At 58.5% G+C, this 46,777-nt stretch carries 30 protein-coding genes and 16 pseudogenes; 22 read left to right on the forward strand and 24 right to left on the reverse strand.

What is annotated here, in order from left to right:
• Positions 1 to 185, reverse strand: a 185-nt coding sequence (locus IVB36_RS00025) for a hypothetical protein (protein ID WP_247390113.1), incomplete at its 3' end; no start/stop codon positions are given.
• 151 nt (positions 186 to 336) lie between these two features.
• Entirely contained in the window at positions 337 to 1,749 is a 1,413-nt protein-coding gene (locus IVB36_RS00030; RefSeq protein WP_018459547.1) for an MATE family efflux transporter, read from the reverse strand.
• A 941-nt stretch (positions 1,750 to 2,690) separates the two neighbouring features.
• Here IVB36_RS00030 and IVB36_RS00035 point away from each other — a divergent pair.
• Positions 2,691 to 3,083 carry a hypothetical protein gene (locus IVB36_RS00035; protein ID WP_247390116.1) on the forward strand — a complete coding sequence of 131 codons (393 nt, stop codon included), beginning with the start codon at positions 2,691 to 2,693 and terminating at the stop codon, positions 3,081 to 3,083.
• Between the two features lie 98 nt (positions 3,084 to 3,181).
• Positions 3,182 to 3,372: pseudogene (locus tag IVB36_RS00040) on the forward strand (cold shock domain-containing protein).
• Positions 3,373 to 3,850: 478 nt separating this feature from the next.
• Here IVB36_RS00040 and IVB36_RS00045 read toward each other — a convergent pair.
• Complete coding sequence (locus tag IVB36_RS00045; RefSeq protein ID WP_018459545.1) at positions 3,851 to 4,516, reverse strand: ABC transporter substrate-binding protein; 666 nt, start codon at positions 4,514 to 4,516, stop codon at positions 3,851 to 3,853.
• Positions 4,517 to 5,049: 533 nt separating this feature from the next.
• Between IVB36_RS00045 and IVB36_RS00050 the strand changes: the two genes are divergently transcribed.
• A complete protein-coding gene (locus IVB36_RS00050; protein WP_247390117.1) occupies positions 5,050 to 6,249 on the forward strand; it encodes a pyridoxal phosphate-dependent aminotransferase in 1,200 nt (399 codons plus the stop codon).
• 762 nt (positions 6,250 to 7,011) lie between these two features.
• On the opposite strand, the gene IVB36_RS00055 is transcribed toward IVB36_RS00050, so the two are convergent.
• Entirely contained in the window at positions 7,012 to 7,701 is a 690-nt protein-coding gene (locus IVB36_RS00055; RefSeq protein ID WP_247390118.1) for a hypothetical protein, read from the reverse strand.
• Between the two features lie 575 nt (positions 7,702 to 8,276).
• On the reverse strand, positions 8,277 to 9,251 hold the full coding sequence (locus IVB36_RS00060) for a nitronate monooxygenase (protein ID WP_026233827.1): 975 nt from the start codon (positions 9,249 to 9,251) through the stop codon (positions 8,277 to 8,279).
• Between the two features lie 1,083 nt (positions 9,252 to 10,334).
• Between IVB36_RS00060 and IVB36_RS00065 the strand changes: the two are divergent.
• The 4 genes and pseudogenes from IVB36_RS00065 to IVB36_RS00080 all read left to right on the forward strand — a co-directional run.
• Positions 10,335 to 10,574: pseudogene (locus IVB36_RS00065) on the forward strand (transposase); the annotation flags it as partial.
• A gap of 631 nt (positions 10,575 to 11,205) precedes the next feature.
• Positions 11,206 to 11,607, forward strand: coding sequence for a transposase (locus IVB36_RS00070; RefSeq protein WP_247390119.1), 402 nt, complete (start codon positions 11,206 to 11,208; stop codon positions 11,605 to 11,607).
• Complete coding sequence (gene tnpB, locus IVB36_RS00075) at positions 11,604 to 11,951, forward strand: IS66 family insertion sequence element accessory protein TnpB (protein ID WP_018459513.1); 348 nt, start codon at positions 11,604 to 11,606, stop codon at positions 11,949 to 11,951. Before IVB36_RS00070 ends, tnpB (IVB36_RS00075) begins: the two co-directional genes overlap by 4 nt.
• A 45-nt stretch (positions 11,952 to 11,996) precedes the next feature.
• A pseudogene (locus tag IVB36_RS00080) lies at positions 11,997 to 13,646 on the forward strand (IS66 family transposase).
• Positions 13,647 to 13,932: 286 nt separating this feature from the next.
• On the opposite strand, the pseudogene IVB36_RS00085 reads toward IVB36_RS00080, so the two are convergent.
• Both IVB36_RS00085 and IVB36_RS40310 read right to left on the reverse strand, forming a co-directional pair.
• Positions 13,933 to 15,032, reverse strand: a pseudogene (locus IVB36_RS00085) (IS630 family transposase); the annotation flags it as partial.
• Between the two features lie 227 nt (positions 15,033 to 15,259).
• Positions 15,260 to 15,625, reverse strand: a complete 366-nt coding sequence (locus IVB36_RS40310) for a UPF0149 family protein (protein WP_346731030.1) — start codon at positions 15,623 to 15,625, stop codon at positions 15,260 to 15,262.
• Between IVB36_RS40310 and IVB36_RS00095 the strand changes: the two genes are divergently transcribed.
• Complete coding sequence (locus tag IVB36_RS00095; RefSeq protein ID WP_247390120.1) at positions 15,617 to 15,757, forward strand: hypothetical protein; 141 nt, start codon at positions 15,617 to 15,619, stop codon at positions 15,755 to 15,757. The two genes, IVB36_RS40310 and IVB36_RS00095, sit on opposite strands and share 9 nt — an antisense overlap.
• A gap of 299 nt (positions 15,758 to 16,056) precedes the next feature.
• Here the strand turns inward: IVB36_RS00095 and IVB36_RS40315 are convergent.
• From IVB36_RS40315 to IVB36_RS00110, 3 genes and pseudogenes are all read right to left on the reverse strand, one after another.
• A pseudogene (locus tag IVB36_RS40315) lies at positions 16,057 to 16,240 on the reverse strand (transposase); the annotation flags it as partial.
• Between the two features lie 343 nt (positions 16,241 to 16,583).
• Positions 16,584 to 17,972, reverse strand: coding sequence for a PLP-dependent aminotransferase family protein (locus IVB36_RS00105; protein ID WP_018459519.1), 1,389 nt, complete (start codon positions 17,970 to 17,972; stop codon positions 16,584 to 16,586).
• Positions 17,973 to 18,340: 368 nt separating this feature from the next.
• Positions 18,341 to 19,240 carry a dihydrodipicolinate synthase family protein gene (locus IVB36_RS00110; protein WP_018459520.1) on the reverse strand — a complete coding sequence of 300 codons (900 nt, stop codon included), beginning with the start codon at positions 19,238 to 19,240 and terminating at the stop codon, positions 18,341 to 18,343.
• Positions 19,241 to 19,998: 758 nt separating this feature from the next.
• Here IVB36_RS00110 and IVB36_RS00115 point away from each other — a divergent pair.
• From IVB36_RS00115 to IVB36_RS00125, 3 genes and pseudogenes are all read left to right on the forward strand, one after another.
• Positions 19,999 to 20,961, forward strand: coding sequence for a hypothetical protein (locus IVB36_RS00115; RefSeq protein ID WP_018459521.1), 963 nt, complete (start codon positions 19,999 to 20,001; stop codon positions 20,959 to 20,961).
• Between the two features lie 336 nt (positions 20,962 to 21,297).
• On the forward strand, positions 21,298 to 22,263 hold the full coding sequence (locus IVB36_RS00120) for an ornithine cyclodeaminase family protein (RefSeq protein WP_026233830.1): 966 nt from the start codon (positions 21,298 to 21,300) through the stop codon (positions 22,261 to 22,263).
• 57 nt (positions 22,264 to 22,320) lie between these two features.
• A pseudogene (locus IVB36_RS00125) lies at positions 22,321 to 22,733 on the forward strand (IS481 family transposase); the annotation flags it as partial.
• A 441-nt stretch (positions 22,734 to 23,174) separates the two neighbouring features.
• Here the strand turns inward: IVB36_RS00125 and IVB36_RS00130 are convergent.
• From IVB36_RS00130 to IVB36_RS00140, 3 genes and pseudogenes are all read right to left on the reverse strand, one after another.
• Complete coding sequence (locus IVB36_RS00130; RefSeq protein WP_247390122.1) at positions 23,175 to 23,951, reverse strand: GntR family transcriptional regulator; 777 nt, start codon at positions 23,949 to 23,951, stop codon at positions 23,175 to 23,177.
• A gap of 242 nt (positions 23,952 to 24,193) precedes the next feature.
• Positions 24,194 to 25,293, reverse strand: a pseudogene (locus IVB36_RS00135) (IS3 family transposase).
• A gap of 82 nt (positions 25,294 to 25,375) precedes the next feature.
• Positions 25,376 to 25,612: pseudogene (locus IVB36_RS00140) on the reverse strand (integrase core domain-containing protein); the annotation flags it as partial.
• A 75-nt stretch (positions 25,613 to 25,687) separates the two neighbouring features.
• Between IVB36_RS00140 and IVB36_RS00145 the strand changes: the two are divergent.
• A complete protein-coding gene (locus IVB36_RS00145; RefSeq protein ID WP_247390124.1) occupies positions 25,688 to 26,710 on the forward strand; it encodes an IS110 family transposase in 1,023 nt (340 codons plus the stop codon).
• Positions 26,711 to 26,896: 186 nt separating this feature from the next.
• Here IVB36_RS00145 and IVB36_RS00150 read toward each other — a convergent pair.
• A pseudogene (locus IVB36_RS00150) lies at positions 26,897 to 27,613 on the reverse strand (DDE-type integrase/transposase/recombinase); the annotation flags it as partial.
• 149 nt (positions 27,614 to 27,762) lie between these two features.
• On the opposite strand from IVB36_RS00150, the gene IVB36_RS00155 reads away from it, so the two are divergent.
• The gene (locus IVB36_RS00155; protein ID WP_245288553.1) at positions 27,763 to 28,083 is read left to right on the forward strand and encodes a plasmid pRiA4b ORF-3 family protein; all 321 of its coding nucleotides are present in this window, start codon (positions 27,763 to 27,765) and stop codon (positions 28,081 to 28,083) included.
• Between the two features lie 308 nt (positions 28,084 to 28,391).
• A pseudogene (locus IVB36_RS00160) lies at positions 28,392 to 28,717 on the forward strand (IS5/IS1182 family transposase); the annotation flags it as partial.
• A gap of 205 nt (positions 28,718 to 28,922) precedes the next feature.
• On the opposite strand, the gene IVB36_RS00165 reads toward IVB36_RS00160, so the two are convergent.
• The 3 genes from IVB36_RS00165 to tnpB (IVB36_RS00175) all read right to left on the reverse strand — a co-directional run bounded on the left by IVB36_RS00165 (position 28,923) and on the right by tnpB (IVB36_RS00175) (position 32,808).
• The gene (locus IVB36_RS00165; RefSeq protein WP_018459888.1) at positions 28,923 to 30,413 is read right to left on the reverse strand and encodes a CoA-binding protein; all 1,491 of its coding nucleotides are present in this window, start codon (positions 30,411 to 30,413) and stop codon (positions 28,923 to 28,925) included.
• Positions 30,414 to 30,869: 456 nt separating this feature from the next.
• Positions 30,870 to 32,126 (reverse strand): aminotransferase class I/II-fold pyridoxal phosphate-dependent enzyme, encoded by a 1,257-nt coding sequence (locus IVB36_RS00170; RefSeq protein ID WP_247390126.1) that lies wholly within the window; start codon positions 32,124 to 32,126, stop codon positions 30,870 to 30,872.
• Positions 32,127 to 32,562: 436 nt separating this feature from the next.
• The gene (gene tnpB, locus IVB36_RS00175) at positions 32,563 to 32,808 is read right to left on the reverse strand and encodes an IS66 family insertion sequence element accessory protein TnpB (protein ID WP_018459885.1); all 246 of its coding nucleotides are present in this window, start codon (positions 32,806 to 32,808) and stop codon (positions 32,563 to 32,565) included.
• Between the two features lie 63 nt (positions 32,809 to 32,871).
• Between tnpB (IVB36_RS00175) and IVB36_RS00180 the strand changes: the two genes are divergently transcribed.
• The 3 genes from IVB36_RS00180 to IVB36_RS00190 all read left to right on the forward strand — a co-directional run bounded on the left by IVB36_RS00180 (position 32,872) and on the right by IVB36_RS00190 (position 34,678).
• Entirely contained in the window at positions 32,872 to 33,288 is a 417-nt protein-coding gene (locus IVB36_RS00180) for a hypothetical protein (RefSeq protein WP_198293410.1), read from the forward strand.
• A gap of 31 nt (positions 33,289 to 33,319) precedes the next feature.
• Complete coding sequence (locus IVB36_RS00185) at positions 33,320 to 33,535, forward strand: hypothetical protein (protein WP_247390128.1); 216 nt, start codon at positions 33,320 to 33,322, stop codon at positions 33,533 to 33,535.
• A 978-nt stretch (positions 33,536 to 34,513) separates the two neighbouring features.
• On the forward strand, positions 34,514 to 34,678 hold the full coding sequence (locus tag IVB36_RS00190) for a hypothetical protein (RefSeq protein WP_157643126.1): 165 nt from the start codon (positions 34,514 to 34,516) through the stop codon (positions 34,676 to 34,678).
• 381 nt (positions 34,679 to 35,059) lie between these two features.
• Here IVB36_RS00190 and IVB36_RS00195 read toward each other — a convergent pair whose 3' ends face one another.
• Both IVB36_RS00195 and IVB36_RS00200 read right to left on the reverse strand, forming a co-directional pair.
• Positions 35,060 to 35,845 (reverse strand): SDR family oxidoreductase, encoded by a 786-nt coding sequence (locus tag IVB36_RS00195; protein ID WP_018459883.1) that lies wholly within the window; start codon positions 35,843 to 35,845, stop codon positions 35,060 to 35,062.
• A 144-nt stretch (positions 35,846 to 35,989) separates the two neighbouring features.
• Positions 35,990 to 36,904, reverse strand: a complete 915-nt coding sequence (locus IVB36_RS00200) for a 3-keto-5-aminohexanoate cleavage protein (protein WP_247390130.1) — start codon at positions 36,902 to 36,904, stop codon at positions 35,990 to 35,992.
• A 688-nt stretch (positions 36,905 to 37,592) separates the two neighbouring features.
• Here IVB36_RS00200 and IVB36_RS00205 point away from each other — a divergent pair.
• The 3 genes and pseudogenes from IVB36_RS00205 to IVB36_RS00215 all read left to right on the forward strand — a co-directional run.
• Positions 37,593 to 37,707, forward strand: a pseudogene (locus IVB36_RS00205) (integrase); the annotation flags it as partial.
• Positions 37,708 to 37,961: 254 nt separating this feature from the next.
• The gene (locus tag IVB36_RS00210; protein WP_247390132.1) at positions 37,962 to 38,306 is read left to right on the forward strand and encodes a hypothetical protein; all 345 of its coding nucleotides are present in this window, start codon (positions 37,962 to 37,964) and stop codon (positions 38,304 to 38,306) included.
• A 32-nt stretch (positions 38,307 to 38,338) separates the two neighbouring features.
• Positions 38,339 to 38,533, forward strand: coding sequence for a hypothetical protein (locus IVB36_RS00215; protein ID WP_247390133.1), 195 nt, complete (start codon positions 38,339 to 38,341; stop codon positions 38,531 to 38,533).
• A gap of 126 nt (positions 38,534 to 38,659) precedes the next feature.
• On the opposite strand, the gene IVB36_RS00220 is transcribed toward IVB36_RS00215, so the two are convergent.
• Positions 38,660 to 39,754, reverse strand: a complete 1,095-nt coding sequence (locus tag IVB36_RS00220) for a lysine 2,3-aminomutase (protein WP_051113068.1) — start codon at positions 39,752 to 39,754, stop codon at positions 38,660 to 38,662.
• A gap of 397 nt (positions 39,755 to 40,151) precedes the next feature.
• Positions 40,152 to 41,251: pseudogene (locus tag IVB36_RS00225) on the reverse strand (IS3 family transposase).
• Between the two features lie 204 nt (positions 41,252 to 41,455).
• On the opposite strand from IVB36_RS00225, the pseudogene IVB36_RS00230 reads away from it, so the two are divergent.
• A pseudogene (locus IVB36_RS00230) lies at positions 41,456 to 42,692 on the forward strand (IS701 family transposase).
• Positions 42,693 to 42,851: 159 nt separating this feature from the next.
• Here IVB36_RS00230 and IVB36_RS00235 read toward each other — a convergent pair.
• Together IVB36_RS00235 and IVB36_RS00240 are read right to left on the reverse strand one after the other, a co-directional pair.
• A pseudogene (locus IVB36_RS00235) lies at positions 42,852 to 43,417 on the reverse strand (IS66 family transposase); the annotation flags it as partial.
• A gap of 891 nt (positions 43,418 to 44,308) precedes the next feature.
• The gene (locus tag IVB36_RS00240) at positions 44,309 to 45,364 is read right to left on the reverse strand and encodes a D-alanine--D-alanine ligase (protein WP_247390135.1); all 1,056 of its coding nucleotides are present in this window, start codon (positions 45,362 to 45,364) and stop codon (positions 44,309 to 44,311) included.
• Between the two features lie 347 nt (positions 45,365 to 45,711).
• On the opposite strand from IVB36_RS00240, the pseudogene IVB36_RS00245 reads away from it, so the two are divergent.
• Positions 45,712 to 45,843 (forward strand): annotated as a pseudogene (locus IVB36_RS00245) (transposase); the annotation flags it as partial.
• Between the two features lie 354 nt (positions 45,844 to 46,197).
• Here IVB36_RS00245 and IVB36_RS00250 read toward each other — a convergent pair.
• A pseudogene (locus tag IVB36_RS00250) lies at positions 46,198 to 46,677 on the reverse strand (IS110 family transposase); the annotation flags it as partial.
• Positions 46,678 to 46,777 lie beyond the last annotated feature (100 nt).

Consider the following 46,777-nt stretch of genomic DNA (forward strand, 5'->3'; position numbering starts at 1 on the left):
GCCAGCATGCCGCCGTGCTCGGGCCGGTCAAGGCCAAGCCTTGCGGTGGCCGCAAACGCGGCCAGCCTTGACCGCCCCTGCGCGCGGCGGCTGCGAGATGGGTGGCCGGGACGGAAGAATGGCCCGCAGCGCAGCCGAACAAAAGAATGGACGTACGCGATTTCTGCAATCGTCATCTCGGTCATGAAAAAAATCGCTTGTCCATCTTATGTTATCCCTGCAGTCGCGCCGTGACGCGAAACCTTCAATTTTCAGTCCGGGCGTTCGCCCCGGTCACAACCGCACGGGCAAGCACCCGGGCATATCGTCGCCGCTGGCATCAGTGATGCGCGCGCATCAGAGAGGACGACTTGCTAAGTGGCGGAACCGCAGCACGAGGATCGCCGCATAGATTGTGAATCCAGTCGACAAGCCAATCCATATACCGACGGCCCCCAAACCGATCTTCAGACTGAGCCAATAGCTGAGGGAAAAGCCGATCGGCCACCAAGCAATAGTCGCAAACAGCAGCGGCACCCGCGTGTCCTTCAGCCCGCGCAGGCCGCCTGCCGTAATGCACTGGGCGGCGTCAGTGATAAAGAGGGTTGCGCCGACGATGAGGAGCTTTGCAGCGAGGCTGATCGTTGCCTCCGAATCGCGAGCCGTTCTGCCCAGAAACAGCTCCACGATCTCAAAACGCACGGTGATCAACGTAAGCGTTAGCGTTGTAGCTATGACCATACCGAGCAACATCGCCGCCAGATTCGCCCGCTTGACGCCTGCACGGTCGTCGCGGCCGGCGGCATGGCCAACGCGCATGGCAGCGGCCGTCCCAATGCCGAGATAAATCATAAACAGGGTCGAGGAAACCTGAACAACAATCTGGTGAGCGGCCAGTGCGCTGTTGCTGATCAAGCCTGCAACGAGCGACGTGGCTCCAAATAGTCCCGACTCGATCAATGAAGCGATGGAGATCGGGGTCCCAAATGCGATGAGCTGCCGCATTGCGAGCCAATCGAAACGCCAGAGATCCGCAAGCACATGGTACTCACGGAACGGCCGGCGCAGTGCAGCGAACCACAAGCCCACCAAAAACATGCCGCAGTTGACCAGCGTGGTCGCAAGACCTGCCCCGAACAGCTCCAACCGGGGCAGCCCAACCTTCCCATAGGCCAGAATATAGACCAACAACGCATTGAGGGGGATGGCAGATAGCGTAATCCAGAAGACTGGCTGTGGCCGATTGACCCCACCCATGAAATTGCGGATAGCCAAAAACGCCAGTGCCGGAGCCGTGCCGAGGGCTAATCCGAAGAGGTATTGCTGGGCGAGCTGCGCCACATCTGGGGTCTGGCCCAAGGCAAGCAGTATTTGCTCTGCTCGCAGCGCCACAGCAATGATCGGGAATGACAGGATCAGGGCCAGCCATAGGCCCATGCGCAGCGAGCGCTGTACCGCACCTAGATTATTTTCCCCAAACGCCCGCGCCGCCAAAGGCGCAATGGCACTTAGTAGTCCCACGCCGAATGTGACGCTAATGAGATAGAGCCGGCCTGCCAGCGCTGCCGCGGCGAGCGCCTCAGCGCTCATACGCCCGATGAAGGCAAGATCAGTCGTCATCATCGCAACCTGCGCAACCTGCGTCAGCACCATTGGCAACGCGAGCTTCGCGGTTTCGCCGAGCTCGATAGAGAAGCGACGGATAGCCGCCCGTCTCGTCCCTTCTGGTCGCGAGATTAATGCCGGCTTTGTCTTGGCTATCTTGTCCATATCATCAGGCCGCCGTTTGCGTCAGCGAACGAAATACCGTTTCTTTCACGGGAGTATTACGTTCTCACGTGAATTCGCGGTCAGCCTGCGATGCTGCTCGCGGGCAGCCTCGTGCGACCGCACGTTTAGACGCAAAAACGGACCACGGCTTGGCCGCTGGGCTTCGAAAAGCGCGGCGCCGATTTTCGCATGCGATAAGCGCCAAGGAGAGGTTGCAAATGCCGCGCCAGAACTCACCGCAAGTGCAATGGAAACGGCGCGCATCGGGATGGAGCCAGGTCGATCATAGAGGCGATTCATGCGCAGGCCACTGCGTTGATGCCAAAGATTGGAGGCCCGAAGTCGGACCCGATCCATGCCACGAACTGAAGACTTATCATCCCGCAAGCCATCCCTGCACTCCTGAGCAATCGATGGCATCTCGCTCTCCAAAGCCCATCTCACTCTTCAAAGCCCCTGCCAACTGCGACGGATTGAATAGATGCTCGCTCTTCTCCAAGCGGACTTGTCGGGAGATCGACAGCACGTCGCAAACAAGACAACCGGCATCGCCTGCTCACCGGGGAGAGGGCGGCGATGCGACCACATGACGAGCTTGATTTCATCCGTTAGGAGGACCTAGCGGGATTGACTCGTTTGCTCGACTGGATCACAGACATCGATATGCAATCACATTGATGAGCTGCGTGGCCTCGATCCCAGGCTTGGCACCTTGGAAAATGAAGTGCTCTCGACATTGGTGGCACAAGTTAGGAAGCCATAGACGTCGATCGTGACTTCCCCTTCCTGGGCCTTGCACGGGATTGTCCAGGAAAGGCTGCATATGAATGCGGTACTGTGCTGCCTCGTTAGCCTTATCCGGCAAGGTTTTCGTTTGAAAGCGCTGACGTGCGCTACCCGGCCGTGGCTAGTGCCGGTATCGTCGGGAGTTCCTTGAATCTTTGCGTGCGCATGTGAGCTTTCAGCTATCCATACTGAAGATACTTGCCGGCCAGCCGGGCGGCCGAGCCGCTCTTGAAGTCGTCAAACAGCACTTGGCCATCTTTTACACCAGCGGACCCGAGTGGGCAGCGCGCATGAAGCGCATCGCGAGCCGCGAGCCGAACCTCGATATCTTCGGACAAAAGCTCATCGATCGCGAGGTGGGATACTGGACCATCACTGAGGAGGGATGGAAGGTCCTTGAGGCCCTTGAGAAGCTCGATCGATGTGTGGCGCAAGGCCAGCCCGAGGCACAGGCCGATGAGCCAGGCGGCGATGAGCGACGGCCATTGCCGGCTGCGCCGCCAGGACCGATCGCCCGCAGAAACCGTCCTGGGGGTAAACGGTTGTAGACGCGTGATGGGCGCTCAACGTGAGGAGCCGCGCGGACGTCCCTATGGTCAGGCTGCTCTTCGACAAGATCGCGGAACTTCAGTTTGGAAATAATGCAATGGCATTGGGGACTGTGAAGTGGTTCAACGCGCCCAAGAGATACGGCTTCACCAGCCAGAAGTCGCGGGAGCTGGCGTCTTCGTTCACATCAGCGCGGTCGAGAAGGCCGGCTGCACCAATCTCGCGGAAGGCGTTCGGGTCAGCTACGAGCTGATGAAGACGAGCGCCGAAAATCTGAGCGTCGGCTGATCGGCTTCCCTGAGGAATCTGCCAAGCTTTGGGGTTTCTGAATTAGCTTCTGGCTTGCGAGAAGCATCGAATCAGCAAATCTCCCGGCCTGAGGCCGTTTCCTGTCCGACGCACGATCAGCGGCGCGCATCGCAGCGCCGTGCGAGGCGCTTATCGGGATCGCACTCTCAAGCAGACATTGCAGTGAGGGTGCGACAAATCTCTCGGCTGCTTCGACGCGCGAACACTGGATCCGCTGGTTCACTCCGTTGGACGCGCGAAGATCGATTTTACCATATAGGCTGATCGGTCGCTCCCGGTTGTTGTTGAAGCGCCGGTTCGGGCCGCCCCTACGATTCACCTAGCGCCAAGTCTGGTCTACGACAGTCGCGTCGGCGGGCGGCGTCTCTTCCTCGACAAAGCGTGCGTTTCGAAACATGATTCAACGTCTTCGTAGCCGAACCCGGCAACAGTCTTGCCGGCAGTAACCAGGATCGCGTCAGGTGTCAGCTAGAACGTCTCTTTCCCGAGTCCGCTCGCTGGCGAGCAGGCCGTTCACGCGCGCGGAACGCTCGGGAATGATGCGTGATTCGATGCCATCGAACGGCGGCCGACCGCCCCAATACGAATCGTGGGCAGCCAGCGAGACACGAATATCGAGCTTGTGGTCGAGGAGCTTGTAAGGACCGCTTCCCACAGGGGCTGTGGTCCACCGCTCCCACGAGCCCGCCGCCACGAAGGCGCGCTGACTGACGATCTCCGATCCCCAAACAGCCAGACGCTGCTCGAGGAGCGCGTCGCCGCCCTTGGCATGCACAATGACGGTAAAAGGATCAACGATTTCGACTTTCTCGAGCCGATCAAGCGACTGAAGCGCCTGGGACATACCGCTGCGTCCAGGACCCAGCAGGTGGTCAGGACCAAGACTAAAGGCGACATCTTCGGCCCTCAAAGACGTTCCGTCATGGAAAGCCACTCCCCTGCGCAAGAATAGCCGCAGTGACTGCGCATTGATCCGCTCCCAACGCTCGGCCAAGCCGGGCCGTAGCGCTATATCATGGGCATGGTCGAAGGTGATCAGCGTTTCGAAAAGCTGCGGCATGGTCCGGCGAATGGCAGTATCGGTCGCGATGACCGGGTCTAACGATCGCGGAAATCCGGACATGCCGACCGGCGACGCGTCAATGTCTTAGGCTCACCCTCCACAGCACCGGCGCCTGTGCTGGCCAACACGCTTGCGGCAACCACGCCTGCGATGGCTTGCCGTCACGTCAGTTCGATATGGGTCATCACCCCCTCCGGTTCCACTTCCATTCCTAGGGATGCCACGCCCGCGAATTCTTAGATCGGCACTGACATTGGCGGACCACCGAGTTTGGGCGCTTGTGTCATCAGGCATATTCGCGATTGTGTACGACCTTAAACACCTGAACTGCTGCGGCAGGATGACACTATCGAATAATTCGATGTCAGCTTGCGAAGATGCGATAGTTGGCACTCCTAACGCAGGCTGATGAAGAGGGAGAGCGAAGACGCAACGTACTGCGAACGGCCCAACAGCGCCGCACGAAGAAGCGATACGATTATTGTAATCTTCGATGATTTTATCCGATGCCGCGATCCCCCCGGTTAGTTTGGTCGTTCGCGTTCGGATAGACGCCACGAAACCGCTCATTCGAACTCGAAGGATATCGTGTCTTGTCTCTCGTTTCAGAACGGCTCAAACTCGTCCGTCCCTCTCAAACTAAGGTCATGACGGCTCGCGCCGCCGAGCTGCGCGATCAGGGCGCCGACGTGATTACGCTCAGCCAGGGTGAGCCGGATTTCGACACGCCGTCCGCTATCTGTAAGGCTGGCATCCGAGCCATCCGCGACGGGAATACGAGATACACGGCGGTCGCCGGAATCAAGCCACTGCGGGCAGCGATCGGCGAGAGCCTCCGTCGCGATCATGGCCTCGATTACGGTATTGACCAGATCACGGTGGGCTGCGGCGCCAAGCAGGTCGTGTTCAACGCACTATTCGCTAGCCTCGATCCGGGCGACGAGGTTGTGATCCCAACGCCATGCTGGGTCTCCTATCCCGACATGGTGGCGCTGGCCGGCGGCAAGCCGGTGGTCGTCGCCTGCAGCGAACTCGATGGCTTTAAGCTCCGCCCTCGGGCGCTGGAGAAGGCGATCACGCCGCGCACCAAATGGTTGATGTTGAATTCGCCATGCAATCCGACCGGCGCAGTCTACAGCCGAGGTGATTTGCTCGCGCTCGCTGCGGTGTTGCACGAGCGTACCCATGTGCATGTGCTATCCGACGACATCTATGAAAAGCTCACCTACGGCGCCGACTTCGCAACAATGGCCGCAGTCGCGCCGGATCTCTACGAGCGCACCTTAACAGTCAACGGCGTGTCCAAAGCTGACGCGATGACCGGTTGGCGCGTCGGGTATGGTGCCGGACCTCTGGCGCTAATCAAGGCCATGAACCTCATCCAGGGCCAAACTTCTTCGCACACCAGCTCGATTTCTCAACATGCCGCGCTCGAGGCGCTGTCAGGGAGGCGGGACCATATCAAAGAGTTCGTGCGCGCGTTTTTGGAGCGCCGCGACCTTGTCGTGGCCAAGCTGAACCAGGCCAAGGGGCTTGCTTGCCGTGTGCCGGACGGTGCCTTTTATGTTTTCCCGTCCTGCAAGGGGGTTATCGGCAAGCGCACGCCGGACGCCAAGCTGATCGAAACAGACAGTGACTTTGCGATGTATTTGCTCGACGCTTTCGCCGTGGCTGTCGTGCCCGGCAGCGGCTTCATGGCCTCGCCCTATATCCGGATTTCCTATGCTTCCTCGTTCGAGGACCTCAACCGGGCCTGCGACCGAATCATCGCCGCCTGCGCGACCCTGTCCTGAAAGCCAATCTGATGTCCCTGCCAAAAGCCTGCGCGCCCGCATGGCCGAGACTGGCCTGGTCCACATCATGGCCGCCCACAGCCCATTTTCGGCGATTCTCGCGGGAAGAAGCCGGATTTAGCGGACTGTGGGCGTTCGGCTTTGAGCTGTCTAAGCCTTATGAGCTGCTGCAGGACATGAACCTCATCTCAATGACACAGCATCTGGACATGCTGCAGGCGATCGCCGGACGCACGAGCTGCCGATCGTCGCGGACATTGATACGGGCTATGGCAAGGCGATTAACGTCATTCAACGGAATATGAGCGGCCCGGCGCCAGCGCCGTCGTGATCGAGGACAAGACTTTTCCAAAAGTAACGAGCCTTGTTGCCGACGGCCGTCAGCACCTATTGCGCGTTGAAGAGTTCCAGGGGAGATCGAGGCCGCCATCACGCCCAGATCGGACCAGTATCTCCTCGTCATCGCCCGCACGAAGCCTTTATTGCCAGCCTCGGCGAAGCGGAGCCCCTGCATCGGCGCAAGCTCTTCGGCGTAGTCAGCTGCCTGCAGGCGAGCGCCACGACAGATCGTCGAACTCGATCATCCCACGCTCCGACGGGCGTCTTTTGGGTGGCGCGGGCGGTCCTTAGGCCGTCGGTCCATCGGAAGGAATTCGGTTCCATCGACACACATTCGGTGAAGGACGACAGCCACCTTTCTGGCCAGCGCGACCTACGCACGCTTCCTTCCTTGCCGGTGCGCAACACGCACCGCCCAAGCCTTCATCGGAGACCATCGGGTTCATGGCGTTGCAGCTTCGAACAGGGCCGTGCGCCTTTCTCCATCTCCGACTTTGTGATCCTGTGATCCGTCCACCCGATCAATCTCGCCAGATTGGTATCGCCGGGCGTCAACCCGAGATAGGCGCCCCCGGATTGGGAATGCAGGAATCGCCTAGGGTCGTCCACAATGGAGCGGAAGGTCAACGCAGAAACCGGGCCGATCCCGGCATCGATCAAGAGCCGACATGCCAGATCGTGCGCACGGCCTTCAGAACCAGACGACGCAATCGGGGCGCACTCCCGCATCAGCGCTTCGCGTCCGGCGAGCAGCGGATTCATGAAGGCCTCCAGCATGGCGTCACCGCCGACCAACTCGCGAACTCGCGTCGCGAACAGATTCCGCGAGACGATACCGGCCTTGAGACCGAGCGGACGCAGAAGTCCTCGGATGACTTGCTCCGCGGCCGCGATGGAGCGGACGATATGCTTGCGAGCGGGCGCCAATGTCCGCGCCCTTTGGCTGCCGATGCTCTTGACGTGGACAGGTTTGAACGATTCCGTTCTCACCACCGCGATTCCACGGGCGTCGTTCCGATCGGTCTTCACCCATGGCCGAAAGTGCCGCCTTAACGGCGGGCTTCCAAACTGACGGCCGGCACTGCCAGTTCGATTAGATTTGCGGTCAGCCATTCTGAGGTCGATCCTGGCTCCAGGCCCACGCGCTCAACTCGACCAGCCCATGGTTCGAGGTACTGCACGACGGCGCGTCCGCCAACCTCGTTCCCTCCCGGATGACCTTTCCAGTCTCGTCCACCGCACATATCGCAACGGATCCAGAGAAACATCGAGGCCGAGGTAGATCATGACTTTTCCTCCTGGATGGAATCGGTCATTGATCGTCAGTCAACACATGCTGCGCGGCAAATAGGTCAGACGATCGGGACCGAACATCCCATCCCTTCCGAAAGCGGCTGCGCTGCATCCTCTGGTCCTCGTCGTGGGCCAGAACGAACTTCAAACGCGCGGGGCAGGTCATGACGTCTCATCGAGAAAGTCAGGAGGCCAGCGGCGGAAGGCATAGCTCGTTCCAAACACGGGAAATATCGTAACGGTGAAGCGCAGCTGTCGGCTCTGAACGGGAGGTAACGCTCTGGTCGATGAGTTTGACACAGTCTGAGCCTTCCTAAGTTGCATCTTGTTTGACTCCGGTACTCAGGGAACATCGCCTGCAAGATATAGACGCGCTCGAGCGCGCGTGGGGACACTTATCTGATCCGGTCAGCCACCGCCACTTCGTACTGCGCGGCGATCTCCTGTACCAATTCCGCCGCGCCCGCGATCGAGCGCACACCTGAAACGGAGTGGCCGGCACTCCAGATGTCGATCCAGCGCCGCGGTCCTTTGCCAAGATTGTTGCTGCCATACATTTGTGTCGCGCGCGAAACGGAGATCGACTCATCAAGGTCCGAGGGGTCCAGACCAGCGGCTACGATCGAAGGCCGGAGCATACTGACATTGAGTCCCGTAAAAGCCCTAGTTAGCACGACGTCATCAAGAGTGCTGTCCACTAACATTTGCGAATAGGCAGCGCTCGCCATGCTCTCACGCGTGGCAATGAAGCGAGTACCGACATAGGCGAGATCACACCCGAGCAAACGTGCTGCCGCGAGCGAAGTGCCATCGGTGACACCGCCCGCAAGTGTGATAGGACCATCGAAGGCGGCACGAACTGCCCGAACAAACGCAAACGGATTGGCCCAGCCAGTATGGCCTCCAGCTCCCGCCGTTAGCAGAACCAAACCGTCGGCGCCAGCCTCGATTGCGTTTTCGGCGTGCCTAAGCGACGCAACGGCGGCGAACACGAAACAACCGATTTGGTGCAGCGGTTCGATCGCGGGGGTCGGCGATCCCATGCTGGTTATCACAATTTCTACCTTATGACGCGCGAGACAGGCAAGATCATCCCTCATCCGTGGCTGCTGGATGATGAGGTTCGGACAGTGCGGCGCCACCGGCCGATCTAGCTTAGCGAAATCTTGCTCAATGCAACTTAGCCAGTAATCGAGCTCCTCAACTGATCGGGCGTTGCCTGTGGGAAAAGCACCGATCGCTCCAGCCCGGCATACAGTAGTCACAAGATCTATCCCCGAAACGGAGAACATGGGAGCGACCACTAACGGTACGCCCAACCGGGATGCGATAGGCGCCGGCAGCCGACTTCTCTGGGAAAGTGCATTCATTAGCTAGCTGTTCCTCCAAACTGGGCTTGGCGTATCAGTAAACGCGGTCATGTCTACCCGCCTGTCTTCTGAGATCAGGCTCATTGGCGATCGGCATTGAAGCGTCGGTAAGCACGCGTTTTTCGACAGCAACCAGATGACGGCGCCGCCTGAGCGTCCTCAAGTCTTCCTATGGCGGTGTGGTGGGCGATCCCTGGAGGCCGAAACTGCGCCTCAAATCGTCGTAAGCAGAGCTGAGAGCACTACATTGCTGCAGGGCTATCGAATCGATGGGGCCATTAGCGACAAGTCGCGTTCGATGTTGTCTAAGGATCGTTCAATGTTTCTCCCGAATGCGGTGACGTGTAATCAATTCTACGCTTCCACAGATAATCAATGGCATTATCCTGTGTTCTAGATCAACTACTAACATTTGGGAGCTGATCCGAGCGGAGCGAACAAGGCGCAACTCCTGCTCGCGAGTTCTCACGGCCCTGTCCGGTTTTGGCGATCATCGGCACGCTGCTAGATATGCAGGCCGAGTACCATCATCCGCAGCTTGGCTCACATGCTCTTCAGCGAATCACATTCGTTGCGAGCTAACAACGCCAAAACCGATTCGAGTAGTTCCGTACTGTTACTGTCTGTTTCTACCAGACTAAGTAGGGGAATTGCATACAGCTCTAAGGTAAGTGAAAGACTTGTTCTGCGACGTTTCTGGCTGAATATAAACAACCACCGCAATCCAAGAGAACCGTGCTCGCTGGCCGCGCAATCGCTTGATAGGAGGAGGTCACCATGAGTAGGCCGACCAGGAAGCGACGTAAATTGCAGGTTCTTGAACGAGCGCAGGTCGATGACGCTAGCGGTGGATGGTCGAAGAGTCATTGATTTCTCTCCGGTAGTGGAACGTATAATTGCGGTCACAACAATCATCATATGAGAGCTGCCATGATTCATTGTCTAGCAGCCGGCGCCTAGACCACCGGATTGATATCGCTACTCCGCAACGTCCAACTTTATGTAGACCTTCAGCTCTGTTGAACTTGCCCCTCGGGCTTAATCCAGTTTGAAGTTCGCTCCGGCCCAACACAAGACCAGAGCATGAAGCGCAAGCGGTTTACGGAAGAACAGATCATCGGGATCTTGAATGAGCACGAGGCCGGGATTCCGGTCGCCGATCTCTGCCGCAAGCATGGTGTAAGCGACGCCAGCATCTACAAATGGAAGGCCAGGTTCGGCGGGATGGACGTCTCCGAGGCCAAGCGGCTGAGAACGCTGGAAGACGAGAACACGAAGCTGAAGCGGCTTCTGGCAGACGCCATGTTGGACAATGCGGCGATGATCGCTGCGGGCCAGCTCTCGGCCCAAAGCGCAGATTGCCGAGCTGCGAGCCTACGTGCGTCCAGCGCGAGCGTTTGCTGGAGTACGCGGCCTCACACATCCAGCCAGCTCGGATCGAGAACCCCGTCCGAGTTCGCCATGACCTGGCCGCGGGAACGGGTGGACGCTTTGGTGGACTTGTTAGATGACGAGGGGACGTTTGCTCCTGTGAACAGTCCGGACACGCCAGCATAGCGCCGGCGTCGAGAAGGCTGGGCTGCGCTATTCGTCAGATTCCTGAACGGGATCGCCGGATGGCGCCACCGCTCTCCAGTGCGCGAGAACCCATGGACCAGGGTTTAACGGGGTCACGGGCCACCAAAAAGTCTCGGCCGCTCCCTCCGGTCGGCAAGCTAGCGCCGATCCGTTTCTATCCCACAGGGGGAGCGCAGCGCCGCGCCTAGTTTTTTGAAAGCGCGCTCGCCAAGCCGGGATTGCTAAAGCAAAGCGATGATCGACCGTGAGGACGAGCTGTCGATCACCAGGCAGGCGGAGGCTTGAACAGTATTCCTCCGTTGAGGGCCGTTGAGGGCCGCCTTGTTTGACGGACGCGAATGCGGCAGGTCCTAGGGGTAATCCTAGGGGAAGCGCTATGACGAATTCGAAGGCGGAGGTGATCACATCGGCCGAGCGGAGGCGCCGGTGGTCGCAGGATGAGAAGGAACAGCATGTTGCAGCATCGCTCGAGCCCGGAGCCAGTGTTTCCGAGGTGGCTCGCCTGGCTGGCCTTCATGTAAGCCAGCTGTTCAGGTGGCGCAAAGAGCTTTGCAAGCACGGTGAAGCGAGTATAGCGCCGTTCGTGCCGGTCGAGATTGGGCCGTCTGTGCCGCCGCGGGAGGTGGCCGAAGCGCCACTGACGACGACGGCGGCGCGTCGACGGAAGAGCCTGGGCATTATCAAGATAGATCTTGGTAGCGGGCACCGCATCCGGGTCGATGGCGACGTTGATGGAGACGCACTACGTCGCGTTCTCGATGCTTTGGTACGCCGATGATCCCGGTTCCGACGGGCGCACGAGTGTGGCTTGCGACAGGCTACACGGACATGCGCCGAGGCTTTCCGTCGCTGGCACTCCAGGTCCAGGAGGTGCTGTGCAAGGACCCGCTCAGCGGTCATCTGTTTGTCTTCCACGGTCGCCGAAGCGATCTTGTGAAGGTGATCTGGCACGATGGCCAGGGAGCATGCCTGTTCACCAAAAGACCGGAGAGAGGGCGGTTCATCTGGCCTTCGGTTGCGGGCGATGCAGTGACGATCTCGCCGGCGCAGATGAGCTACCTGTTATCCGGAATCGATTGGCGCAACCCGCAAGAAACCCAGCGTCCGACGCGGATCGGATAGCCGTTTTGGGTTTGAATCTGCTGCTTCATCTGATTCAATGGATTCATGATATCGAAGCCGGACGACCTTCCATCGGATCTTGTCAGTGCCGTGGCAGCGCTGCAGGCCGAGCGTGAGGCCCGGCTGCGAGCCGAGGCGATGGCTGCCAGCGCGCAAGCGGAGCTGTCGGACAACGCGGCGCTGATCGCGCATCTCGAGTTGCGGATCGAGAAGCTCAAACGCGAACTGTACGGGCAGCGCTCCGAGCGCACGGCGCGGCTGATCGAGCAGTTGGAATTGGAGCTCGAAGAACTCGTCACCACGGCGAGGGAGGATGAGCTTGCCGCGCAGGCCGCAGCGGCGAAGACGCAGAACGTCCGCCCCTTCATGCGCAAGCGGCCGGTGCGCAAGCCATGGCCGGACGACATCGAACACGAGCGCGTCGTTATCGAGGCTCCGACGACCTGTGCCTGCTGCGGTGGATCGCGGCTGGCGAAGATCGGCGCGGATGTGACCAAGACGCTGGAGGAGATCCCGCGTCGCTTCAAGGTCGTCGAGACGGTGCGGGAAAAGTTCACCTGCCGCGATTGCGAGAAGATCAGCCAGCCGCCCGCGCCGTTCCATGCCACACCGCGCGGCTTCATCGGCCCACAATTGCTGGCGACGATCCTGTTCGACAAGTTTGGCATGCACATCCCGCTCAATCGCCAGAGTGCGCGCTTTAAGGCCGAGGGGATCGACCTGCCGTTGTCAACACTGGCCGACCAGGTCGGCCACGGGACCTTCGCCGTCATGCCGCTCTTCCACTTGATCGAACGCCATGTGCTTGCTGCCGAGCACCTGCATGGCGACGACACCACCATCCGCATCCTGGCGAAGGGCAAGTGCAAGACCGGTCGGATCTGGACATATGTGCGGAATGACCGGCCCGTCGCCGGACCTGCGCCGCCGGCGGCGGTCTATTACGCCTCGATCGACCGTCGAGGCGAGCATCCACAGAAGCATCTGGCCGCCTTCGCCGGTATCCTGCAAGCCGATCGCTACAACGGCTTCGAGCCGCTGTTCGATCCGCAGAAGAAGGTGCTGCCGATTACGCCGGCGTTTTGCTTCGCCCATGCGCGGCGGGGCTTCTTCGAGCTGGCCGACATCGAGAAGAACGCCAGGGAAGGCAGGGGCAAACCGGTCTCTCCGATCGCGTTGGAGGCGCTCAGACGCCTCGATGCGTTGTTCGAGATCGAGCGCGCCATCAACGGCCGCGGCGCCGACGAGCGGCGCGCCGTACGCCAGGAGAGAAGCAAGCCGCTGCTCGACGACATGCACACCTGGCTGCTGCGCGAGCGAGAAACCCTCTCACGCTCCTCCGAGGTCCTGAAGCCCATGAATTACATGCTCAGGCGCTGGGGCGACTTTGCCCGCTTCCTCGACGATGGCAGGATCTGCCTCAGCAACAACGCCGCCGAAAGAGCGTTGCGCGGCATCGCCTTGGGAAGGCGCAATTGGACCTTCGCCGGCAGCCTGCGCGGCGCCGAACGCGCCGCCATCATGCTGACGATGATCACGACCTGTCGCCTCAACGACGTCGATCCCAAGGCCTAGCTGGCCGATATCGTCGCCCGTATCGCCGATCTTCCCGCATCGCGTCTGCACGAACTGCTGCCCTGGGAATGGAAGCTCCCGCGCCAAGCCGACGAACTCAACGATCAGCAAGCTGCCTAACCTTCACGCAGCGCCATCATAGCCGACCCGGCCCCCGCGCGCATGTGTCAATCGGGCGGCCTTCGTCGCATGCGTACCTTGAACATCAACCGTGGCAGCGTGTACTACCTGCCGCGGCCGGTGGTGCGGGAGGCCGACCGTGCGTAACCGCATGAGCTCCCACGTCGGGGGTGATCAGCGGGGCGCGCGGGTAGCGGATCGGCATCCAATATTGGCGCAGCGCCTCCACAGCCGCTGGAATATCGGCTAGTGGTTCATCACAGTGAGTTTGACTCTTTGGGGTGGCTGGATAGGCGCGGCCGAGTTTGGCGCGGGCTTTATCTGTTGTGAACATCCATTTGATGCGGGTTCGGGTTTTATTCCGCCTCTTTTGCCATGCTGCGATCTCGTTTCGGAGCCTTTTGGGATCGTCGATGCGGCGGCCGAGACACTGGCGCTGTAGCACGCTGATCTCGCACTCGACCATATTGAGCCAACTGGCGTGCTTCGGGGTGAAGTGGAACTTCGAGGCGGCGCAGGATGCGCGGGGCCTCGGCGGGCGCGAAGGCCTCATACAGCGCCCCAGGCTTATGGATCGACAAATTGTCCTGCACGACACGGATGCAGGCGGCGTCGGGATAATGGACGTCGAGGAGATCACGGATGCAGTGGGCGTAGTCCACGGCGGCGCGGCGGTCGGTGACCTTGAAGTTGCGCCAGCCCCGATGTCGATCGAAGGTGACGAAGAGATTGGCGGTGCCGTTGCGGCGATACTCGTAATCGTAGGGCTCGCGCTGTCCCGGTTGGGCCGGGACCGGCTGGCGCACCTCGCCGATCAGCTAGATGGGATTCTCGTCGAAACAGACCAGCGGCCGGGCGGGATTCTGCGTCTCGGCGTAGAGGTCGAGCACGTTCTCCATGCGGGCAACTATTCGCCGTCGACATGGGGAATGCACCACATGTCCCTGCGCCACGGCTTGAGGTCGTTCTCGGCCAGCAGGCGACGCACGGTCTCGCCCGACAGGCTGTTGTGATCGGTGAGCTTGACTATCGTGTCGGCCAACACCGTCAGCGTCGAGCGTTTGCAGCCGGCGGGCGGCTTGGCGCATGCGGTCGCCACCAGCAGGGCTTCCTCCTTGCCGGTCAGCTTGCGCTCAGCGCCCGGACGCGGCTCCTCGCTCAAGGCCCGCTCCAGATTCCTTCCAGGAAGCGGCGCTTGGTCCGGCCGACGGTGGAGAGGCTGACACTCACGGTCCGAGCAATCTCCTCATCGCGGCAGCCTCCATAGGCCGCCAGCAAAATCTGCGCCCGCTTAAGCTTGCGGGCGGCGTGCTTGCCGCCGCCCTGCATCGCCGTCAGTTCGTTGCGCTCGGCTTGGTTCAATTCGACCCGATAACGTACATTCATGCTTTGCCTCCTTGTCGGAGGCCGGGACGAATCCAACGATGAGTCAAAAATCAGGCGCGCGCTTCACCGAGAAGCAGGGTTATTACCTGGCTTTCATCCATACCTACGCCCACATGTTCGGACGTCCACCCGCCGAAGCCGACATCCAGCGCCACTTCCGCGTCAGCCCGCCTTCGGTCCACCAAATGATCGTCACCCTCGAACGAAACGGCGTCAACCTGGCGTCCTCAGAAGCATCGAAATCCTCGTGCCGCTGGAAAGCTTGCCGATCCTCGAATGGCTCGACAAAACGACGTAATCACTGTGATGAACCAGTAGTCCTTACGGTGGTTGTCAGGGCTGTTTCGTGGCGGCCCGAGCAGCGGACAACCTTGATCGTCGCGACAGTGCCGCAGGATGGGCAGCAGCAGACGGTGATTGACGTTGCTGGCGTCCAGTGACGGCGCCCACGCCGGCAGCCTGAGCCGCATCACGGCGTAGAACCCCTGGCACCAGGGACACGCGTCGACATCGCCATTGGCTTCACGCCGGTGCATTGGCGCGAACTGCTTCGGCGCGGTCGAAAGGGTCTGCCGGATCTCATTATGGCGCATGCGACGGCGGAGATCGCCGCGAACTCCGGCGTGTCGCCGCGGTTGAACGCATCGGCATCGATGGCAAGCAGCGGGCAAATCCAGTCGAGCGGGCTCATCGACACCGGTCTGGACACGATAGCGGCGACGTAGCCGTCGAGCGCGGGAAGCCTGGTGGCGGCAGGATGCCGGTTGACGCGAGCCTGGAGCCATCGATCGAGCTCCGCAAGGGCATGGCGGCGGCCGCCATTGATGGCGAAGCTTTGCGGTGACGCGGGCTCATGCGGCTCGCGGGTGCGCCGCCTTGTTCCAGGCGAGCAGATCGTGCAGCTGATGGCTCCTGGTTCGCCCGGATTGAGCGAATAACTGATGGCCTCCACCAGCTTCGACCGGGAGAAGAGCTGGCCGACCATTGTGGTCAACCGTGCCGCGAGCGCCTCCATGAACGGAGCGGCCCTGGCGGGGCGGACGGCGAGCCGCTGCTCGGCGCTCGACCCGCGCGATCTCGGCCGCGATCGCATAGACCGCCTGCAGGCGTTCGATCACCTCGCGCGCGAACGGCGACTGAGTCGTCTTGAACACCTCGACGAACTTACATCGGGCATGAGCAGGACAAAAGGCGAGCTGGATCTCGCCGCCCGCCGCCGCATCGATGGCTTTATTGCAGAGGTCTATAACAAGGACCGGCTGCACTCGGCGCTCGGATACCAATCGCCGCTGAGTTTGAAACCGCCTTCGCGCAAAACAAGGCACGATAACGCATCATGGCAACCGCGCTGTCACCGCAATTACCTGTCTCATCTCAGGGGTGCAGTCCAAAACACCTAATATATATCATGCCCTGGCTTAACATCTCAGCAAGCGCTGTGCGTCACATGAACTATGACCCCTCAAAAAGCGGATCTTGTTACACCGTCAATGGAGCTCTACGGGAGCATGGTGGTGCTGAATAGTATAGTTTTGCAGCGTCAGGCGACATTTAGGCGACTGAGAACACGTTCGAGGGCGGGCGGGTGATGATTTCATGCAACGTGTGCAGAGCGCTTGAGAGCTCGGGAAGACCATTCGGACCGCCTAGGCAAACTCGGATCGCGCCAGGTTCAGCGTCATCCACCATAGACGCATTGGGTGGGGTGACGAGTATGCCGTGGACTCGTGCTGCAGAAGCGAAGGCACTCGCTGACCATTGTGAAGGCAATGGCAGCCAACCATAAAAAGGGGGAAACTTCAGCTTCTCTGCGGTCGGAAAAATGTCGGAAAACACCCGATAGCGCTCGATCGCTTGCTGCCGACGCACGTGCACGAGGTCGTCCAACTTGCGACTCTCGATGAGTCGCACAGCCATCTCGCTAAGCATAGGAGGCAAGTACCAACACGAGGCGTGCAGCAGAAGTTCGGTTTGCTCGATTAACGCCGGCGGAACCATCAGCATCCCAACGCGGAATCCTGGTCCGACCCGTTTCGAATAAGACGTGATATAGAAGCTGCGGTTGGGGATGAGCTCCGTGAGAGGCAGCGGTCTATCCGGCAAGAAGAAGCCATGGACATCATCCTCGATCACCATAAGGTCGAGGTTATCGGTCACTTCCGCGATGCGCCGTCGGCGCGTAAGCCCCATGGTGCGGCCCGTGGGATTCTGCAAAGGCGGCATGCAATAGAACACCTTGGCGCCGTAGTTCCGGCTGGCTGTCTCCAGAGCGTCAGGATCCGTGCCCTCGCGGTCCATAGCCACCGGGACCAGCACGAGATTGTTCGCCGCAGCGATAGCTTTGAAGCCGGAATAGGTGACGGTATCCACCAGGATGGCGTCGCCCGGCCGCGCCACGAGCCGCACCGCGATGTCTATCGCATGCTGGGCCCCGTTGCACAGGAACAAGCAAGCCGGATCCACGGCGAACGGGCCGCTGCAGAGAGAAGCGGCAATGATCTCGCGGTGCCGACGGTTGCCACCATGGGGTTGATAGTCCAGCAGCGGCGCAAGATCACGCTTACCGCCCATCTCGCCAAACAACGCGGACAGGATCTGCGTCTCGTTTCCGTTGGCGGGCACGTTGAGCGCCATGTTCACTGGCTCGTATGCGGCCGTCGCTCGGGTCCTGGCGACGGAACGTCGCTGGATGAAGGTACCTTGCCCGACATGGGCCCTGACAATGCCACGGTGCCCTGCCTCCCGATAGGCTTTGCTCACAGTGCCGACGGACAGACTTAGCTCCCGTGCGAGGTCACGGTGCGCCGGCAGCCGGTCGCCATCGGACAGCCGGCCGCCGACGATGTCCCGCTCCAGAGCATTGACCAGGGCAAGATAGCGCGGCCCCTCCGAGGCGAGCTGCCGAGGTCGCCAGCCCGGAAGCGGTTCATCCAAGCTCATTTCCCGCGTTCCTGTCCCTTCGGTCTCATCGCTTGCCAGGCATGAAGATACCTGACGTACTTTGTTTTAGTGCCACCTTCGCGGTCCCACCGCTGTCGCGACTTCTTCGAAAGGTCGTTTCGGGTTTCGGCACCACCATCTGATTGATGCCGACAACCTCCAGCTCCTCTTTGTGCGGATCGTCGTCGCAGGAGAGCGGGTGAGATTTAGACAGATCGTAGGCAATTTATTCACCTGTGGGTATTCTTGGTGGATGTCCCATTTCGTGCACATATTCTTCTTGCACTAAGAAGGCGCGCTAAAGCGCAAGCCGTCGGAACACAGGTTTCGAAAAGTAAAGACTTATAGAACAATTGTGCGCCTTTTCATTAAGTCTTTGCCCAGCGAGTGAGACCGGATTCGGCGACGATCTTTGCGATGGTTGCTTTCTGTTCGTCTGCCAACCCCAAGAGCGGCAGGCGCGGAACACCCGCGCCCCGGCCGAGCTGAGTCATGGTCTCTTTGATGGCCGCGTAATACGATCCGGAGTGGAAGCACCGATAGAAGGCGAAGACGTCGCGGCCGAAATCATCCAATGCCTTCTCACCACTCAGAGCCTTGTCCCAATAATCGCGGATCAAAGGCCCGGCGATTTGATGCGCCATAGCGACCACTCCGTGAGCGCCCACAGCGCGAGCCGGCACGATCATGGTTTCGTAACCGATGAAAACGCGAAGTTTGTTCCCGACACGCTGCACAAGCTCAGTCACTTGAGTGATGACGCCGGAGCTATCCTTGATCGCGACCACGGTTGGCAGGGCGGACAGCTGCTCCACAAGGGCGGGGGTAATGTCGATGCCAGCGCGCCGCGGGCTGTTATAGAGCATCAGCGGCAGTGACGTGTTTCGGGAGATGTGCTCGAAGAAGGCCACGATCTCACGCGGGCTCGGCATGGCGTAGAATGGCGGCAGGATCAAGCCGCCCGTACAGCCTACCGCCACGGCCGAATGGCAGGCTTCCAGTGCATCCTGGACACGCAGATCGGCGACGCCTGCGAGGACGGGGACGCGGCCGGCCACGTGGTCAACAGCCAACTTGTAGAGGCTCGCGCGCTCGGCCTTAGTGAGCGCATAGAATTCCCCGGTGCTGCCAGCCACGACGACGCCCTGCGCGCCATTTGCGATCGCATCCTCGATGAGCGCCTTGTATCGGGCTTCATTGATGGAGCCATCAGCTCCGAACGGAGTTACGAGTACGGGGAAGACACCGCCCCAGTTCACATTGTTCATAATCGACTATCCTTTGTTGGAAGATACGGTCGAAGGTGCGGCCGCCGGTGAAGCGAGAGGGCGTAGAAGATGGCGCACCGCGCGCATGGTTAGCGTCAGCAGGCGCTGCGATGATATTCTCGCACGCCATAATCAGGGCATTTGCTTCCACTCCATGACGCGTTCCCGGATAATCATGCATCTATTGCGCCAACGAGCTCCTACCGCAACATTGCATGTCCGACATCATCCCAGGGCGTACAACGTGAGCCGCGGTTGGATTGGACGGGAGCATTCTCCTGCGAAGATCCACCATGCATGCAAATGCCGGGAAACCGACAATTGTCGGATTTGTTCGGTCTATGACGCACAGGGGTTCGGCCGCATCCTGCCGCACACCCGCAATGTGTCTTGATGTACTCAGCAAGTTGATCTTTAGGCTCATTCTGTTGGCTGGCATGATTCTTGGAATTCGTCTTCGCGGGTGACCGAAGCTACCGACCAATATTGCATCCTCTGGATGGACTAAGGAAAGCAAATGCCATTTCTGGGTTTCGCTTGGAAAAGAAGCCATGAAAGATCCCTATCCCAAACGCGTTCGCCACCCTTGTCCACCTCCGACCATAATCGTCGGCTGCCGACCTCCGCTGGCGTGATCGCGAACTAGAAGCCCCGTGATAGCGACCTCCATCTCGCAGTGACGCGGTGGGCAACCTAGAGCCGAATGGCGCCTGCCCTCACCCGCGGTTGAGTTCAATGAACGTCGAAAGAAGAGAAAGATGACCGAGCTGCTTGGAATTTATACTGATCATCAGATGACCACGCCCTTCACGATGGCTCAACTTTCGGCGAAGATTAAACCGCTTGCGACAGATCTTGGGAGAAATGGAGTCCTCCTAGTCGCCACATGCGTACGAGTCGAAGCCTATGGTGACGAGTCCGCACTCAGAAATATGGATAGCACTATCTTTTGCGGCCTCTCATGCAAGCGAATTGAGGGAGCAGCGGCAATTTCCCAACGTCTTGCCGAGATAGCATCCAGTGCTCATTCGCAGATCCTGGGTGAGAGCTACGTCAGCGATCAGCTCGAAAAGGCCATCGAACTCGTAGATCAAACCCTTCCGATCTTCCAAATTGCACGCTTCGCACTTGATATAGGCCGTGCTGCGCGCGAGCGACAGAGGTTCATCGCATCGTTCAATTACGATCAGATTGTCCGCGATATAATAGCTGATCGCTTTCCGGATGAAGAACCACCCGACCGACTTTATATAATTGGGGCGGGAATGTTGGGCCGCGGACTGATAAGCAGTGGCGTAGGAGAGTCATTCCGTTCCACGATAGTCGTAACGCGGAGCCCTAAGAACCTTCGCAAACGCCTCCGCCCCTGGGCTGATATGGAAATCGCACTTATGCGCCCGGAAGAGGTTGGATACGAGCCTGAACCACGATCGATCGTCATTATTGCAACCGCGGATGTCGATTATGAATATGAAGCTATCCTTCGCCAGGCGCTTCTACGGCTGGAACCGCGCATCATAATTGATCTGTCCTCAATTCCGGCGCTGCCCGACAGAGCAGATGGGCAGCTTAGCTACGTGAGCATGTACCACGAAGAATTTCTCCGGTTCATCGAACACAACAATAAGCAGCTAACTCCCAAATTACCACTCGTGCTTTCCGACATAGAGACAACACTCCGAACGGTGCAAATGTATCTTTCCGCAAAGCAACCTCAATAAAGGAGCGCCCATCGGGCTCGGGAGAATAAGCATGCTCACGAAACTGAAGGTTCCGGCAAACCGCTACGGCACATTTGTCAAGCTTGCTCCTTTCCGGGCGTGCCCGCATCCGCAATCATAACCGAGTGTCCAACTTCGGCAGGAGCATCGCCAACGGGCCATAGTGTTCAAAGCTAAGAACGACCAGCTCGCCGCGGTCTTACTGGGAAGCCCCTCGGCATCCTGGGATGATAAGCAGCAATGGCGAGAGGTCACCTGAAGCCCATTCGGAGCTGCCGACACTCCCACTTGAAGAGCGCGACCGATCCGGCCGGAAACATCAGGAGAGGCGGTAACATGACGATGTGTAATGTAAGATGGCTAAGTCGGAACGACGTTGTGCGAGCCAATCTACCGCTCGCCTTAGCGCTTGATCTCGTCGAAGAGACTCTTCGTGATCACGGCAACCGCGCATTCGAGAACCCGCCCAAGATCGGGATTCACCCGGCGCACCAAGCATTCATTCACGCAATGGCCGGTTGGCTTCCAGGGCAACGCCGAGCCGGTCTTAAATGGGTTGCTGGCTACCCAAGCAATCACAAAGCTGGCCTACCAACCATCACAGGGCTATTGATATTGAATGATCCGGACACCGGTCTACCAATTTGCGTGATGGATGCAGCTTACCTGACTGCAGTTCGCACAGCGGCGGCGTCGGCGATCGCGAGCAAATATTTGTCGTCGGGTCACGTGGACAGAATAGCGGTGATTGGTGCTGGTCTTCAAGGCCTTTACCACATCAGAATGCTGTCGCTAATTCACCCCAATGTCGAATTCCAAGTCGTGGATATCGATGAGCCTGCCGTGAAGCGATTGGCTGACCAGACCGACTCAAAAGCACGGATAATTCACGTAAAGGAGGCTGAGACGGCGATTCGTACTGCTGACGTCGTGGTGACAGCAACAAGTCGACTGGACGACGTGGCATTCCGGTTCGGATGGGTCAAGGAGGGCTGCTTGGTTTTGCCTATCCACGTTCGCGGATGGTCAGAGGATATCACAACGGCATCGGATGTATTGTTGACTGATGACGTCGATCAATTCAAAAACTACATCGTTGCTGCAGGCTCTCCCTATCAAGATATTTCCCGAGTTCTTGGATGCGTCAGCGACGTCATCGCAGGAAGAATCGCCGGCAGGGTCCACGATACGGATCGAATTGCAGTATTCAATGTCGGCCTCGCATTGCACGACATTACTATAGGTTCTGCAATACTAGATATTGCAGAACAGGAGGGCCTGGGGACAGTGGTATCCTACTAGGTGCTTAGTCCCAGGCTTTGATGGTGCATTCTTGTCGCACGATTCGACGGATGCGCAATGGGACAAGTTTTATACACGGCTGCGCCACCAAGATGGAGGCAGTCCGTCGAGCATACAAACACTCAAGAGAGCCTGAGAGCGCTCACTAAGCTACGGATTATCCAGAAGACCGTCGCCAAGTGGAAGCAGCGCAAGCTGTCGCCGATTTTCCCACAGGCCCGAAGAAAGCCAAATCGAACGTGCTTTCCATCTTTCCATCGAGGAGGAGGCGACCATCATCGCTTTCCGGCGCCATACCTACTGCCTTTCGACGATTGCCTCTATGCGCTGCAGCCGACCATGCCGCATCTGATGCGACCATCGCTGCATCGCTGTCTCCAACCGTACGGCATCAGTCGATTGCCGGAGACCGAAGGCCCCAAACCGTCGAAGAAAGAACGGCTTATCGGATCGGTTATTTCCACATCGAAGATCAATTTTATGAAGACTGCAGTGAACGGGAAGACCAACCCGCTCTAAACAAGACTTCCGCCTCCTGCCATCAAAACTCACCAGCTTGAGCTTAGACAGGCTTTTGACCGGACAGATCTCCAATCTTTCCGTCGATGTCTCGGAACAGGGTGGTGCAGCCGCCCGGACATTGCTTCAACAACCAATACACTCCACGGAAAGACTCCCGCTCACCAGCGACCTGGGGATGTTGCCGTGTTCTGGGGCACTGTCCTCAATGGTCCAGCATACTTGGTCCTGCTCGCCTTGAGACACTTGTCGGAAAGTAACGGCAAACGATCATCCGCGCAAAATCAACGGAAGCCGACAGCTCGGCGACACGCCAACTATATGATTCAAAAAATAACATCAGGGGACAACAGCCAAGCCACCAAGGGGACGGTTTTCAAGCCATGCTGTAGTTAAGCGTCGACTTTGGTTCGCCGTGAAGAGGTGCGGGTGCTGTCAGAATCCCTTGCGCGGGGACGCGCCGCGCCATCAGGCTGAGTGCCAGCAAGCAATGCCAGATATCTATCGAGAGCCTTCTGAAATTTCGCGCTCCATATCTTTTGCGCTTCCTCGCGCTTTCCGTCCCGAATCGCTTTATAAAGCTTGACGACATACCTCTGAGCGTCACATTTGCGGTCGGTATAGACGACAGAAAAAAAATTGTTAAATCGCCTGATATCGCCAGTAAGCTCCGAAAAATAGCGCATTGTTCTTTGAAGCTCCGTCGCGTCCACCATTGCTTGCTGAAACTCAAGATCATTCTGAATTGAGTCTGATTGATCCTCAAAGTCCGAAAACTTAATGGCATTTTGTGCGAGCTTCTCGATCGTTTTCAATGACTTCTGGGAGATTTGCTTCGGATTCGCAAAGATATGATCAAGCGCTAACCTTCCCAAGGCCATTCGAATATTATAAACCTCGGCAATGCTCTCCGCGTTCACTGCGGTGACGGATGCACCTTTGTTGAGCTTTATTTCAACAAATCCCTCTCGCGCCAAAAGCCTCAGCGCCTCGCGGACTGGATGGCGCGATACATTTAGCATTTCGATTAGTTGCTGTTCCACTAGCCTATCGCCGGGCTTAAAATGCCGGGCAATTATTGCATTCCGGATCTGCTCTGCCGCAAATTGAGTGCTTTCTATAGGGGTCATTCGCCCTAATGTAGCGCTATTGCCATCTCTAGCTCGCATCGAGTTCTCCTCGTGACCGATGAAGGATACGTACACGGCAATGCCGTTGCATACTATATACGTGTGCGTTCATTGAAGAAAGAAGGCGGCCGCTTTCACATTCCGCAGATAGGCGCATCGCAAACGCGCTGCGACAAGTGCCCGGCCCCCGAACTTTCATCCAGCGGTAACTAGAGTCTCGTGGGTTTTGAAGTGCTCCCCAAAACTAGGCCAGCTGATGCTGGAATTTTCCGGGGTTTAGCTCATGCCGGCGGGGGCGCCGATGAGCCATTCAACAGCGATATCGGCGCCTTGTTGCCGATCGCGCTATGGGGCCGGATTTCGTTGTAGTCTCTACGCCAATCCTCCATTTTCTGCCGGGCCTCGTCAAGGCTCAGGAACCAGTGCGTGTTCAGGCATTCGGTTCTGAACTTGCCGTTGAAGGATTCGATGAAGCTATTGTCCGTCGGCTTGCCGGGACGTGAGAAGTCGAGCACAACGCCTCTTTGATAAGCCCAGATGTCGAGATCGCGGGAGATGAACTCCGATCCCTGATCCACACGAATGCTCTTCGGGTAACCGACGGTTTTGCAGATGCGCTCCAGAGTCAGCACAACGTCCTCGCCTCGATAGCTGAACCGCGGATCGACCGCCGGCGAGAAGCGGCTGAAGATGTCGACAATCGTCAGCACGCGGAGTTTGCGGCCGGTGGCCAGCTGGTCGTGAACGAAGTCCATGGCCCAGGTCTCGTTGATCTGTTTGGCATCGGTTCGATCTTCTCGCAGCTTGGCCTTGACGCGGCGCTTGGGCGTTTTGTTGCGTAATTGCAGGCTCAATTCCCGGTACAGGCGATAGACCCGTTTGACGTTAACGGCCCAGCCCTCCCGTTGCAGCAGCACATGAATGCGCCGATAGCCGTATCTCACCCGCGTCGCGCAGATGTCCTTGATCCGGTGTTTGAGAGCGGCCTGGTCGCCGCGCTTCGACTTTTAGACGTAAAGAGCGCGATCAACCCGAAGCGAGGAGCAGGCCCGCCTGACTGACACCTTCCAGTCACTTCGCACCTTGTCGACAAGCTCGCGCTTGCGGCCAGGCCTCAGAGCTTTTTTGAGAGCACATCCTGAAGCATGGCCTTGTCCAACGACAGGTCGGCGACAATCCGCTTCAGCTTCGCGTTCTCTTCCTCAAGCTGACGCAGCCGCTTCATCTCCGAGGGCGTCAAGCCTGCATACTTCTTCCGCCAGTTGTAGAAGGTTGCCTCGCTGATCCCGGCCTTGCGGCAGACCTCGGCCACCGCCGAGCCGTCTTCAGCCTGCTTCAGCACGAATGCAATCTGCGCCTCTGAAAACTTCGATGTCTTCATGGAACTCTCCTCGTCCCATCAGGGGATCATAAGTGGAAAATTCCAGTTCAAACTGGCCTAATTTGGCGGGGGCACGTCAGTTTTACGCCGCTTGGCGCGGGTGGACAGCAACGGACGATCGGCGGAGCTGGTCAGGGTTGCGCAGCCGATCGCCCTTTGCGGTGAATGCGGCAGCATAGGCCCCGGGTGTTTGGTATTTCAACGAAGAGTGTTGGCGCTCGCCGTTGTAGTCGGCGACCCATTCGGCGTGCTTGTTCCGTGCATCGTCCAGGCCGAAGAACAGCGTTTGGTTCAAGAACTCGTCGAGCATCCGGCCGTTCATGGGGAAGACGGCCCTGCTCCCTCGGCGCCGGCGCTATGCTGGCGATGTCTGTACCTAACAGGAGCAATCATCATGGAAGCCGTGACAATTGAGTTGGATGTCGCGAAGCACGTATTTCACGTTCATGCGGTTGACACTCAAGGTCAAGTGACCAGCCGCCAACGCCTCCGGCGCGGTGAGATCGTTTCCTTCTTCTCCTCGCTGTCGCCCTCCCTGATTGGGATAGAGGCTTGCGCCAGCGCCCATTACTGGGCGCGCGAGATTCAGCGGTTTGGACATGATGTGAGATTAATACCGCCAGCATATGTGAATCCCTATGTGCGGCGGGGAGCAAAGAACGATGCCGCTGATGCGGCCGCAATCTGTGAAGCAGTTAGCCGGCCCAATATGAGGTTTGTTCCCATCAAAAGCGTCGAGAACCAAGGCTTCTTGATGCTTCATCGTGCAAGAGGCCTGCTGGTCCGCCAGAGAACCATGACCGCCTGCGCTATTCGAGCTCACTTTGCGGAGTTCGGAATTATTGTCGGACAGGGCCGGCAAAGGGTGGAGGGTCTAGTGGATTTGTTGGATGACGAGGAACTCGCGCTACGTGCCACTGCCCGTATGGCGCTGGCTGTTCTTGTGAACCAACTGAAGGAATTGGACCGGCAGGTCGACGCTATCGAGCGTGAGCTGGCTCAGATCCAGAGAGTAAATCCGATGGCGAGGTTGCTCTCCTCGATTCCCGGCATTGGGCCCATAACGGCCACGGCCCTCGCCGCGACGGTGCCGGACGCGACCATGTTCCGCTCCGGGCGAGAATTCGCGGCTTGGCTGGGCCTGACGCCTAAGCAGAAGTCCACCGGCGGGAAGGACCGGCTCGGCCGCATAACGAAGCAGGGCGATTCCTATCTCCGGCACTTGCTTGTCATCGGGGCACGCAACGTCGTTCGGTATGCAAAGGCACGGTCCCAGGTCGGAGGTGGCTGGATCGAAGCTCTGCTTGAACGGCGTCGGCCCATGGGCGTCGCTATCGCCGTCGCCAACAAGTTGGCTCGGATCATCTGGGCGATGATGACGACCGGTGAGTTCTACCGGGCTAAGGCTGCTGGATGAACTGCCTAGCAGGCTGGCCAATTTAAGGTGTGAGGGCAAACGACAGCATGATGGAAACCGGCGGAGCTGGGGATCGAGAAAGCCCGAAGAGCTTTACGCGCAACAAGCGCGACCCGTTGATGAGGCCTCGATCCGCGACCTCCATCAGGGCCAGCGGCCATGTTATCGGTCGCAATGACAGGCCGTGAAGCTCTCGACGAAGGCATTCTGGATCGGCTTGCCCGGCGCGATGAAGTGCCAATCGATGGCGTTGTCCTTGCACCAGGCCAGTATGGCGTTGCAGGTGAACCGGTGCCGTTGTTGGAGACGATGGAGCCCGGCCTACCGCGCCAAGCGACGAGCGACGTCAGCTCCCGGGCCACCCGTCGCCCCGAGATCGATGTGTCCGGGATGCGCCCAGACATTCCTTGGTGACCGATGTTAAGGACTCGAAAGCGCCGTCCATGGCGAATTGGTCATAGACGAAATCGAGGGACCAGCGCGCGTTGGGCTTTGCTTCCACAAGCATCGGCGCCCGGACGCCCATAGCCTTGCGGCGGGGCGCGGCGCTTGCGCACGGCGTGCCCTTCTTCCCGGTAGAGCCGATGCATGCGATTGATCCCCGACCGCTCTCCCTCCGCCGCAACAGGATGAGCAGCCGGCGATACCCGCCGACGCTCATCGGCAAGTTCGCGCAGCCGCGCCCGCACCTCGGTGTCCGGCGGTCGGCGGGACCGGTAGCGAACCATCGTCCGGGTCCGCGCCGACAATCGAACAGGTCCGCCGTTCCGAAAGGCCCATGGCGGCCTTCAGGTGGGCGGCTCCAGCGCGCTGGGCGGCGGCGCTACCTTTGTTTGACAGCAATTCCCGCAACGCTGCCGTATCGAGCATTTGCTCGGCCAGAAGCTTCTTCGGCTCCAGGCGGCATTTGGCTGGACGAATAGCCACCTCTTCGAGTTCTTCGCTGGTGATGTCCATTGGGGGATTCCTGATCCGGCAACGATTACGGCCACCGGCCCATCGATGCCAAGGCGCGCCTCTGCGATATCGTTCATGAGACCGGCCCCAAGACGATCCACTATCTCTATGACTTCGGCGACAGCTGGGACCATGTGATGAAGCTCGAAAAATGGTTCCACGACACGTCGACCGAGGGACTTCCCTCTTGCTCGAGGCCACCGGTCGTTGTCCTCCCGAAGACGTCGGCGGTGCGCCAGGGTATGCCCATTCTCGATGCCATCGGCGACCCCTCCCACCCAGAGCACGAACACATGCGCCGCCGGGGCCCCGAACGCTTCGATCCCAACGTCATCGACCGGAAGGCACTCGAGGCCGCCGTCAACGCTTTGTCCGACATTTGGAAGCGGCGGCGGCGCGTCACGCGGCTCAAATAGACGTCAAGCGTCAATCAAAAAGGGCCGCAGAGCTAGGCTTGCTATTGAACGAAGCTGCGGAGTTGTGGGCCCTGTGGGATAGTGCCGCGGGTGCGGCTGCGGGGAAGGTGCGCGCGTGCTCACCGCGCGTCGGCGAGCCATTCATGGCATATGAGCGTCCCATTGATCGGGCCAAGCGCGCGATCTACCGCGAGGCGTTCCTGTGCACGGTTCAGCCGGGCGCCATTGGCGAGGAGCGATAGTGGCGCGAACGACGGGGAATATCCGCCGTCAGACGCCGTGATAGCGCCCGCGTTACGTCATGCTCTCCCCACAATCCCTTTGACGGCCACACGCTGCAAACCGTCATCCCAGACATGGAAAAGCTCGTCAGCAACATCATCGAGCGGCTCCTTCTCGACAAGACATACCGCGGCCACAACGCGGCACCGGACTACAAGTTCAGGGTCCTCATCTCGGGTCAGAAGCGAGGTGTCACGCCGTCGATCATCGAGAATGTCATCGGCCATCTGAAGGCGGAGCACCTCATGGAACGCAAGTACCTTTGGTTCACGCACGGCGATGCGAACAACGCCGTGCTTGCCGCGTCGGCTACAACTTCCGCCGTCTCCTCTGCTGGCCCAGGGGTTTGCTGGCACCAAGCTCCTGGCCGCACTCTTCGCCCGGCCGCCCCTCAATCGGACCCGAAAAGAGGTATCTTCACGGTCGACTAACGATCGGCAGCTTGGTGAGTGCGTTTGCCTCGACTCAAAAATTTCCGATGACGACGTCTGCTCCGACGCTGCCTTAGTCTCCGTATACCCGTTGGAACGCTTTCAGATGGTTGCACGGTGACTCACTTATTGAGCCGACGCATGCCACTCAACCACCTTGCCCAGAGCTCGGACGGAAAGCCCCGTGCCTTGCAGGAGCGGTCGGCCGGCGAACACGGGTGGGGTTCCGGCAATCTCGTTGCCTTGAACTCCACTCATCTGCGAAACTGGGACGAGAACGATTTCAGGATGTTGGGATACTAGCTCATTAAGAGCGAGACCAACTGGTGATTTGTCATCAATGCTCATTGGTAGGTCCTTGCCCCAGAGCAGGATGTCAAACTCCCCACTTTCTCCGAGTACCTGCAAGCAACTGCTTAGGATCTCAGCATCGAAGGAAGTCTGGGCACTTAGATCGAGGGGATTGAAGCAGTTCGCGAATCTCGGAAGGACGTCCGCCAGTCGTTTGCGAAGATGGTCAGAAAATGAAACGAGCCTTAGTCCTCGCGTGGACAAAATCAGGTCGGCCATGATGTTTCCCATTCCACCTGAGAAGCTTGCAAACGCTACGCGATTTCCTCGTGGTCTGCTGGACGCGTTGAAAGCCACGATGGTTTCGATCAGATCCTCTGCCGAATCAACCGTGATCACACCCAGTTCTTCCAGGAGCCGGATGTCCCCTTCATAGGTGTTCGCGGCTTGTGTTGCCGTATGACGGCCAATGGTCTTTTGCACCTCGGAATGAGCGCCGACGCGCAACATGATGATCGGCTTCCCCTGTTCTCGCGCGTGCGTGCAGGCAATTGCGAAATTCTCGGGATCCTTGATCCCTTCGGAATAACTGACGATGACCTGTGTTTGTGGATCGACGGCAAGAAAGTTGATTACGTCGGCTGTTGTTACACTGACTTCATTACCTGTCGTCGCGATTTTGCTGATGCCGATGCCCCTGCCAATCAAAGGATGCATTATTGCAACCATCTGTCCGCTCTGGAAGACACAACTGACCCCTCCGGGGACGATTTTTGGTATCCTGCTTTCTCCAACAGCAATCATTGGGCGGTGCAGATTAACGACGCCATAAGTATTGGGACCGATAACCGCCATTGTCGGCCTGTCTTTGGCCCAGTTCTGAATTTGATGCTGCCTAGCAAATCCTTCGGCTGCGTCGAGCTCGGCGAAGCCGCTCGAGATGATCTGTGCGGCGCCAACTGAGTTTCGCTTGCATTCCTCCAGAATAGGCAGAATGTTCTCAGCCCGAATGCATACGACAGCTAGATCAATCTCGAAGGGAACGTCTGAGATACACCTATAACAGTCTACGTCGTCAACCTTGTCGTACTTCGGGTTGACAGCGGCGATATTTCCATCAAAGCCGGACAATATAATGTTGTTGAGGATGCTCTTCGCGAGACTCGGCTTCGATGTAGCACCGACCACCGCAACTCCCCGGGGTTCGAAGAGGGGTTGAAGACTACGTTGATTGCTGGTCGTTTCCAACTTGTCTAGGGCAGGCCGGTAGGTCTGTTTTGTACCGCTCATTCCTTGCACGATTGTCTTCTCGTTAGCCTTAGGCATGTAGGTCCTCGCAACGCAGAAAGCTGAAGTGGGATCAAAGATGTCAGACAACTCCCGGAGGCGACGCAAGGGTCGGAACAGAGTCAGAGCCAGCGAGCGCGTAGGATCTTGTCGCTCGGTGCAGCTAGGCTGTTCAGTGCCACTTTGTCGACATTAGCCCTGTCGCTCCAGGAGAAACGGAACTTCGTTAGTTTCGCAGCATTCAGTCCTCTTTTTCACTTGGTGTTACCAACTCTCAACAACACGCGTGCCAGCGGCGTCTAAGCCTTGAGCTTCTGACACGCTCGTGTTCTTTACCCAGAAGACCTCGTTTTGCTGTCAGGTGCAGGATCAAAATCAGCGGCCGTTGCGCGCCGCCTTCAGCATTGAGCAACTTCCATCTTTGCGTCTGCATCAATCAACAGGATGTTGTTCCCATCAAACAGTTTTATCAATTCGTCCGCGCGATTCATTAAATCACCTCAGGGGGTAGGGCTTTCCGGTCGTTTCCTCTACTTTTTCCAGAATGCAGTCGCATAGCCGCTCTATGTCATGAGCCTGGTGCTCCGCTGTAATGCACAGCCGAATCGCTGCTTTCCCACCCCCGGTGGTAGGTAAGAACATGGCCAGGGTAGCGAAACCAAAGTCGAAGAGCCCTTTTGCGATTGCAATCGCATTGCCCTCCGATCTAACGGAGATCATTCTGATCGGAACCGAACTGCCCTCGCCAAAGGTCGCAATGCGGCGATCAAAGAAGGCGATACGCTCCACAAGTTGTTCCTGCCGCCGACCTAGTTCTACTGAACGGTGAATTTTACATGACGCAAGCGCCGCACCAACGGCCGCTGGGTTGGGCGATACCGAATATGAATCGAGAACATAAGATCGACGGAACAATTTCTCGTGGTGGGCCGCTCCAAGCATTAGCATTCCGCCGGAAGCGCCGAAGCCTTTAGCCAGCGAGCCCGCTATGATCGTTCGCTCACCGAGAATTTGGAGGAACTGAGACCGAGCGAATCCTTCGCCATGGCGGCCGAAAGTCGAAATGCCGTGCGCATCGTCGATATAGAGAAAGAGCCCATAACGTTCTTGGAGCTGACGAAGTTCCTTGATGGGCGAATAACCTCCCGTGCAGTAAACGCCATCGCATACATAAGCGACCACGGGATGCTCGCAGCACAAGCGTTCGAGAGCGTCGATGTCGTTGTGGTCGATCGTCCTTACCTGCGCTTCATCAGCCACCTGCTTGTAGCGGGCGAGCGAAATGCACGCAAGGCTATCGAATACTACGATCGGCTTCTTGCCTCCCGTCAACTGACCCGAAGCAAGGATTAGCATGGCGCCAAGATTGGCTAAGATGACACTGGAAAAGACAAGCACACGCGCGCAGAACATCTCAGACAGGTCTTCTTCAAGTTCCGTGAGAAGATCGAAATTGTATTGCCTTTTGGCACAGGAAGAATGCAATGACTGCTGCGCTTCAATCGCTTTGATCGCGCCGGCGGCGATCACAGGATGAGTATCGAGACCCAGATAGGAGGAGCCTACGAAGTCAATTATATCGCGATGACGATCGGGTGGAGAGTCGTCACGAGCAAGGACCCGTTTGGCGGTGGCACGTCCATTGCTGGGTATGACATTAGGTCGACAGGCTGCATCGAAATACGGATCGCTGATTCGCAAGCATTCAGTCAGGCGACCGGCATCTGAGGGAACGATTCGCTGTGGTTGCACTCTATCCTCCATTCTGACGAAGGGAGCCCGCCTCAGCCCCTAGCTGCTCAAGGGCATGGCAAAAGCTAGGCAGAAATGGCAGTTTCTGCACAAACCACTGGGCTAGATCGATTGGCCATTCGTCAGGCAACTAAACCGCTAGTTACCCACTTAGTCAGCTGCCAAGTCAGATAGGGCCATGTGAAGTAAGAGGTGTCTCCAACACGAATGGCCCGCTCCGAGCCACCCGCGCGGTTTCTGAAGTCCACGGGTTGGGTCGCAACATAGATCATCAGCGCGCGGGTGGCCTCAGTATGAACGTGTCCGTCGGAGCGACAAACCAAATTTACTCAGCACAGCAAGGCCAGGCGTTCCGCGCACCTCCAACCGTGTACCCAGGAACTCAACCGTAACAGCCGCTGGTAGCGACGATTCCGATAACCAAAGGCACAAACCGTTAATGTATCCGCCGAAGCCGTAGCACGCTCTGTGGCCGCCACGTATGCCGCGGGTTGCGCCAGTCGATCGCCTCCAGCAGATAACTCATGTGCGCCGCGGTCAGCCCCACCACACCGCTCACCGTCACCGTCAGCGTCACCGAGCCAGACAAAACGGCCACGGTCCAAGGCTTGGCATAGAGCGACAGTCCAAGTCCATCGTGCCACAAGGCCTTGATCAGCGAACCGCCGCGGCCGCGGAACACGAGACGTCTCCGGCAAACCGATCACGACCTAGGCCTTCCTGCACCAATATTGACAAACCCTGCATGCTCCTGCACGTTGGTGTAGCCGATCGAATCCAGATCGTGCGTTCGAAGAGATCGGGATCATCGACGCTCCAGAACCTGCAGCACCCGCGCCAGGGCGGCCGCATCGACAATCACCGGCGATCCCTGTCAAGGACGATCACTATCTGCCCGCTCGTCAGCGTGGCCGCAACCGCCGGCCCGACCTCAGTGGCAAGGACGACCCGCGCAAAGCCAGATTATTCGCTTTGCGGGACGCCGAAAAACAGAAAGAAGATCGATTGGAAGCTGATCACCGACCTACCTGTTGGTTCCCGCACCGACGCCATTGAGAAGCTCGAATGGTATGGTTTGAGATGGAAGATCGAGGTGTTCCAGAAGATCCTCAAATCGGGCTGCAAAGCTGAGGAGTCGAAGCTCAGACCGCCCAGCCTCTGACCAACCTGATCTCGCTCTTTTGCATCCTGAGTTGGCGGGATTTCTGGATGACGATGCTCAACCGTTCCGCCCCAAAACGCCGTCAACCCTCGCGTTGACTGCGACTGAAATCGGTGTGCTCGATCGCCTCAACGACGAACCAAAAGCAAGACAGAAAACGCTCTCGCACTATCTTATCAAGATCGCCCGGCTCGGCGGTTATCTCGCCCGCGCCAGCGATCCGCCGCCCGGCAATACCGTTATGTGACGCGGGCTGTCACGCCTCACCGACATCGCGCTGGTGCAATGGTCGTAGGAGAGTTTGTGGTAATTGAAAGCCTCACTGGAGGGAGACGCATTGTAGGCATCCTTGCCGAAGGTAACGGTGCTCCCAGGGCTGCGCACAACAATCTGACGGACGCTGGAACCATGCACCGTTGCTAGCGCAAATGGACGGGATGGACTGGATGAAGGTACGTCGAGCGGTTGTGAAGCGCTCGCAATCCTTGAGTGACAACTTGCGCCGAATCGGGCCCTGTTTGGCTTTGGCGGCGGCTCTGCACTGAGGGGCGGCAATCACGCTGGTTGTTGCAGCTTCGGAAGACCCTTCTGGTCGGTAGAGCGGCGGGCAATCGAGGCAGAGAACAGTCGCGTCGCTCTCCGAAATTGCAACACTGACTGCGGCGCACGCCGATCTCGCCGCGGTCAACAAGGCGGCCGACGCGCGGATTGTGGAGCTGATGGCGATCTTAAAGACTTTGGAGCGCACGCTTTATGGGGACGCGCTCGTAGTGCAGAGCGAGGGGCCGAGCGATGAGCGCAGATTGCCTTCGCATAGACGAGATCACCACCGGAGTCGCGGCCATCAAACCGCACTGGCCAAGGCAGGCGGCGAGGACACGCCGCACGCGCGCCGCGGCCGCGCAAGGAAACCGGCGCGCATCTGGATGCGGGTCGAGATCGTTGCCGAGCACAACCTGCCCCCTGGGCGAGACGCATCGAAATGTTTGGACACGACGCGGCGAAGTTGCGCCTGATCGTGACGCCGCCCGAAATACGTCTACCCCAACCATGATGACGTACTTCAGACCCCGGCACCCGCTCACCTGATTGAGAACGACCTTCGCGTCAGGGCGCTTTTCGCCCAGATCGCGGTGACCAACTATCCCGAAGAAATTCCGCTGTCTCGACCGATCTTCGTGCGCAATGGACGGGCAAGTTGGCTTCGAATCGCAGCCGTTATTCCGTGCTGGAGACGATCAAGCCGGGCGAACGGGTCTTCGCCGACGAGACGAACTTGCCGACGCTCGCTTGCGAAATCCGGCAAGCCGCAAATGCCTGGCTGTGGCCTATGCGCGTGACGATCGGCCGTTCGGCGGCATCAGCCACCGGTGATCGCTTATCGCTTTGAGGAAAGCCGCGGCGGTGAATGCGTAGAGCACCATCTGATAGGCTTTGCCGGCCTCCTGCAGGTCAACGGCTATGCTGCCCACAATCTTCTCACGAGGTCCGCGGGCACGAATGAGTGTGTGCGACTTGCGGCCTGCTTTGCCCGTGTCAGGAGCCGTTCTACGAACTTCACGTCAACGAGAGCTCGCGCCTAACGCGCAGACTGTCACGATCAAGGCTAAGCTATGGTAGATCGAAGCGGAATCCGCGGCCCCGCCACGCAAGTCCGCGGGGCGGCCGTCTCTGGCAGTTCGAAACAACGAGCATGATGTGACCTGCTCACCTGGCGACCCGCCCTTCTAGCCGGTTTGTTTCTCTTGGGCGTCGTTACGATTTCTTGTTCTCACAAGATTAGATGCAGTCCGGCATCCGTGCGCACGCATTCACCGGTCATGTTGGCCGAGGCCGGACTTCCTAGGAAGCAGACGAGGTGAGCGATATCCTCGGCCGTCGAGGCGACCTTCAGCGGTACTCGCGCCACCACGGCATCGCGCACCTGCCGGGCGCCGGCCTCGCCACGACCCTTCGTGAACCACTGCGTATCAATGTAGCCGGGGCAAACAGTGTTGACGCGAATGGAAGGCGCTAGCGCACGCGCCAACGGCGATGTCATAGCATTCAGCGCGCCCTTGCTCGCTGAGTATGCGACCGATGACCCGTCGCCGTTGATGCCTGCGATAGAGGAGACATTCACCACGGCGACCGACCGTCCGCTCACCCTCGCGCCAGCATCGAGCAGCGGCCGCGCGGCTCGGATCATCTGGTACGGCCCAATCGTGTTGACTGCATATATGCGCTGAAAATCGTCCGCCGAGAGGCCGTCAAGATCGTGATGCGGCACATGTTTTGTTGTGCCGGCATTGTTGACAAGCAAGTCGAGCTGTCTCCACGGCGCGGCAGCCGCGACAATCCTCTTGCAATCTTCGTCGCGAGAGACGTCGCCTTGCACCACCACCACCTCGGCAGCGCCCGCCATGCGGCAGGCTGTGGCAGTAGCCTCAGCCTCCTTCTGGCTATTGGAATAATTAATCACGATACGCGCTCCGCCCTTGGCCAAGAGGCGCGCGGTCGCGGCCCCAAGCCCCGATGCAGAACCCGTCAGTATCGCGCAGAATCCATTCTTCAGCATCGTTCTCTCTTCTTCTCGAGCATCATATTATAAGCGACAGACCAAAGTGGCGCGTAAGAATGCGCGATCCGCACAACTCTATTGCGCGCACAGATACAGGTCCACTGCCCCGCTTCCAATCGCGACGTAAACCCGCTTCGCACGTCACAGAGATAACTTGGTCTTCTTAGAGTTGGAAACCGTGAGCTTCTGGCGCACTTGATCCGGGCTCATCACCCGCACCCCCATCCTCTCGAGAATCTCTACGGCCTGTTGCGTGAGCTCGGCGTTGGTGGCCAACCGCCCGCGAGACAGGTAAATGTTGTCCTCCAAGCCTACCCGCACGTTCGCGCCGACCAACGGGGCCAGTGCCGCATAGGGGAGCTGCATTCGTCCGATCGAGAAGACCGAGTAGATCGCCTGCGGTGGGAGCTGGTGGATCAACGCCAGCAGTGTGGTTGGGTCATCTGGAGCGCCGTATCGAATTCCCATACACAGCTGTATCAGTGCGGGATCGTTGATCAGGCCTTCCTTGATCAAATCGCGCACTAATACCAACTGGCCCGCATCGAACACCTCGAGCTCAGGACGGACGCCGAGCTCCTTCACGCGTGCAGCCATCGCGCGCAGCGTCCCGGCAGTATTTACCATAACGTATTGACTGCCGGCGCCCCAGTTCATCGATCCGCAATCCAGTGTACAGATCTCGGGGCGGAGCTCTTCCACATGCACTAGCCGCTCACGAACGCCTGCCATGTCCGTGCCCGTCGGGTTCGGCGGCAAAGGAGAGTCCGGCTCACCCAGTACAAGGCCATTTCCCATCCCCGCAGTCAGATTGATGACCGGATTCACGTCTGACTCTCGAATGCGTTCTACCACTGCCCGATACAACGCGGGGTCACGCGAGCCACGCCGTGTTGTGGGATCACGCACGTGGATGTGCACCACCGCTGCCCCGGCCCGAGCAGCCTCGATCGCAGACTGCGCGATCTGCTGCGGGGTCACCGGCACGTGCGGGCTACGCTCGACCGCATTCCCAGCCCCTGTTACCGCACAAGTAATGAATACCTCAGAGATCATGCCCACCTTCCTTCTCCCTTACTGAAGGCCTGAATTGTAGTCGATGATGACACCTTGCTTCGAGTTGCCCAACCTAGACGGCACCAGCGCAGTCGGTCGGAGTGATGGAACGGGTCTCATCAATCGACGTTCGCTGCGCCAATGCGGACGCCTCGACAGCCGCAATCCTTGTCTAAGCAATCGGTATGCCATTGCGGACCTCCCGCACGCGACCCCCTCTAAGAGGAAAGCACGCGCATGAAACTGTCTGGTCTGGGAATGAGATGCGCGTCGTCGCATTTCAGACATCACCATAATCAATCCAACACGGCAGGGCTGACAAACCGGATGTCAATGTGCCGGTCGTCTCTCATGCCAGGTCTGAACTCTGCTTGAAAAGAAACGCGCCAGTTTCGCAACGCTCACGGCTGACGCGCTCCCTCAGTGCAGCGCGCCGGGAGAGCGCCTGGTCGGGAAAGTACACAGTCGCCCGTGAACAAGGCTCTAAGCGATTGAGCAGGATTCTGCTCTTTGGTTTCGAGGCGGTTTGAGCTTACAGGGAACGGGCGGTTGAGGGCGCCGAACCCAGCAAGTTTGCTTTGCGGATTGAATGAAGCCGCTACCTCGGTGTGAACGTTGAGGTGGCGTAGAGCGCCTCCTGCCCGAGAGGATGTGGGTGTTGCAGCCCCCCACAGATAGGAGAGTTGAGATGGCCGGTTTGAGCCTTCTACGCCGGCATGATCGAGGACATGACCGTCCGCAATCTGTCGCCGGCGACGCAGCGATCCTACAGCAGCGCGCTTTCGAAGTTCAGCCGTTACTTCCGTGCGGCCCGTTGGGTCGGCTCTACGCCCGAGACGCCGCGGGCCGGATGATGGAGTTTCGATCTGACCCGGCTGGCTGGAGCGGAACGATGTCCGCAGCTACTTCCTGGAGCGGGCGAGCAATAGCGGGAATGACACGATCAAGAAGATTACGACGAGGCTGCGGACTTTCCTGCGGTATCTCGCAGTCGCAGGCCGTTGTCAGGCGGGTCTCGACGGCGGTTCCGACATACGCTCATTGGCAGCTTGCCGACATGCCCCGGTATCTGTCGACCGAGGAGGTCAACCGGCTGATCGCTGCCGGTGACGGCGATGCCGGTGCGCGCCGACCTGATCGTGCGATCGTACTTTTGTTGGTGCGCCTCGACCTGCGGGCCGGTGACGCGGCGCAACTGCGTCTCACCGAGATCGAGTGGCAAACGGGATCGCTGCGCAAGTCGCGCTACGAGGTCCGGCTGCCGCTACCGCAAGACGTCGAGGATGCGACCGCCGCCTACCGCGATTGCCGGCCGTCTACCCGCCGCAACGATGTCTTGTTCCTGCGCAGGATCGCGCGGTGCCGGCCATTCCGACGAGGCGACGGCATCTGTCGGTGGTGAAGCTTCCGGCGCGGCTGGATCAGTTCATTAACATGAAGCACGAGCTGGTTCTGCTCGCCCGCAAGGTGGGGACTGAAGATCGCGCCGCTCTCGGCGAGGCCTTTACGATCGCAGGGATTCGATCGCTGCGAGCTAGCAACAGGGGTTTGAAAGCCAGAGGCCAGACATCGGGTTCGTACATGCAGCGCGTTGGCCATGTGAGCGGGCCCAACATTCCGCAGGCATGAAAAACATTTCATGCCCCGTCGCGTCACGAGGCGAAGACCGTCACCCGCATTGCACTGCGCGATGCGCGCGGCGGCAGCACGGCTTTGTGTTTCGCAATCGGCGTTGCCCCGGTCTTTGCATGGATTTCATCCTTTCGGTAAATCATCGAGCCAGCAGGCTGTCTCGACATGCGGCCGAGAAAAGATCTTTCCGATTCTTTCAAGAACCTTATTTTGATGATACCGCATATACATGCGGCCATCGTCTCCCACATCGAGGATCTCGATCTTCCCTGTATGGTGAGACATGATGTATTTGAATGTTTTTTCGATGCCACTAAGACGCTGGCTGATGCCATGTGTAATCTCGATTCCGCGGCGCAATGGAACCTGAAAATGTGATGCGCCCTTCACTGGCCTGCCCTGGAATAAATAATAAGGGCGCACTCCGATCTCGTGACATTTAGCGAAAGTCGCCGCCAAGATTTCGGGATCATCGTTGACTTTCGCGAGAAGGACGGACTGGTTGAGAAATTGCACGCCTTCTGCGCGCAGCGAGCGAATTGTTCGCTCCGCATCCACTGAAATCTCGCCTATGTGATCAAAATGTGTAATGACTATTGCGGCTTTACCCGCCTCATGGATTCGTCGGAACAAAGCTGTCAGCGCGGAATCCTCGAACCGCTTGGGTTCAAAGGCGATCATTTTTGTGCCGAACCGAATTGACTCCAGATGTGCAATCGGCAGCAGATGATCCAGAATTTTATTGAGCTTCGCGGTGCTAAGCATAAACGGGTCACCTCCTGATAACAGTACGTTCGTCATCTCGGGATGGCAGCCAATATACAGCGCAACCTGAGCAAAATCGGATGCGATTTCACCGGAATCTTTGCCTACAATTCGTTTGCGGAAGCAATAGCGGCAATATGAAGCGCAACGGTCAGTCACGAGCAACAAACCAGTCCTGGCGTACTTGTGCTGGAGTCCGGGCACAACCGTATTTTGGTGTTCGCCGCTCGTATCCAAACTACCACGGCTCTCGAACTCCTCAATTGAGGGCTCCACAATGTACTTGAGCTGATCATAGTAGCCACTGTTGGTAGTCTGTTCGCGATAGAATCTTGTGACATGATAACGCGTGATGTTGTTGTCTTGCAGTTCCCCATCGCTAACGACGCGCGTCTCTTCGATGAATCTCATAGCCTGTCCTCTGCGATACAGCGGATCAACTGCAGTTGTCATGGCTGCACCTCCCTTCTATCCTGATGAGCTATCTTAGAGCCGGCGCGGCCAGCTTCCAACTAGTACTACAGCATCACCTAAAGTCTCGAAGCCTACCTACTCTGGTGAGGTACATAGGCGTCGTTGAGAAAGCGTTGTGTGTAGAAACATCAGAGATCTTCCCGAGTAGTAGCGGTACCCGTCGACTGGCTTGACGCAGGGAGTTCGTCGGCTCAATCAGACGTGCGCCGCTCGCTAATTACTGACTTGCGCCCGAAACTTTCATCCAGCCGTAAAAAGAGTCTCGTCGGGTTTGAAGCGCTCCCCCAAACTAGGCCAGCTGATGCTGGACTTTTCGGGGCTTTGAAGTGCTCCCCAAAACTAGGCCAGCTGATGCTGGAATTTTCCGGGGTTTAGCTCATGCCGGCGGGGGCGCCGATGAGCCATTCAACAGCGATATCGGCGCCTTGTTGCCGATCGCGCTATGGGGCCGGATTTCGTTGTAGTCTCTACGCCAATCCTCCATTTTCTGCCGGGCCTCGTCAAGGCTCAGGAACCAGTGCGTGTTCAGGCATTCGGTTCTGAACTTGCCGTTGAAGGATTCGATGAAGCTATTGTCCGTCGGCTTGCCGGGACGTGAGAAGTCGAGCACAACGCCTCTTTGATAAGCCCAGATGTCGAGATCGCGGGAGATGAACTCCGATCCCTGATCCACACGAATGCTCTTCGGGTAACCGACGGTTTTGCAGATGCGCTCCAGAGTCAGCACAACGTCCTCGCCTCGATAGCTGAACCGCGGATCGACCGCCGGCGAGAAGCGGCTGAAGATGTCGACAATCGTCAGCACGCGGAGTTTGCGGCCGGTGGCCAGCTGGTCGTGAACGAAGTCCATGGCCCAGGTCTCGTTGATCTGTTTGGCATCGGTTCGATCTTCTCGCAGCTTGGCCTTGACGCGGCGCTTGGGCGTTTTGTTGCGTAATTGCAGGCTCAATTCCCGGTACAGGCGATAGACCCGTTTGACGTTAACGGCCCAGCCCTCCCGTTGCAGCAGCACATGAATGCGCCGATAGCCGTATCTCACCCGCGTCGCGCAGATGTCCTTGATCCGGTGTTTGAGAGCGGCCTGGTCGCCGCGCTTCGACTTTTAGACGTAAAGAGCGCGATCAACCCGAAGCGAGGAGCAGGCCCGCCTGACTGACACCTTCCAGTCACTTCACACCTTGTCGACAAGCTCGCGCTTGCGGCCAGGCCTCAGAGCTTTTTTGAGAGCACATCCTGAAGCATGGCCTTGTCCAACGACAGGTCGGCGACAATCCGCTTCAGCTTCGCGTTCTCTTCCTCAAGCTGACGCAGCCGCTTCATCTCCGAGGGCGTCAAGCCTGCATACTTCTTCCGCCAGTTGTAGAAGGTTGCCTCGCTGATCCCGGCCTTGCGGCAGACCTCGGCCACCGCCGAGCCGTCTTCAGCCTGCTTCAGCACGAATGCAATCTGCGCCTCTGAAAACTTCGATGTCTTCATGGAACTCTCCTCGTCCCATCAGGGGATCATAAGTGGACAATTCCAGTTCAAACCGGCCTAATTTGACGGGTCAGGTCATTTAGCAACACAGGGATTGAAGTGAGATCACGCTTCCATTCTCTTCGGACGAACATGTGGGTCGTCGATTTGCTCTCCTACCATTACAGTTGCTTTGTTTGGGGGCTTCTGAATCCATGGGCAACCATGATTCGAATGTCGTGGACGCGGGCCGCGTCGGTTGAGGAGACGCTTGCGTTGTGGGCGGCGTCGCTTCGAGAGGTCAAGCAGCGGATACGTCCGTTGTTCACGCAAGAGCGTGTGGCGACGAATGCAGGCCTGTTCCTGGAAGGTCTGCTCAGAGATGAGCAGCGCAAGACCGGTTGGATGCGCGCGGAGGCGGCTGGCGATCCCGGCCCATGGCGGCAGCGGGCGATCCTGGGTCGCGGGGATTGGGACGCTGATGCCCTGCGCGACATCGTCCGGGACTATGTCATCGAGCACTTGGCGGATGACGATGCGGTGCTGGTGATCGACGAGACCGGCTTTCTCAAGCAGGGTAAGGCCTCGTGCGGAGTGGCGCGGCAATAGACTGGTTCGGCAGGGAAGATCACGAACTGCCAGATCGGCGTCTTCGCTACCTACGTTTCGCGTCGTGGTCATGCGTTCATCGATCGCGCGTTGTATCTTCCGAAGGAATGGACCGACGATCCAGACCGTCTGGAAGCCGCATACGTGCCTGCCGATGTCGGCTTTGCGACCAAACCAAAGCTTGCGACGAGAATGATCGCACGTGCGATAGCCGCGTCTGTACCATTCAAGTGGGTTGCCGGTGACACGGTCTACGGTGTTGGCGATATGGAACAGCAGCTACGGCGGGCAGGCAAAGGCTATGTACTCGGGGTCCGCAGCTCTCATGTCTTCCGATCTTGGGGCAAGCGACAGCCGGTCGCCGGGAAGGCCGAAGACATCGCCCGGGCGCGGCGCCCGTCCGACTGGAAGCGCTTGTCGGCGGGAGCCGGAACCAAAGGACCGAGGCTGCATGACTGGTGTTATCTCGAACTGGCCGATCTCGAGGTCGAGCAGTTCAACAGCGCAAATGATGGTTTATGGACGCGCGGTCTGCTGATCCGTCGCCATATCGCCGATGGCGATCTCGCCCTCTTCACCACCTGGTGCCCAGCGGGAACATCAATTGAAACGCTGGTTGCGGTCGAAGGCCATCGATGGGCGATCGAGGACAGCTTTGAAACCGCGAAAAACGAGTTCGGGCTCGATCACAACGAGAGCAGGTCCTCGGCATGGCTGGCATCGCCACGTGTCCCTGGTGGTGCTCGCCTTCACCATGATGGCGGCAATCCGCCATCGCGCCAATCCGCCACCGCCCAAAAAAACCAAACGCCGCCCCCCGGCAAAAGCCAAAGCACACCCACGCCGCCGCTGATCCGTTGGTCAATCCAGGAAATCCGCCGCATCGCCATCAACTTGCTCGAAAGCGGATCCAACCCGCGCATGTCATCGCAGCATGGTCATTCTGGCGCAGAGCTCACCAGGCTGCCGCTCAGCGCGCGCATCTCAAAGCAAAACGGCAACTGTAATGCTAAGCCAGCAGCATCTGAGCCTGCCGGCAGGCCGGCAGGTGCCATGCATATTTGGCGACCAGCACATGCGCGACGATCGCCTCGGGTGAAAGGCCGCACTTGATCAGCCGCTCTGGTGACGGCGACTGAACCACGCCAACCGCGCAGGCCCGGGACGCGTATTTGGGATCAGTGACGATCACGGAACTTTGCCGACACGACTTCGAGGCGCCGTGAGGTCTCCTCACCGATCAAATGCAGAGGCGGTCGGAAGCGCACCAGTGGCTGGCGCGGCGCCGCGTAGCACGCTGGGTGGCTTGCCGTGTTCTTCCCGTCGTGAGCGGCTTCTTCGCTGCCAATGGCCTGCTCGAAGTCCTCGATCACCAGCTGCAACTGCTCAGGATGGAGCTTCTCCGAGTGGAGCCCGAACTGCGCGCGCTGCAGCTGGCGCAACAGATGCTGCAGGCGATCCATTTGCGACAGGGTCTGATCGCGCTCGGCGATCGCCCCGTCGCGTTTCGCGCCCGCCGCAATCACTGCCTACAGCGTCTCATTATCGATCGATAAGCTGATCTGTAGTCTCGCTCACGCCCGGTACTCCAGCCGATTCGCGGGCCGTTGGGGAATATCGTGGCCAACCTGACCCAATCGGTCGCAGGGGTTCGCAATGTTGCGGTTGGCTTTGCAATATCGCGGGTGCGTAGGCGCGACGACTCCAGGCCGTCCATTAGCGCTGCGAGCTGTGATGCGGACAGACGGATCACGCCGTCGCAGATCGGCGGCCAACGGAACGCGGAATGCTCCATCCGCTTGCACAGCAGCACAAGCTGGATCCGTCCCAGGCCAAGCTCTTCAAACGGTCCGCTCTCTTCGAACGGAAGACGAAACTCGTTCCCGTGAAAAGGATCATGGTGGAGTTGCGCGCGCGGCGACATCATCGGCACCTCTACTGAAAGCCGACCGGCCGCGCGTGAACATGATGTTCACGCTGCGCCGAAGCCACGATCATGTCGTGGTAGCCCTCACCGCCAACCGGACGTCACGCAGCCAGGCCGGATTGCCCCCGTCGCTGCGTGAACCACCGCATGCCTAATCTCGATGCTGATCGTTATCGCGTTCCGCGTTGCGGCTTCCACCCACCGAGAGTACGGAATCCAGAACTCCGTGCTCTCAGTTGTCTGGCAACAGCTGTCTTGAGGGTTGCTCGACAAGACGCTCGGACGCGGCCTTGGTTGAACGCGCTATTCGCCAGGTGGCGGCTTCGAGGTTGTCGCAGTCGCTCAGGCCAACGAGAGTGCGCGAATCATTCAAAGGCGCTTCTGAACAAGTGTGGAACGTACCGTCCGCTGTGGTCTAGGTCGCCTGATGAAACACAGTGACCTCCAAAGCGATCTGATCGGCGGAAGCCAAGCTCACTGCGGATTCGTGGCGATGTAGACAGATCGTTCATTGTCTGACCATCGCACCATCTTGGCTTAGCTCATAGGATTGCTCTCGGTCGCTCAGAGCGCCTAATGGCGTCTTCAAGCAGTCTCTGCACCAAGACCTTGTACCCCATACCCGATCCCTCCATCATCCTTGAAAACGCGCTGCCGGGACCAAGGGCAGGAGCGTTTCCCACTTCGTTGACCAGGAGTTCTCCATTGGGCCGCATAAAGATATCCACGCGCGCCAGTCCCTCACAACCGATCACTTTAAACGCCTCGCAAGATAACGATCGCACTCGATGAGCCGTCGCTTCGTCCAGTTCTGCCCTGGTCTTGAACACTACTCCCTTCTCATCAAGTTTGGCCTGAGCGGTATAGAAACCTTGCCCATCAGAGATGATCTCGCTTGGCCATGAGCAAGATAATTCCCTCGGTCGCTCTACATCCTGCAACACCGCACACTCAAGCTCGCGCGCCTGTACGCACTCCTCAACCAAGACTTTGCTGTCATAGCTAAATGCGAGATCGACAGCAGTCAGAAACTCTGATTCGCAAGTTACCTTGCTGACGCCGATCGAATTATAAATTCTTGCCGGCTTCACAAATAGCGAGCAGCTGCAGAGAGCTTCTTGGGCAAACTGGAATTTCACTTCCTCCCGAGCTGTCAGAGCCAGATACTTCACGATTGGAAGTCCTGCGTCCCGCAATATTCGTTTGGTGATTTGCTTGTCGCTGCATATTGCCGGCGCAGGCCCCCGGGATCCTACAAAAGGGACCTGCGCTGCTTCTAGCAGGCCCGCGCCGCCGCAGGGCGAGATTGGGAATGCAACATCAATGTCACATGTTCTGATATACTCCTGTCCATGTACAATCGCCTTGCCACCCCCAGCCGGCAGAAGTGTCAGTTGAGCCCCTGATGAATTCACGTATGAGGGAAATTCCTTCGTATCCTCCTGTAGCCACCACCGGCCATCCGGCGCGACACCTACCAGTATCGGGCTGTGGCGTTTCGTGTCCAAAGCTTCATAGACAGATCGAGCGATGCTCATAGACATGTCGTGCCCAAGAGATTCGCCTCCAAACAATAGTGCCACGTTTAGTACAGCCATGATCAGTCTCCCTATAAGTTTCCAACAAGCCTAGCAGTATGCCGAGGGCAATAAGGCATAACGCTAAGAAATCCTCGGCAAGGATTTTCCGCAACTACTAAGAAACAGAGGCGCACGATGGTGAAGGTCGTGACAAATAGCGGGATCAGGTCGCGGCCGGTCATTTCGGGCGGTTCTTAAATTGCGAGCTACCTCGTGGATCATTCCCATCACGCCCAGCCTCCTGCCCCTGGCAGCGATCTGGCTCGAGGTGTGCTTGACGGGTGATCGTCCACATGAAACGACCATTGAGCTGCTGCCGGTTTGAGACAGCCAGACTGGGTGTTTCATGCAACCGAAGGTGGGTCATGCAGCGGCGAAAGTTCAGTCGAGAGTTCAAGATCGAAGCGGTCAAGCTCGTCAGGGAACGAAGAAGGGTGTCGGTGGCGCAAGCTGGCCGCGACCTGGGCGTCCATGAGAACCTGCTGCGTAAATGGGTGAGCGTCCCGCAAATGAATCAAGCACTTGTGGGTAATTGAAAGCCGGTGAAGGCCGCCTTGTCGAATGAGGCGTGTTGTTGAGAACTGTCCTTATGGACATGTGTGGACGCCCCCGTTGATGCAAGAGGAATCTTTCGAATGAGTCTAGAGCGCGCGGTCGGGTGGTGACATGTGTCCGGCCTCTGATGCTGCCGTTATATGCCGCCGGCCTGTATGGGAGTTCGCGGAGCGGGTCCAATTCAGTGATGCGCGCTCGAGGCGCGTGTCCATAATCTGGTTTTCCCGATCCCGTCTCTGACCGTTGCGCCATACTCTCCGTTCGACCTTCTCACATCGTAGGCAGTAGCCCACGACGGCCGGAGCTCGATATATTCCGCCTCTCGCCATCAATGCCCAGACTATCTGCGCCATCTTGTTAGCTAGGGCGACAATCACCAGCATGGGCGGCTTACGACTTAACATATTCATGAGCCAAGGGTTAGAAGAGCCCTTGCGCTTTGCCCATCGCACGGCAGCACTTGCGCCGATGATCAGCAGCCTGCGTAATGTTCGCTCACCCATGCGAGAGGTCTCACCAAGCCTCAGCTTTCCTCCGGTCGAGCGCTGCAGCGGCGTTAGACCAAGCCACCCAGCAAAACCACGGCCTTTCTTAAAGGCCTGGGCAGTCGGAGCTAACGCAACAAGCGCCGTCGCGGTAATAGGTCCTATTCCGGGAACGGTCATCAACCGCTTGGCTGGCTCATCCTCTTTAACACGATGGGCAAGTTCTTGGTCCAATTGGGTGATCTTCTCATCTAATGACCGCAATTGATCGGCGAGCAATTGCAGGATCGGTGTAAGCGCGAAGCCGATACCCTTGCTTCAGAATTCGAATGAACGTGCGAAAGAAGCCTCCGGCTTGGACGGAGGTTTCGGATGGGATTGGACAGCAAAA

It is taken from the genome of Bradyrhizobium sp. 35 (assembly GCF_023073215.1).
In the GTDB taxonomy this organism is placed as follows: Bacteria; Pseudomonadota; Alphaproteobacteria; order Rhizobiales; family Xanthobacteraceae; genus Bradyrhizobium; species Bradyrhizobium canariense_D.

Excerpts from the sequence above, each read along its gene's own strand:
- IVB36_RS00030 (WP_018459547.1), bottom strand. The coding sequence starts at position 1,749 with ATGGACAAGATAGCCAAGACAAAGCCGGCATTAATCTCGCGACCAGAA.
- IVB36_RS00045 (WP_018459545.1), bottom strand. The coding sequence starts at position 4,516 with ATGTCCGGATTTCCGCGATCGTTAGACCCGGTCATCGCGACCGATACT.
- IVB36_RS00055 (WP_247390118.1), bottom strand. The coding sequence starts at position 7,701 with ATGGCTGACCGCAAATCTAATCGAACTGGCAGTGCCGGCCGTCAGTTT.
- IVB36_RS00060 (WP_026233827.1), bottom strand. The coding sequence starts at position 9,251 with ATGAATGCACTTTCCCAGAGAAGTCGGCTGCCGGCGCCTATCGCATCC.
- IVB36_RS00070 (WP_247390119.1), top strand. The coding sequence starts at position 11,206 with ATGACGAATTCGAAGGCGGAGGTGATCACATCGGCCGAGCGGAGGCGC.
- tnpB (WP_018459513.1), top strand. The coding sequence starts at position 11,604 with ATGATCCCGGTTCCGACGGGCGCACGAGTGTGGCTTGCGACAGGCTAC.
- IVB36_RS00095 (WP_247390120.1), top strand. The coding sequence starts at position 15,617 with ATGGCGCATGCGACGGCGGAGATCGCCGCGAACTCCGGCGTGTCGCCG.
- IVB36_RS40310 (WP_346731030.1), bottom strand. The coding sequence starts at position 15,625 with ATGCGCCATAATGAGATCCGGCAGACCCTTTCGACCGCGCCGAAGCAG.
- IVB36_RS00105 (WP_018459519.1), bottom strand. The coding sequence starts at position 17,972 with ATGAGCTTGGATGAACCGCTTCCGGGCTGGCGACCTCGGCAGCTCGCC.
- IVB36_RS00110 (WP_018459520.1), bottom strand. The coding sequence starts at position 19,240 with ATGAACAATGTGAACTGGGGCGGTGTCTTCCCCGTACTCGTAACTCCG.
- IVB36_RS00115 (WP_018459521.1), top strand. The coding sequence starts at position 19,999 with ATGACCGAGCTGCTTGGAATTTATACTGATCATCAGATGACCACGCCC.
- IVB36_RS00120 (WP_026233830.1), top strand. The coding sequence starts at position 21,298 with ATGACGATGTGTAATGTAAGATGGCTAAGTCGGAACGACGTTGTGCGA.
- IVB36_RS00130 (WP_247390122.1), bottom strand. The coding sequence starts at position 23,951 with ATGCGAGCTAGAGATGGCAATAGCGCTACATTAGGGCGAATGACCCCT.
- IVB36_RS00145 (WP_247390124.1), top strand. The coding sequence starts at position 25,688 with ATGGAAGCCGTGACAATTGAGTTGGATGTCGCGAAGCACGTATTTCAC.
- IVB36_RS00165 (WP_018459888.1), bottom strand. The coding sequence starts at position 30,413 with ATGCCTAAGGCTAACGAGAAGACAATCGTGCAAGGAATGAGCGGTACA.
- IVB36_RS00180 (WP_198293410.1), top strand. The coding sequence starts at position 32,872 with ATGCTCCTGCACGTTGGTGTAGCCGATCGAATCCAGATCGTGCGTTCG.
- IVB36_RS00195 (WP_018459883.1), bottom strand. The coding sequence starts at position 35,845 with ATGCTGAAGAATGGATTCTGCGCGATACTGACGGGTTCTGCATCGGGG.
- IVB36_RS00200 (WP_247390130.1), bottom strand. The coding sequence starts at position 36,904 with ATGATCTCTGAGGTATTCATTACTTGTGCGGTAACAGGGGCTGGGAAT.
- IVB36_RS00210 (WP_247390132.1), top strand. The coding sequence starts at position 37,962 with ATGCCCCGGTATCTGTCGACCGAGGAGGTCAACCGGCTGATCGCTGCC.
- IVB36_RS00215 (WP_247390133.1), top strand. The coding sequence starts at position 38,339 with ATGAAGCACGAGCTGGTTCTGCTCGCCCGCAAGGTGGGGACTGAAGAT.
- IVB36_RS00220 (WP_051113068.1), bottom strand. The coding sequence starts at position 39,754 with ATGACAACTGCAGTTGATCCGCTGTATCGCAGAGGACAGGCTATGAGA.
- IVB36_RS00240 (WP_247390135.1), bottom strand. The coding sequence starts at position 45,364 with ATGGCTGTACTAAACGTGGCACTATTGTTTGGAGGCGAATCTCTTGGG.